Genomic DNA, 52,617 nt, shown 5'->3' on the forward strand with positions numbered 1-52,617 from the left:
CCCATCTCCCCTGCTCCCCTGCTTCCCCCGCTCCCACTCCTTGAGCAAATCAGGGCGGCGATCGCTTGTTTTTTTTATTTGTTGTTCATAACGCCACTTAGCAATGGCAGCATGATTGCCTGAAAGGAGGACATCAGGCACTTTCAAGCCGCGAAAGTTAGCGGGACGAGTGTACTGAGGATAGTCCAGCAATCCCTCTTCAAAACTTTCGGCTGTTAGTGACTCTGTTTTAGCCACCGTTCCTGGTAGCAGGCGCATTACACCGTTGATTAATGCCATAGCTGGAATTTCTCCACCAGTCAGAATAAAATCACCCAAAGATACCTCACGAGTCACTAAATGCAGCACTCTCTCATCCACTCCTTCATAATGTCCGCAGATTACTACTAACTGGTCATAATTGGTTGCTAATTCTCGCAACAGCGGTTGATTGATTGTCTGACCTTGAGGACTCATTAAAATGATTTCTCTTCGTGGCAGAATTGGCAATGATTCCACAGCGCTAAAGATTGGTTCTGGCTTCATCAGCATCCCCACGCCGCCACCGTAGGGTTCATCATCTACCTTGCGGTGTTTATCATTGGTAAAGTCTCTCGGATTGACTAGATTGACTTGGGCAATCTGTTTGGCTAAGGCTTTACCCATCAGTCCAGAACTCAGAACTGAGGTAAAACAGTCAGGAAAAAGTGTAACTATATCAAAACGCACAGTAATTCGTATTCGGGAACACTAATCTTAAATTTGAATGTTTACTAAACACAAGAAGCTAATCTGGGTTAAAACTACAGATAAGTTTAATCAATAGTGTCTAAAACTACCAGAACTATTGATTGATGGTGGGATCAAAAGTTTTCAAAAGTTTTTCTAATTACTTAATTTATGTTTAAATATTGTCACAACTACCATTTAAATATAATTATCCGACCAAGTTAACAACTTCCAGGATGCATCGAGCCAGCCTCAGAATAATGTGTGTAAAGACCTGCTCACCGCCGACCCCAGAGAGAAAACCAAATCCCCCATCTCAGAGGGGAAATGGACACTTTCTACCCTGCACTCAGGCGTACGGTCTAGAATCGAGGGGAACCTCCCCAAGTTCAGAACGCCAAAAGTCGGCGTTTTGGCAACCCTTGGCACAAAAGTGTTCTCTTTTAGCCCTACAAGCACGATTCTGCCAGTCTGGAAAAAGTGGACAGGTGAAAAACAAGGCGCTGGCTTTGAGGAACGGCAATGAACACATGAATACTGAGGCTTCGTGTACTTCAAGCAAGAGGTCTGAGCGGAGGCTAACTTCATTCAGAACTTCAGTGCAGTGTCCTCCAAAAAAAGCAAAGTGCAAAAATCATCGGGCTGCTCAACCTTGTTAAATTCACACGCCATTCGCCACAAGCCGACGGCACTTCCGCGGCTGTCGGCAAAGCCGACGGCAGTTGCTTCAACGGAGGGAACCTCCCCAACGCACTGCCTCCCCAACGGAGTGCCTCGGAAACCCGTTCAAGGCGATGGTTCCTGAAGTTGTTGACAGGAGAAACACAATGCCGCAACTAAAAGCTAAATCGCTGGAAATGAGGACACCCCAAGCAACTAAAACCGCCGTTCTGGTTATCGGAGGCGCAGAAGACAAAGTTCATGGACGCGAAATCCTGAGAACTTTTTTTGGCCGCGCTGGTGCTAGTAAGGCCTATATTACAATTATTCCATCCGCTTCCCGCGAACCCGCTATCATCGGTGGTCGGTATATTCGCATTTTTGAAGAAATGGGTGCTGAGAAGGTTGAAATTTTAGACATTCGCGAACGCGAACAGTGTGAAATACCACAAATCAAAGCATCCCTAGAAGCTTGTAGTGGGGTATTTTTGACGGGAGGAGACCAATTACGTCTCTGTGGCGTGTTGTCAGATACACCAGCAATGGAAATTATCCGACAGCGGGTCAGAGGTGGGCAACTTACCCTAGCAGGAACCAGTGCGGGGGCGGCGGTAATGGGGCATCATATGATTGCTGGTGGTGGAAGTGGTGAGACGCCAAATCGTTCCCTAGTAGATATGGCAACAGGTTTGGGGTTTATCCCCGAAGTGATTGTTGACCAACACTTTCACAACCGCAATCGCATGGGGCGTTTAATTAGTGCGATTGCAGCTCATCCCGACCGCTTAGGTATTGGCATCGATGAAGATACCTGTGCCGTATTTGAACGTGATGGTTGGTTACAAGTCATGGGTAAAGGCAGTGTCACCATTGTTGATCCCACTGAACTGACCCACACCAACGAACCACATGTCGGTGCTAATGAACCCCTAACAGTACATAATTTACGTCTGCATATCCTCAGCTATGGCGATCGCTTCCACCTGTACCAACGGACTGTATTGCCCGCTGTACACCGCATCTCCAGCTGACGGAATAGAGTATCTGAGGTTACACTGACGTTGACCGCAACTTTATTTCCTGCCGTAGAAAAATTAGAGGAATACCATGTAAAAAGAAAAAACTGTTCATTATAAACAGTTTAGCGGTCAATTCCAGTAAGAAACTAGAATTTTGGTTCCGAATCTCCATCTACCTATTCCCATGAGAATCCTCAAGATCCAGACCTTACGCGGCCCAAACTACTGGAGCATTCGACGCCACAAGCTGATCGTTATGCGCCTCGATTTAGAAAACCTTGCCGAGACGCCCTCGAATGAAATCCCTGGCTTTTATGAAGGATTAGTAGAGGCGCTGCCAAGTCTGGAGGGCCACTATTGCTCACCTGGCTGTCGTGGTGGTTTTTTGATGCGAGTGCGAGAAGGTACCATGATGGGCCATGTTGTAGAGCATGTAGCCTTAGAACTCCAGGAATTAGCTGGAATGCATGTCGGCTTTGGGCGCACCCGTGAAACTGCCACACCCGGAGTTTTCCAGGTAGTGATTGAATACCTCAACGAAGAAGCGGGACGCTACGCTGGACGAGCAGCTGTGCGACTTTGCCAGAGTATTGTTGATCGAGGTCGTTACCCCAAGGCAGAACTAGAGCAAGATATCCAAGACCTAAAAGACTTTTGGCGTGATTCTTCTTTAGGCCCATCTACGGAAGCCATCGTCAAAGAAGCCGAAAAACGAGGCATTCCCTGGATGCAACTCAGCGCCCGCTTTTTGATCCAGCTGGGCTACGGCATCAATCAGAAGCGGATGCAGGCGACGATGACCGATAAAACTGGCATTTTGGGAGTGGAACTAGCCTGCGATAAAGAAGCCACTAAACGCATCTTGGCTGCGGCTGGAGTCCCTGTTCCCAGAGGTACAGTGATCAACTTCTTGGACGATTTGGAAGAAGCCATTGAATACGTAGGCGGATACCCCATCGTGATTAAACCGCTAGATGGCAATCACGGACGTGGCATCACCATCGATATCCGCACTTGGGAAGAGGCAGAAGCAGCCTACGAGGCAGCTAGACAAGTTTCTCGCTCAATAATTATTGAGCGGTATTATGTAGGGCGAGACCACAGAGTACTGGTTGTAGATGGCAAAGTGGTGGCAGTAGCAGAACGCGTGCCAGCCCACGTAGTGGGTAATGGCAGATCCAGCATTGCCGAACTGATTGAGGAAACCAACCTCGACCCCAATCGCGGTGAAGGACATGATAACGTCCTCACCAAGATAGAGCTAGACCGCACCAGCTACCAACTCTTAGAAAGGCAAGGCTTCACTCTCAACAGCGTACCACCTAAAGGTACAATTTGTTACTTACGGGCAACGGCCAACTTGAGTACAGGTGGTATTGCTGTAGACCGCACCGACGAAATCCACCCAGAAAATGTTTGGTTGGCACAAAGGGTAGTGAAGATTATCGGTTTGGACATTGCCGGACTAGATATTGTCACTTCAGATATTAGCCGCCCCCTCAGAGAAGTAGATGGCGTAATTGTGGAAGTCAATGCTGCTCCTGGCTTTAGGATGCACGTTGCCCCCAGCGTTGGCATCCCCCGCAACGTTGCCGGCGCAGTGATGGATATGCTGTTCCCCAACGAACAGTCCAGCAGTATTCCCATTTTGAGTGTCACAGGCACAAATGGAAAAACCACAACTACTCGACTGCTAGCACACATTTATAAACAGACTGGTAAAGTAGTGGGTTATACTACTACAGATGGAACTTATATCGGTGAATACTTAGTAGAAGCTGGAGACAACACAGGCCCCCAAAGTGCCCACCTGATTTTGCAAGATCCAACTGTAGAAGTAGCGGTGCTAGAAACGGCTCGCGGTGGTATTCTCCGCTCAGGGCTGGGCTTTGAAAGTGCCAATGTGGGTGTGGTGTTGAATGTCGCCGCCGACCATTTAGGAATAGGTGATATCGATACCATTGAGCAATTGGCTAACCTCAAGAGCGTTGTGGCGGAAGCTGTGACACCTGATGGCTATGCAGTATTGAACGCTGACGATCGCCGCGTCGCAGCTATGGCGGAAAAAACCAAAGCCAACATTGCTTACTTTACCATGAACCCCGATTCGGAATTAGTGCGGAAACACATCCAAAAGGGCGGAGTGGCAGCGGTATATGAAAATGGGTATCTATCAATTGTCAAAGGCGACTGGACGCACAGAATCGAAAGGGCAGAAAATATCCCCTTGACAATGGGCGGACGTGCGCCGTTTATGATTGCCAACGCGTTAGCAGCTAGTTTGGCAGCTTTCGTGCAAAATGTCACGATTGAGCAAATACGCGCTGGTTTAAAGACGTTCCGTGCTTCTGTTAGCCAAACACCGGGACGGATGAATTTATTTAATTTAGGGAACTACCACGCATTAGTAGATTATGCCCACAACCCAGCCAGTTACGAAGCTGTGGGTGCTTTTGTCCGCAACTGGAATACAGGACAAAAAATTGGTGTAATTGGCGGGCCAGGCGATCGCCGCGACGAAGACTTTGTTACCTTGGGTAAACTCGCAGCGGAAATTTTTGACTACATCATTGTCAAAGAAGACGATGATACAAGGGGACGCCCACGGGGTTCAGCCTCAGATTTAATGACTAAAGGCATTACCCAAGTCAAACCAGATAGCCGCTACGAGGTAATTCTGGACGAAACCCAAGCCATTAACAAAGGTTTGGATATGGCTCCTAATAACGGTTTGGTGGTCATTTTACCAGAAAGCGTTAGTCGGGCTATCAAATTAATTAAGTTGCGAGGTTTAGTCAAAGAGGAAATTCAACAAAATCCTTCCACGACTGTGGTCGATCTGCAAAATGGGGTGGCATCTTCTGTTATTAATACGTTGCTTTAGTCAAGAGTCAAGAGTCAATAGTCAATAGTTAAAACACTGTTGACTGTTGACTGTTAACTGTTTTTCTCTTCTTCTTCGGTGGTGTCTTCAGTTGAATTTTTCAGTTCGTCTTTAAAACCCCGCAGAGTTTTACCCAGTGCGTTTCCCAGTTCAGGGATTTTTTTGGGGCCAAAAATTAAAATAGCGACTATAGCAATTATTCCTACTTCCGGCCATCCTAGTCCAAACATATCTGGCTCCTAAATTATACTTATATTCACTATAAACAAGTAGATAGCTATTCTCGCGTAATCGGTATACCTAACCAATCGCTCAATTCCTGAGCTAGCCATTCCAGTTCCGCTTCAGATTCAATAGCACCAGTTGTACCACCAAGTTGATACTTATACACTCCTGAGTAAATATCTAATTGTGCTGGGACGTTTATTCTAGAACCTTCTGAGTCTTGGGTAAAATGTTTTGAAATGTAAACTAGTTTAGTAATACTTTGTCTCGGTGATGGACGGGGGCGAGGATATTTCAATCCCAGTAACTTGTGGGTTAAGACAATTTCTTCCTGATTCAGGTCTAAGCGGATGTATCCAAATAAAGAGAAGAAAATACCATATATCATAAATAAGCCAATACCTGAAAACAGAAGTGAGAACATAAGACTAAAAATTTGACCAGAAAAAAGGAGAATTAGACTGCTAATTGTCCAAGGTAGGGTTAATGAATTCCAGGTGATCGCAAATAAAAGTGTAGAGATCGTAGATGGCTTAAAGCCAACAGGTGGAACAATAATTTCTAGAGAATCCCAATTCTTAGTAAGCTTAATTTTACTACCGACTGGTTTACCCAAAGTTAGGGCAGTGGTAAGAAACCGCAAATTTTTTAAAGCATTGAGTGCTTCACTTGCAGAATTACAACGCCGTTCTAAACTTGGTTCAGTCATCCATTTAAGCCAATTGATAAAACTAGGACTTAACTTAGTCAAATGCTCAAACTGAATGCGAAAATCTTTTTGAGGTAAATCAGCTGGATGAGTTCCTGTTACCAAATAAATCAAGGTTGCACCTAAACTATACAGGTCAGATGCTACAATGGTGTGCCCACCAAATTGCTCAGGTGGCATATAGCCGTAGGTTCCTACCACAGTCCGAGTCCCATTTTCAGCGGCGAGGACAGTTTGCACCGAACCAAAATCTACCAAGTAAACTTGACCGACACTATTGCCAGAACGCTCACCCAATAAAATATTGCTAGGCTTAAGATCACGGTGAATTACAGGCGGATTTAAGCCGTGCAAATAAATGAGAATTTCTAAAACTGCTGTGGCTATCTCTTTAACTTCTACTTCTGTAAAAGTCCGCCCAGATTGTAAGTATTGTTCTAAAGTTTTTGCTGGAATATAACTCTGTACTAGGGCAAATCCTTTAATAGTAGATGAATTTACCTCGAAGTAATCTAAATAACGGGGGATAGCGTTATGGGACAAAGATTTTAAAGTTTCGGCTTCCCGTTCAAATAGCTTGAGATCATCCCATTCAAAGCCACTTGTAAAGCTGAGTAATTTGATTACCACTAGTTCTTGCGTTTGCAAGTCACGGGCTAATAGTGTCTGTCGCCCAGCTTTTTTTCCCAACTTCTGCTGAACTTCGTAGCGTGAAGCAAAGATGTCTCTGTCAGGCGACTCACCCATTATTTTATTGCTCATGGAAAGTAATTATTTTCGTGATATTTTTTACTTTCAATGGGAGATATCTCTAAATTTGGCTAGAACTACTCCTTAGTGATATCTATCCCTAACCAATGCTTCAACTCGTGAGCTAGCCATTCCAGTTCCGCTTCAGATGTAATAGCACCAGTTGTACCAAGTTGATATTTTTTTACCCCTGCCCAAATCTCTAATTTTGCTGGCACTTCGTCGCGATCGCCATCAGAATCTTTAGTAAAATATTTCGGAGTGTAAACTATTTTGGTAATATTTTCTCTCAGTGATGGTCGGGGGCGATGAAATTTCAAGCCAAATAATTCATAGGTTAAAGCAATTTGCTCAGTAGTGAGACGTAAGCGGGTGCGTGCAAACCAAGGCAAAATAATACCATTGAGCATAAACAAGCCAGCACCCCAAAAGGGAAGTGAGAACAAAGCAAAGGGGATGTTGATTGGAAAAGGTGCTGAAAGTGCGCCAATAGTCCAAAATAGGATAAAAGAATTCCAGGCGATCGCAAACAAACCAGTAAGAATTATTGATGGATCAAAGCCACCAGGTGGAATAATTATTTCTAAAGAATCAGAATTTTTAGTAAGTTGAATTTTACTACCAGCAGGTTTACCAATAATTAAAACAGTAGTACTGTGAAGCGAATTATTTAAAGCTGTTAGTGCTTCAGTTGCAGAACTCAAGCGTTTTTCTAAACTCGGTTCAGTCATCCACTTGAGCCAATTTGTCAAGCTAGGACTTAAATTAGTCAAATGCTCAAACTGAATGCGAAAATCCTTTTGAGGTAAATCGGCTGGATGGATACCAGTTACTAAGTAAATTAACGTTGCACCTAAACTATAAAGATCAGAAGCTACAACGGTGCGTCCACCAAATTGTTCTTGTGGCATGTAGCCATAAGTACCCACTACAGTTCTGGTTCCGCCTTCTGTAGCTAATACAGTTTGCACCGAACCAAAATCTACCAAGTAAACTTGACCGATACTATTGCCAGAACGCTCGCCCAATAAAATATTGCTAGGCTTAAGATCACGGTGGATTACAGGCGGATGCAGTTGATGTAGGTAAATTAAAATTTCTAAAACTGCTTTAGCTAACTGTTTGACTTCAGCTTCTGTGAAAATTCTCCCACTTTGTAAGTATTGCTCTAGAGTTTGAGCTGGGATATAACTCTGTACAAGGGCAAATCCTTTGATAGTTGGGAAATTTACTTCAAAATAGTCTAAATAGCTTGGAATAGAGAGATGTGACAAAGATTTTAATGTTTGTGCTTCCCGCTCAAACAGCTTGAGATCATCCCATTCAAAATCACTACCGAAAGAAAGTAATTTGATAACAACTAATTCACCAGTGACTTGATCCCGTGCTAACAGAGTCCGCCGCCCTGCTTTTTTTCCCAACAGCTGTTGGATTTCGTAGCGATCGCCCAATATTTCCCCAATCATTATGATCGCTGATAAAGCTACTTTAAAAGGTTTTGAGAGCTTGTCAAATTGAGCAAGCTGATATTTCTTAGTATAATTGTGTATTCTATGCCCTCCCAACTTTGGCCTTACATTAGCCCTGGTATTCCCGATGAATTCTTCGAGCATTTGCCAGGTATTCCTTTTAGCCAGCGAGAAGTGCGACTACTGTTGATTTCTCAATTACGGCTAAAACCTGATTCCGTGTTGTGGGACATTGGTGCGGGGACAGGTACAATTCCTGTAGAGGTGGGATTACTGTGCCCCAAGGCAAAGATTATTGCTGTAGAACGGGATGAAGAAGTCGCCAACCTGATCAAACGTAACTGCGATCGCTTTGAGGTAAATAATGTAGAAGTCATTGAAGGTAATGCTCCAGAGTGTTTGCATGACCTCCAAGTTTCGCCTGATCGTGTTTGTATTGAAGGAGGACGCCCCATTCAAGATATCCTACAAGCTGTGTGGCATTATTTACCATCGTCAGGACGAGTTGTCGCCACAGCTGCTAATCTAGAAGGTTTGTACGCTATTTCTCAGAGCTTTTCTCAATTGCGGGCTATAAATATTGAAGTTGTCCAGTCTGCGGTTAACCGTCTAGAGACACGTGGTTTTTCTCAAACCTTTGCCGCAGTTGATCCCATTTTTATCCTTAGTGGTGAGAAACTAGACTAAATGGGGACTGGGAACTGGGGACTAGGGACTAGGGACTAGGGACTAGGGACTGGGGCCAAGAAAGAATTTAGTTCATCAAACAGCGTTTTTCTTCGTAATACCCAATCCCCAATACCCAATCCCCAATACCCAATCCCCAATACCCAATACCCAATCCCAAATATTGCTATGCCTTGGTCTCGGATTATTAGTGGAATTGTTGCGATCGCTCTTGCTTTGGTTGCTGTGCTTTTAGGTGGTTGGTATTTTACGATCGCGATCGCGGTTGTCGTTTTTTTGGGTCATCAGGAATATTTTAATTTGGTGCGAGCCAGAGGCATAGTTCCCGCTGCTAAAACCACCATGTTTGTCAGCCAAATTTTACTCGTTATTTGTACAGTTGATGGCAGTTTGGCTGATGCTGTCATGCCAATAGCAGGTACATTTATTTGTTTTTACTTGCTGTTTCAGCCCAAAATGGCAACAATCGCGGATATTTCTGCTTCCATTATGGGGCTGTTTTATGTGGGTTACTTGGCAAGTTATTGGGTACGGTTACGCGCCCTTGGTAGTGCGGCCGTCAGTAATCTTCCTTTGGGTGGTTACTGGCCTCCAGTTTGGGGAGATATTCTCCAGCACAAAAATTTCGCTGCTTTACCTCAAGGGTTGACCGTGACAATGCTGACTTTCTTATGTATTTGGGCAGCTGACATTGGTGCTTACATCTTTGGTAAATTCTTTGGTAAAACCCCACTATCTAACATCAGCCCCAAAAAAACTGTTGAAGGTGCTGTTTTTGGTATCGTTGCTAGCGTTGTTGTCGCCTTAGCAGGAGCTTATTATCTTCACTTTCCTAGATTTCTCTTCACTGGTATAGCCTTGGGTCTGCTAATTGGTATTGCCAGTCTTTTGGGCGACCTTACCGAATCTATGCTTAAACGCGATGCTGGAGTTAAAGATTCTGGACAGTTGATCCCCGGTCATGGTGGTATCTTAGATCGTACTGATAGTTATATTTTCACTGCTCCCTTGGTTTACTATTTCGTGACACTTTTGTTGCCGCTGTTAGTAGATAAGTAACTAAGGGAGATGAGGAGATGGGGGATAGAGGAGATAAGAATAGTTCCCACCTCCTGCCTCCTATTAAGAATAAGTATTTTTTATCTCTAATTTTTAATTTTTAATTATTAGGGATTTACATTAATTTGTCCTCGGCACTCCAGTTTACCAGGGATCAAGGTGAGTTCTTCAATATCTATATCTGAGCCTAAATGTAGATTGTAACTATCATTACCTTCTAAGAGTGGTATTGCGTTTTCAATAACTTGGATTTGCGATAGTTGCAACTCTTGACTATTGTGTAATTCTAAGCACAAATAAATATCTAATTGCTGAGCTTCTATTGTTGGTGTAAGCATACCACTAATGATTACTTGATTTTTGTCAAGGGTGATTTTTTGCCAAGAAATAGGCTTGGATTTTGCGCTATGTTCTGGTAAAAGTTTAAGCAGAACATCATTTAAAGCAGTCGATAATAGTTCAGAGGAAAGGGAATTATTGAGATCCTTTTCCTCCACAGAGAGATCGCCGAACACAGAAACTGTTTCTAACAGTCGTAGCGGTTGACCTTTAAGTACTGAGCCTATATTGATTTGAATATTTTCCGCTACAAGCTGAATTCGTGTAATATGGAGGCCTTGATAGACGGCATGACTGGCAAAGACAGATACCCAAGGAATACAACCAGAGAGAATTTGGCGATCGCTTGCCCTAATCTCCACTTCTAACTGCGATATTTGGCTGACTTGCGATCTCAACCACAGCTTAAGTGCTTGTGTAAGCACATTTGTAATTACTCTAATCTTCTTTGAACTTTTTGGTAAATTATCTTCTGGCATTTAACCACTCTTGTGATGGATATTTGCTCAGTAAGCTACTGCTCTGAAGCAAGCTTTAAATGTAACATTTATGGCGACTTCACACAAAATACAAATATGATGAATATATAAATTTCAATAAATCATTTCAATAAACTAGCAGTAATTTCCACATGGAGACACGGTTACAAAAAGTTATTGCTCAATGGGGTATAGCCTCACGGCGTGAAGCTGAAGAAATGATTCGGCGATCGCGGGTGCGGATAAATGGGGTTTTAGCAAATTTAGGTCAAAAAGTTGACCCCCAAAGAGATACTATTACTGTGGATGGTAAGCCAGTGTCTCCTCAACACCGCCCGCCCTTAATATATCTGTTGCTGCACAAACCTGCTGGAGTAGTTTCCACTTGCTACGACCCTCAGGGAAGAAAAACAGTCTTGGATTTACTACCAAAAGAATTACGTGAGGGTACAGGTATTCACCCAGTTGGTCGTTTAGATGCAGAGTCTACAGGAGCATTAATATTAACTAATGATGGGGATCTGACATTTGGGTTAACCCATCCACGTCACAATATTCCTAAAAGTTATCTTGTTTTAGTCAAAGGACATCCTTCTGAAGTAGCCCTAGAAATGTGGCGTCAGGGTGTAATTTTAGAAGGCAGAAAAACCCTTCCTGCGAAGGTGGACTTAATAGAAAGTTTTGCTGTAAATAGCCGTTTAGAAATAGTTTTGCAGGAGGGACGAAATCGCCAGATACGCCGTGTAGCGGAACAGTTAGGATACCCAGTCATCAAACTACATCGGACTGCTATTGGCCCAATTCAATTACAAATGTCAAAAACGCGTTTTCTAAGTAAAGGTAGCTATCGTTTATTGAAAGAAGATGAAATCCGCTTTTTGCAAAAGCAGATAAAGCAAATACCTATTGAAGATTTAGGTGAGGGAAGGAGAGTACAAAAAGCATGAAATGGCTAAAAAGAAAGGATAGTGAGCAGCCAAAAGTTTCAATAGAACAACTAAGAGAGGAAAAGTTGTCCGAATTGGGCGCTCAACTTTCCGCTGCGCGTCAAGAAAGAGGTTTGTCTTTAGATGAAATGGTACTTTTGACTAAAATTCCTCGGCGATTGTTACAGGCGATTGAAGAAGGGAATTTAAATGAATTGCCAGAACCAATCTATATTCAAGGTTTAATTAGGCAATTTGCCGACGCGTTGGGCTTTAATGGAGTGGAATTAGCGAGCAATTTTCCCGTTGCTTCTGGGTCAGCAATCTCTCAACCTGCTGGAAAAATTAGGTTCATGAGTCAATTGCGTCCTCTTCATCTTTACTTACTCTATATATTCGTGATTGTATGTTCTGTCAGCAGCTTGTCTCAATTGCTGAATAATGCTGATCTGAAAGCAAATAACAATGCAAGTAAGCCAGAGCAACAGACATCTTTAAAAACAGAACCAAATCAAAGTCAGTCTTCAGCAAAAGCCCAACCTATTAGCGACACTTTCAGCAGTACCAAAGACAATCAGTCATTACAGATTAGTGTCACCTTGAAAGCTTCATCCTGGATTCGCGTAGTAGCTGATGGCAAAACTGCGTTTGAGGGCGTTCTTCCAGAGGGAACACATCGGATTTGGAAAGCTCAAGAGCAGTTAACAGTGAAAACTGATAATGCTGGTGGTGTAATGATGAGTGTTAATCAAGAAAAAGCCAAGCAAATGGGAGAACCTGGGAAAGTAGAAGAAGTTAAGATTGCTGCCAAGCCGCAGCCTGGAGGGAATTAGGGGGATGAGGGAGATGAGGGGGATGAGGAAGAATTTTCTCCCTTATCTTCCCCTGCTCCCTTGCTCCCCTGCGCCCCCTGCTCCTTAAACTCCGCGAGGAGCGCGTCCATAGAGTTTCGTCAGTACTTTCAGGCGATCGCTCAATTCGTCTGTTATACTATGCGACTGATAGCGCCACGCCCAGTTCCCCTCAGCAACACTAGGAAAGTTCATTCTGGCATCGGTTCCTAAACCCAAAATATCTTGTAGAGGAATAATCGCTTGATTAGCTATGGAACTCAAAGCCAAACGAATTAAATCCCAGTGAATGCCATCAGGACTGATGGAACCCAAATAAAGCAATAAGTTATGCTTTTCGTAGTCATTAGCTGTATTAAACCAGCCTACAGTCGTGTCATTATCATGGGTTCCAGTATAAACTACTGCATTTCTTGGGTAATTAAAGGGTAAAAACGGATTACCGGGATCAGAACCAAAAGCAAACTGCAAAACTTTCATACCAGGAAATTCATACTTGTCTCGCAGCGCTTCCACCTCTGGGGTAATTACTCCCAAGTCTTCTGCTAAAACGGGTAGCTTACCTAATTTCTGTTTAATCGTATCAAACAATTCTTCTCCAGGCGCTTTAATCCATTCTCCATTGATAGCAGTTGTTTCTCCTTGTTTGACAGCCCAAAAAGCTTCAAATCCCCGGAAGTGGTCAATACGAATAATATCGACATAATCCAGCATCGCCTCAAAGCGCTCTATCCACCATTTAAAATCTTGTTTTTGCAATTCCTCCCAGTTGTAAACTGGGTTGCCCCACAGTTGACCAGTAGCGCTAAAGTAATCTGGTGGAACTCCCGCCATGAGTGCAGCTTCTCCCGTCTCCTCATCCAAGCAAAAGCTTTCAGGATGTGCCCAGACATCAGCACTATCGTGAGCGACATAGATAGGAATATCGCCGATAATCTCGATACCGCGCATGTTGGCATAGCTTTTCAGGTTTGACCACTGGCGGAAAAATTCATATTGAATGAATTTGTAATAAAAAATCTCTGCTGTCAGTTGTTGCTCGGCCCTAGCTAACGCTTCTAGTTCGCGCCTGGCGAGTTGTGGCTCCCAAGTATGCCAGCTAGCACCATTTAGAGAATCTTTGAGCGCCATAAATAAAGCGTAATTATCCAACCAATAGGCTTTACTATCGCAAAAACCTGCAAATTCTTTTTGCTGGATGGAAGATGCTTTAGTTTTAAAGTTTTCGCAAGCTTTTTTTAGTAGCCCAATTTTAATTGGTGCAGCCTGCTCGAAATGTACTTTGTCTGCCTCAAATGCTGGTAAATTAGCAAAGTCTTCCTCTGTTAACAAACCTTCATCTAGTAGTTTTTCTGGGCTAATTAGCAGAGGATTTCCAGCCATTGCTGAGTAGGACATATACGGAGAATTGCCGTATCCAGTGGGGCCTAGAGGTAAAACTTGCCAATATTGTTGATAACTCTTTTCGAGAAAATCAATAAATTTATAGGCTTCTAGTCCTAAATCTCCAATGCCAAATCGACTGGGAAAAGAGGTAGGATGCAGCAAAACGCCGCTGGATCTGGGAAAAGGCATATTTATGTTGAATTGTAGGAGGAATCGATTGTCTTGACGACACGCAGTAGCGTAGACACGAAGTGGCTTTTCGTAGACATCGCATCGAATTTATCACGGAACAGTAGCTGTAAGCTAAATCTGGTAAAGTCATGTAATTGTTAGTTGTCAGTTGTTAGTTGTTAGTTGTGCTGATTACGCTATTCACTACTGACCACTGACCACTGACCACTGACCACTGACCATTGACCAATAACCATGACTTACCGAAATCCTGCACCGACGGTTGATATCATCATTGAGTTAGTGGATCGCCCACATCGACCAATAGTGTTAATTGAGAGGTATAATCCACCTTTGGGTTGGGCAATTCCCGGTGGTTTTGTAGATTATGGAGAACCAGTAGAAGTCGCAGCACGCCGGGAAGCTGAGGAAGAAACGGGTTTAAAGGTGGAGTTAATTGAACAGTTCTTGGTATATTCTGATCCCTGTCGTGACCTGCGTCAGCACACTATTAGTATTGTATTCTTGGCTACAGCTACGGGAGAACCAAAGGCAGGGGATGATGCCAAGGGTGTAGGTATTTTTGAGTCTTGGCAGGTGCCTGGTAATTTATGTTTTGACCACGATCGCATTCTGCGGGATTATTGGCGATATCGGTATTATGGGATACGTCCGAGGTTGGGTTGGGAGTAACGAACCGCCAAGACGCAGAGGACGCAGAGGGAAGAGAAGAGGAGAATATCTGTGACACAGAGTTTTTGTGATTATACTGGGTCAATGGTATTTAATGGTGCATTATGGATGCTGAGGAACTTTTGAAGAAGTACGCCGCTGAAGAACGAAATTTTCAGAACCAGAATCTTAGAGCAGTAAATCTCAAAGCGGCAAATCTTATTGGTATAGACTTAAGAAGTTCAGATTTAACGGGAGCAGAGTTGAATGAGGCTAACCTGAGTAAGGCGTTTCTTCAAAGCACAAACCTCACTAGGGCATCTCTGGCAGGCGCAAATTTAAATGGGTTACAGGATAGCTCTGGTTTAATTTTAACTTGGGCAGATGTGAATGGCGCTGACTTTAGTAAAGCAAACATGCGTAACGCCAACTTGAGTAATGCCAATCTCAATAATGCCAATCTGAGTGGAGCAAACTTAAATAGTGGTAACTTGAGTAATGCCAATCTCAATAATGCCAATCTGAGTGGAGCAAACTTAAGTAGTGCTAATTTAAGTAAAGCTAACCTTGAGAATATTGACCTGAGTGGGGCTGAATTAACTTCTGCAAATCTAACTCAAACTTCTTTAAGTGCAGCAAACTTTGTAAGAGCAAATTTAAAGAGTGCTAATTTAAGTGGATCTGATTTGGTTGGATGTGATTTGAGCCAAGCAGATTTATCTGGAGTGATACTCCAAAATGCCAATTGCCGACTAGCTAAAATGCAGCGTGTTAATCTATCTCAAAATAATTTATCAAATATAAATCTGGCTGAGGCTGATCTGTGTGCAGCGAACCTGACAGGCGTGAATTTGAAAAAAGCTTGTTTACAAGGAGCAAATTTAGAGAAAGCGGATCTCCAACAAGCAAATTTAATGGAGGCAAATCTAAACGGTGCAAATCTGAGAAAGGCAGATTTAACTGGAGCAAATATCTATGGGGCAAGCTTTGAAGATGCAGACCTAACTGGTGCGATAATGCCAGATGGAGAACTGTACAAACCGATCGCTTCTGTTGAACAAATCGGTAAGCAGTCAGCATCGTTGGAGAAAGTAATATCTATGACTCGTCGAGTTATTCGTACTGATCAAGCACCGGCTCCAGTGGGGCCATATAATCAAGCGATCGCGGCTTCTGGTCAATTATTATTCGTGGCTGGACAAATTCCCATTGATCCCCGACTCGGTGATGTCCTTTACACTGATGATGTAGCAAAGCAAACTGAGCAAGTGTTGGCTCATATAGAAGCTATCCTGACAGCAGCTGGCGCAACGTTTGAAAATGTGGTCAAAACCACTGTATTTCTAGCAGACATGAATGATTTCGCCGCTATGAATGCGGTTTATGCTAAATATTTTCCTGAAGCTACAGCCCCAGCGCGTGCATGTGTTCAAGTCTCGCGCTTACCAAAAGATGTCTTAGTAGAGATTGATTGCATAGCAGTCATTAACAGTTAGAAAGAACTTATTTTACTTAGTCCGCGTAGGCGGACTTCGTTTGTATAGCGGCGACTTCTAGTCGCTAGGGCTAGATTGCTCACCAGCTAGCCTTTCATAATGTTCTTTATCTCTATATTTAATAACTCTATAAGGTTGACCCCCAACAATTGCTAACGGCTCAACATTAGTTGTGACAACTGTCCCGGCTGCAATAATTGCTCCGTCTCCAATCACAACACCCGGAATAATTAACACATTTGACCCAATCCAAACATTGCAACCAATGGTAACGGGTTTATGAATATAAACAGCATGTTCATAGGGTAGAGCATTACTTTGATAATCATGATTTGCCGAGAGAATTACAACGTTGAATCCAATTGTTGTATTGTCGCCAATTGTGATCCCACCTCGACCATCTAATAAAACATTTGGGCCGATGTAGACTTTATTGCCAAGAGAAACATTTTGAGGATGATCAATCCGAAGATCTTGTTTAAACCGGACACGCAAACCTACAAATTTTAATTTTTGTTTCAATTCTTGATGCTTGTATTCCCTAATTTTGCCTTGCAAATATTCATCCCACCTGATGATATAAGGAATCAGAGATACTAATATTCGCTCTAACTTATTGGTAATTTTATTCTTAATTTTTTGCATAGATTCTCTCAAAAATTATTATTTAGTATTTGATTTGAGGTTAGCGTAGACACGAAGTGGCTTGTCGAAGACATCACACCCCTAACTTTGGGAATACTAAGTTTAAGTATTCTAAAGGAGTATTAAAAATGGCAGAAAATCAGATCAGTGCTAGCCTCACCCCAGCGAATCGGCAAGCAGTGATGGATGCGATCGCTACTATAAAAGATAAATTACCGTTTTTAATTGATTTAACAACAGAAGAGCGTAGAACTTTACCCAAAATGGGTGACAAGAGTCGAGCATTTGTCAGCAAAGCCTTGGAGGTAGCAACGCAAAACCCTGACTTTTTACCCCGGTCGTTTGATGTGGACGAAATGCGACGGGATATTGAGCTATTTGAGGCTTTGTATCCTGTGTTACTATCTCTAACGCAACTACAAGAACTGGTAGATGATACCTATTTAGCAGTAGGTAGTGAAGCATTTGCAGCAGGGTTAATGGTTTACAATTATGCCAAAGCCAGCGGTAAAGGCACAGGTTTAGAATCTATGGTTGATGATATGGGGCGCAGGTTTGCTCGTAAACCTCGAAAAGCGCAATCACAAGCATCGAAAGTGTAGAAAAATTCTGCACAACTGTAGAAGTTAAAATTTTGAGCTTCTGAGCTTGGATGTTTGAGTCTAAAACTTGACGTTCCGAGTTCAGAAGCTTACACTTTGGAGTTCTGATCTCGGTGTTTCGAGTTCTAATCTCGGTATTCCGAGTTTTGATCTCGGTGTTCCGAGTTTTGATCTCGGTGTTCCGAATTCTATGCTCGACATTCCGAGTTCTGAGCTAGTCGTTCCAAGTTCTGAGCTAGTCGTTTCGAGTTCTGAGCTAGTCGTTTCGAGTTCTGAGCTAGTCGTTCCGAGTTCTGAGGCAAATACTTCTAAAATCAAGGTTATATGCGAAAAAATACTTAAAAATAATTGGAATAAATTCCGAAACACAGCGCGCGTAGTTAGTAGTTATTCTGTAAGGATTAGTACTTCAAGATTAAACTTTGTAATGAACCCACAAAACAAGCCCAAGAGTCTACAAGATATTCTTAAGCAGCGCCAGCAATCAAGTTTTGTGGGTCGTGAAGATCAGGTAAACCAATTCCGCCAAAATTTAGAATTGCCCTTAGAAGACGATCGCCGTCGTTTTTTGTTTAATGTTTGGGGTCAAGGCGGAGTTGGTAAAAGTACGCTGTTACGGCAATTTCGCAAAATTGCTGAAGAAGCAAAAATTGTCACAGCTTACATTGATGAAGCGGAAAAAAGTGTGCCCGAAGTTATGGGTCGTCTAGCTGAGGAGTTGGAACAGCAAGGTCACAAACTGCCGCAGTTTACTGAACGCTACAAAGTTTACTGTCAAAAACGGCAGGAATTAGAAACCGATCCCGATGCTCCTCAAGGGTTTTCGGCTTTTGTTGGCAAAACTGTTGCTAAAACTGGCGTACGTTTGGCGCGTCAAGTTCCCGTTGGTGGTGTTGTATTTGATTTTTTAGACGAAGATGCTGTGGCTATGCAAGCTGGAGAATGGGCATCTTATGTAGCAAAAAAATTAACCAATAAAAATGAGGTTCGCTTAGTTCAAGAACCTGTGGAGGTGTTGACTCCTCTATTTTTGCAAGATATTTCTAAAATTGCTGAGAAGACTACTGTTGGTTTGTTTTTTGATACTTATGAACGCACTGGAGAATTTCTAGATAACTGGCTACAGGAAATTCTACAGAGTCGCTACGGTGCGGTATCTCTCAATATATTGATAACCATTGCCGGTCGGCAAGAATTAGATAAAAACTATTGGGCACCCTACGAAGGATTAATAGTTCGTTTTCCTTTAGAACCATTTACAGATGAAGAAGCCCAACTATATCTAGCTCGTAAAGCAATTACTAACAGTCAGGTTGTGGAAGTGATATTACGCCTTGCTGGAAATTTGCCTCTGCTGGTGGGAATGCTAGCGGATGCTCATCCCAATGACCCAAACCAAGTATTTGAGCCTAGCAGTAGTGCTGTAGAAAGATTTTTAAAATGGGTTGATGATCCCAAGCGGCGACAAGTTGCTCTTGATGCTGCTATTCCTCGCTCTTTGAATCGAGATGTTATAGCCAAATTAAGAGGAGAACAAGAAGCTGATGAGTTATTTACTTGGCTCAAAGAAACATCTTTTGTCAACGAACGTACCGACGGCTGGGCCTATCATGATGTTGTGAAAACCCAAATGTTACGCCACAAGCGCCTTTCATCGCCACAAGGTTGGGCTGACATTCATCGCCAGTTAGCAGACTATTACGACACGCTAGGAAACCAACTGCAATTAGAGGAAGTCAAAGCTTGGCGGGATAAAACTTGGCAAAGCCATAAGCTCAACGTTTTGTATCACCGCTTATGCCAATCACCACAAAAGTACTTACCTGTAGCTCTCAATGAATTCCTTGCTGCTCTCAAAAATCAACGGATTTTTGCCCAATTTTGGGCGCAAACAATGCTTCAGGCTGGTAAAGATGTGGATTCTCGTGAAGTTCAGCGTTGGGGTGAGCAACTAGCCAATTGGTTAAAAGCCTATGAAGATAAACGTTATGAAGCTGCGGCCCAAATGCTGACAACACTGTTGAGCGATACTAGTCTTGAAGCCAAGTGGCGTGCAGTAGCCTTAGATTGGCGCAGTTATATTTACTCTCAATCTAATCAATACTCAAAAGCTTTAGAAGATTTAACCGAGGCAATAAAGTTAGTACCTGAAGAAGTCGAATATTTAACAGTTCGAGGTATGACTTACTGCCAAATGCAGCGCTACCAAGAAGCACTGCTAGACTTTAACCGTGTTATTGAGCTTAACCCAAATTATCAATGGGCGATCGCTAATCGCGGTATTGCTTACCGCTTAATGAAACGCTTTCAAGAAGCACTGCAAGACTTAAACCACGCCATTCAACTTGACCCTAATGACCAATGGGCGCTGGCACACCGAGGTGTCATTTACCGCTTTATGCAGCGTTACCCAGAATCACTGCAAGACTTCAACCGCGCCATTCAACTTGACCCTAATTCTGTATGGGCGATCGCTAGTCGAGCTGATACTTACCGCTGTATGCAACGCTATAATGAGGCACTACAAGACTTTAACCGTGCCATTGAACTTGATGTCAATTTCCAATGGAAACCAGCCACGGGATTTAGGGGTTTTACTTACCAGCGAATGCAGCGCTACCATGAAGCACCGCAAGATTTAGACACCGCCATTGTACTGAACCGAACTTACCAAGATGATTGGTATTTGTACGGGCGTGCTTTAACTTACTTAGCCCTTAATCAACTAGATAAAGCATGGCCTGACTTGGCGCTTGCTATCAAGCTTGCTAAAGAGCATTACCAAAAAGATCCTCAAAACTGGCGTAATATTTTTAACTTAGCTCTTTACTATTTGGCTGCTCAATATCATCAACCAGCAGAGCAGTTATATCGGCATATCTTATCTGAAAGTGCTTCCTTAGATATCCGTATAGCAATCCAAATAGCAATCCAAGACTTGAATGACTTTTTAACTGTGTTTCCTAACCATGTGCAGGCTACATCTATGCAAAAGTTATTGCAGTCTTACCTCACCTGAATATTCCTGAACTTGTAGGATTTTTTGTCTAGCTATTGTGCGATCTCACCTGCTGAGTTCAATTAAAATTGTCCCTTGACTACCTTCTCAATTATATACATACTTCAATAAACATAGTCTGGCGATCGCTTTCATTTATAAGTCTTTTTTGTTATTAATAATACTTATTTCAAAACTACTTAAAAAAGTATCAATTGATTTAAAGTACATCTATTAAAAAATAAAAACAGTTTCACAAATCACATCAGGAGAATCACAATGACAGCTAAAGTAGTTCAGCCAGGTAAAGGTTCCACATATTTGCTGCTGGGTGACTTCTACACCTTTCTAGCTACTGGTAAAGATACAGGCGGAACCTATGGACTAGTGGAAATGGTAATGCAACCGCAAAGCGTTGTACCACCGCACAATCATTACCAAGCCGATGAAGCGCACTATATTATTGAGGGTGAGATTGAGTACCAGCTTGAAGACCAGACAATCATCGCCACATCAGGAATGTACCTCCAGTTTCCTAAAGGTGACAACCACGGTTTTAAAAACATCGGTTCCAAGCCTGCTAAAATCTTAGTTTGGGCTACACCATCAGGCCCAGAGCTATTTTTTGCTGAAGTTGGGCAGCCAGTCAACCTACCATTAACTGAAGAAGAAAAAAGCAGTCTTTTGACTCCTCCCAATCCCGCCGACCTCGAAAAAGCCATTGAAATTGCTACAACGAAGTATGCAGTCAAATTTATTTTATAAGAGGATGTTTGAAAAGTATTATGCGAAACATCAAAGGCATCAAAAATTTAACACCCTTACCGACACAAGAAGGGGAATTTAAAGCCTCTCTCCATTGATGAACAAGAATGCTCTGTACCTATTTAATTACGAATTACGAATTAGTAATTATTTAGTCATCAGTCATCAATTAATCTGTACTTTTGTTCAGCCAATTGACTAAATCTGATTCACTCTCAAAATCTAAAAGCGCCTCAGCCAAATTCTCTAGTTGAGAAGTTTCTAACTGTTGAATACGCCCTATCAATTCCGGCTTTACTGTTCCAATACGCCGAGGAAGTTGACGCAAAATCAAAGCTAAAGCTTCTTCTTGCTTCACTTCCTTTGTGATATCTTCAATTACTTCTTGTTTGAGTTCTTGATAATATCTAGTTTTTTTGAGGTCATCACGGGTAAACATTGAACTTCCAAAAAAACAATAGGGTACTCAGGTTGATTAACAGTCGGTAGAAATAGGCCGTCAATGCGGAAAGCAGTTTGTTTCAATTCTACTGATGAGAATTGATAGGCGCTGGCTTCAGAAGGTTGACGACCAATCAATTCAAATAAGATTCCAGGGAAGGTTTGAAACAGGCGGTAAAAAATGGAATCTGTCTTCATGCTCGTCAAGATGAATATGCCTGTTGGTTTATGTTATTTTGACTTAAAGTATCCAAAGCTGCGATCGCTCTCATTAATCTTGCTGAAATACAGCAATCTCTTGAAAACAAACGCGATCGCTTTCACTTTTCTTAAAGCCGATGGCGGGATTTGAACCCGCGACCGCTCGATTACGAATCGAGTGCTCTACCACTGAGCCACATCGGCACATACGGAAAAAAATTATAGCACAATTAATCCTATGGTAGAACAAAATCCTAAAAATCGTCTTAATCCTGAACAATATGCCCGCCTGAAAGCAGAAATGGCAAGTCCCTATCGTGGCTTGCGACAATTTATTTATTTAGGTTGCGGCGCTTCTGGTTTGATAGGCACTTTTGTCTTCTTTTTCCAAGTTCTTGCGGGAAGAGATATAGAAAACGCTTTACCTAACTTAGCTCTGCAAATAGGAATTGTGGCTCTAATGGTCTTTCTCTGGCGCTGGGAACAAGGCCGCCAAAAATGACCATAAACAAGTACAATTACTTATAACTTCGGAAAGATGTTTTATCTTACTAAATCTTTAACAAACCTTTATATATATTTATCTTCTTCAAAAAAATTAACTAATTTACAAATTCCCAAACATAAAGAGAGAAAACATAAAGAAAACATTATGAAATTTGAAAATGCAAAAATTTCTGAGACACTGATAATTGTTCAAACGGGGTCAGCCAGTATAAAGACCCTGAATATAAATACACGCATTTAGATGGGGTCACTTATATATAAAGACCCTAGAGTTAAAAAAACTCACAAATCTAAAAGCGCCAAGACTAGCAATTTGTTAATCTTGGCGCTTTTAATCTAGCTACAAAGCATTTATTGAACTGTTACCAAATAGGTAGAGGGAATTGGTTGGGCACGTCCAGCATTAACTAACGCCTGGTAAACAAAAGCAGCAACTTCGGCTCTAGTCGCTTCGCGATTAGGATTAAGTTGCTTAACTGTGGGATAGTTGATCACTAGTTGTCGTGCTGTTGCGGCAGCTATGGAAGCGATCGCATAATTAGGAATCTGAGCAGCATCAGTGTAAAAATTAATCACACTCTCGCTATTTGCGGTTAAACCCAGACCGTTAGCTAAAGCCACTAAAGCCTGCACTCTGGGAATTTGCTGCTGTGGTTTAAAGCTACCATCGGGATAACCAGAGACAAATTGACTTTGGTAGGCAGATTGAATTGCAGCGTAAGCCCAAAAATTGCTCTTCACATCTTTAAACTCAATTGCTGAGCGTTTGGCTGGTGGTGTTAAAGCTTTAGTAATAATAGTGGCGAATTGGGCACGGGTTACAGGTTCATTGGGTTTAAAAGTACCATCAGGAAAGCCAGCAATAATATTCTGGGAAGCTAAAGCCTCGATGTAACTTTTTGCCCAGTAACCTGTAGGCACATCTTTAAAGGCAACAGGCCCACCAGGCGGCGTTTCAACAGTCGCAGCGACAAAATCTACTTGACCAAAAATCTTTTTCTGATCGATATCATTGCCAATAGCAACAATCCTATTGGTTTTAGTACCGTTATTCAAATCATAACGAGTGTTACTACGGATCAGATTGTTGCCTGGATCTTGATTAGTACCGAGGTCAGGCAGAGCATTGACAGTTGCCACAATACCATCCTGGGTATTGTTCTGAATAACATTTTTACGCAGTACAGGCTTAGCAGATTCTGAGATATAAATACCGACTTTGTTTTGGAGAATTTGGTTTTCTGCCACTAGAGGTGTGGATGTGCCACCGATCGCTAGACCAAAACCTGTATCCTGAAATAGGTTGTTACGAACTTCTCCTTGGGCAGATTTAGCTATTGAAATGCCGTTGCCCTTGTTTTGCACAAAGATATTATTCTCAATTTTGGGATTTCCCGTACCCGTGACAAAAACACCTTCTCTACCACTAGCGGTAAAAGTACTGTTTTTGATAGTGGGATTAGATGATTCCACCCACACAGCAGTACCACGCTGAGCCGGGTTGGAGACAGTTACACCTGTGACAGTTGTATCTCTATCAGCAAGGATAGTAATCTCCTGTCTAGCAAATGTCTTACTGGTGTAGTAACCACTGCCTGTAATCAAGATTGCCTGACCTTTGCTGGTTTCATCACCCTGTAAAGTCACGCCTGGTTTGAGGAAGATTGGAAATTTTTCTCCTGTTTCCGCGTTATAAGTACCAGCAGCCAGTTGAATAACCGTACCTGCTTGAGCTTGATTGAGGGCGGCGGTAATAGTTTTGTAAGGTGCTGGGGCTGTTGCACCAGCCCCAGCAGTATCTGCACCAGTTGCTGAGTTCACGTAAATAACTGTTGCAGTTGTAGGAACTTGCGCCTTTAAAGTTGGGGCAGATGGTGAGACGATCCCAGCATTTGCCTCTCCAAGCATTAGTGTAGACGACCCAGCAGAAATAAATAACAAAGCCGATAGCCCGGCTTGTAAGCATAACTTAGAACCAATATAAATACTGGAAAAAGAGCGAAAATTTTTTGCTGAGGAACTGTGAAAACCCCGGTATTTCATTTTCGTGTCTGTGATGTGCTGAATAACAGTTGTTTAAACAGAGTTCAATATAACAGCTGTGTTGCTGTAAAACCCATGCAAAACTATACTCGATGTCCAGCGTATGATCAGCTATGTTTCGTAAGAAAATACATAAATAATTTTGTTCTGTTTGCAAAATTTTACTAAATATGGCGCGTAGAGCCAGCGTCATTGATGTAGGCGATATCAGCGAATAAAAGAAATTATTTAAAAATCATCTGCACCCCTGCACCTATGCCCCTACCCTTCCAAAGGTAGATACCTCAAGTCAGATGCTCTAATTCATTGTGGTGGATATCTTAAGAAAAGACCTTTGCAAAATTTAGGGCAAATGCGTTTCCACTTGTTGCCGCTACGTCGAGCCTTAGTTTCAGTTGCTAGTGCTTGTTTTTTACTCTTGGGCACTCCTGCGTTGGCAGCTGAACGAGTTATACTAAAGTATAATGTCTTACGTGAACCTATTACAGTAGAAGAGTTATCTACTTTTGCCCGAACTGGCAAACTCTCAACTCTACTAAAAGTCACAATACTTTTAGCCCAACAAGACCCTGAGATTATTCGTGAGTATCTGACGACACCAATTCAAATCAGCCCTGTAGCTTTAGATAAAGTTTTTAAGAGTGAGATTGGCGACAGCACATTAGACGAATTAAGTCAAGTTATGCACACACGCTCTCGCCAAGGAGATCGGCAAGCCTTACGCTCTGCTTTCGTCGCTTCTGCAAGTCAAGATCAGCAAATAACACTGTTAGAAATTATTCAAAATTATCCAGCGGCAGAAGTTGAAATTGAAGCAGACCGTTTAGAAACTGCCTATAGTCAACTCCGCCGCTTGCAAGCAAGCCTGCCAGAGATAATTGGTTCTTAATAAGCTAAAGTTTCTAAAGTTTCTCGCAAATAACGCTGTACTTGTTGTTCAAGACGCAATTCTCGTAATTGACCAATACTTTCTAACTGCCAGCGCTGGAAACCTGAACTAGCAGCGATCGCTTCTTTGAGATTATTCCATATTTCAGTATCACGAGAAAATTGGCGATCGCTAGCAGCTCTAATTTTAGCCATGGTTTCTCATTCCTCAGTTTCAACTTTTACAGTCCGCTGGGGCAAGATCTGATTAACCCGCACCCCGAATATCGTAAAATCCTGCTTAATCTTTTCTAAAGATAATGGTTCTAGGGCAGCGAATTCTGTGTCATTAGTCACTAAAATTCGTGCTGCGCTCACGGGAATTTGTAAAAATAGATTGCTTGCTAAAAAGGTCAAAGCAGCTAGTACTAAACCTAAGCTGCGCCATTGGGGTAGAAAACTAGCCAATTTTATCACCTGTGGAGAAATTTGATAAAGCTGCCACAGTATGCCAATCGCTAATATTGCTACCAAAAAGGACAATACATGATTTAACTTTGTATTAGTTAAACAAAGGATTTTACGTTGCTGCTCAGTCAGGTTTTCTGGCTTAACAGCTACTCCTAAGATAGCAAAGATGTAAAAAGGGCGACGCAACTGCATCCACAATAAAGGTAAAATCCCAACGCTTCCTACTAGGCAAAGTTCCATCCACACTGGTAAAACTGGCTTGCCTACGGACAAAAACAATAAACACATTGTTAGCAGGATTGGGAGTGTCGCCAAACCAGCGACGTGAATCCACAAGATAGGTTCTGAGCGAAATGAGCGCATATCAAAGTTATGAGTTAGGAGTTATGAGTTAGGAGTTATGAGTTTTTTGACTCCTAACTTAGTAACTCTAAACTCCTAACCATTTTAACCTCAGCACTATTTTGTCAGTGTGAGAGTACGACGCTTTGTGACCATCTGGTAGGCTTCGATGATGTCACCTTCAGCCCAATCATGGAATTTATCAACGCCAATACCGCATTCGTAACCGGCATTGACTTCGCGGGCATCTTCTTTCATCCGTTTGAGGGAGTCAAGAACGCCTTCATAGATCACCTTACCGCCACGACGCACCCGCAGTTTGCAGTTGCGGATGAGCTTGCCTGATAGAACGTAGCAACCAGCAACGGCGCCACGACCAACTGGGAAGACGGCACGCACTTCGGTTTGGCCCAAGGGTTCTTCTACCAATTCTGGCTCTAAGAGACCTTCCAAGGCTCCTTGGATATCTTCTAAGAGTTTGTAAATGATGTTGTATTCCCGGACATCCACACCTGCTTCATCGGCTGCTTGTCTGGCTCCACTGGCATAAGTTGTGTTGAAGCCGATGATTACAGCGTTACTGGCGGCGGCTAAGTCGATATCTGTCTCGGTGATTTCCCCAGCAGTAGCCAACAACATCCGAATTTGGACTTCGTTTTGCGGAATTTGCTTGAGCGCTCCCACAATGGCTTCCACTGAACCTTGCACGTCTCCTTTTAAGATCAAGTTGAGTTCTTTCAACTCGCCTTCTTGTGCTTGAGCCGAGAGGGTTGTCAGGGTAACACGTCCTTGTAAGAGGCGGGATAGGCGTTGTTTGTCGGCGCGATCGCTTGCTAGCGATCGTGCTTCTTTTTCGTTCTCGAAGACCTCGAAATCATCGCCTGCGGCTGGGACATCACTTAAACCCAACACCTCAACAGCGAAGGAGGGACTAGCAATGTCTACTCTTCTGCCTCTGTCATCTACCATTGCCCGGACTTTACCAAATGCCGAGCCTGCTACCAACATGTCTCCTACATGCAGGGTGCCGTTTTGGATCAACAGAGTTGCAACTGCTCCTTTTGCCTTATCCAGATGTGCTTCAATGACAGTTCCTTTAGCAGTCCGGTCTGGGTTGGCATTGAGTTCTTCTACTTCTGCTACCAGCAGGATCATTTCTAGGAGCGTATCGAGATTTTCACCCTTGATTGCGCTCACAGGAACCATGATTGTTTCACCACCCCACTCTTCTGGCGTCAAGCCATATTGGGTGAGTTCTTGTTTGACACGCTCTGGCTGTGCCCCTTCTTTGTCAATCTTGTTGATTGCTACTACAATTGGCACTTCGGCAGCTTGAGCATGGCTAATGGCTTCAACGGTTTGAGGACGAACGCCATCATCAGCAGCTACTACCAAAACGGCAATGTCTGTCACCCTAGCTCCCCGTGCCCGCATGGCTGTGAATGCTTCGTGACCGGGGGTATCCAAAAAGACGATCTGCTGCTTGTTACCCTCATGTTCGATATCCACATGGTATGCACCAATGTGCTGGGTAATACCACCAGCTTCTCCAGCGGCAACTTTGGTTTTGCGAATTGAGTCGAGCAGTGTAGTTTTACCGTGGTCTACGTGACCCATAATTGTCACTACTGGCGGACGGCGATGGAGATTTTCTAGGTCTGCCACGTCAATCATCTCAGTGACTTTACGGGCTTCTGCTTCTGGTTCAGCCGTTTCCACTTCTACTTCTAGCTCTTTGGCTACCAAAGTAATTGTGGGGATATCTAAATTTTGGGTGATACTCACCGCCATACCTTTGATGAACAGGATTTTCACAATCTCTGTATCAGCAACTGCCAATATATCAGCCAGTTCTTGCACTGTCATTGGCCCTGTGATCACGACTTTTTCTGGTCGCTCACGCTTGGTATCTACTTCTTGGCGGCGGTTTTGATCCCGGTTAGAACTGCTTCTTTTTGCTTTAACTGTTGGCGCACTTGCCAAAGCTGTAGCTGCTGTTTGTGCAGGTTTAGTGGCCTTGGGTTTGGGGGGACGAGCGATGGAAAGGCTGACTTGGACGGTTGCTGGTGTATCCAGATCTTCATCATCTAGAAGATCCTCATCTTCAAAATCGTCATCTAGAATTGGCTTGACTCGCTTGCCTTTTACAGCTCCTTTGCCTGGTTTTTCTTTTACCTCGTCAATAATTTCTTCTTCTTGCCACTTTTTGCCACCTTTGTTTATGCGAGGTGGTGTTGGGCGTTTGAGGTCTAGGAGATCAGGTGTGATTACCTCATCTACAACCTCTGTTTTTCCAGCCCCCCCTGGCATTGCTCTGGGGGGAGTAGCAATCGGCATGGCTGCTACAGCTTCCGATGACCTTACTGGTCTAGTGGGTCTTTGTCCATCTCCTGTTGGTGCTGCACCAGGAGGTCTATTACCTCGTTGCTCTGGTTTGACTGGGGAGGGAGTGGAGCGAGCATGTTTTGGTACTGGCGCTTGTGGCGTTTCTGTTGACGTTGCCTTAGCTACTTTGGGCTTGGGGCCGTCGCTGCGATCGCGTTTGAGAATTGGTTTTTCTGCCGGACTTCCCTGCTCAATCACAACAGCGGGTTTCTCCGCCGCAGGTCTTGCAGGAGGAGATACCAGTTGTGGTTTGGTGGGTTTTTCCGGTTTTGGTCTCGGTGGAACTACTTTTTCCGGTTTTTTCTCAGCTATTGTTTCCGGTATTTGTTCCTTTACCTGTGGAGGAGGCGTTTGTTCTGCTTCTTTGACAACAGGTTCAACTGAGGTCTCTGATTGATTCCGGGGTACAGGTCGAGTTGGTGCCGTCGGCTTCATGGGTGAGACAGGTGTAGCGAAGGGTCGTGGAGGTGCAGGGGGATTAACTTCAGAAGCAGCAGCCATTGGATTATTAGCAACTGACGCCTCTGGGGCGTTGGAGGTAGGATTTCTCAATATTTTGGGTTTACGAATTTCCAAAATTTGTTGTTTGTGAGGTAGGGCAGGTCGGTTGCGAGAGCCAGTTTGTGGTGAATTTGGTTTCTGACTGGATGAACCTTGTTCTTTTTTAGGCATCACATTTGTAGCTGCCACTTTTTCGGCAGCTGTCCGGATACGTTCTGCCTCAGATTCTGAAATTGTGCTGCTATGGCTTTTGACCGCAATATTGAGCTGGTCGCAAATTGCTAATAGCTCTTTGTTATCCAAATTCAATTCCTTTGATAATTCGTAGATTCTAACTTTGCCGTTGTTCATCCACTCTTCCCCTTTAATTTACAGTTTTTTAGCGGATGGCTGCCTGGGAGTGCGACATCTCCATCCTTTGATTACTGTTTTTAGGTTGCCGTTAAGATTTTGCCGGTGCCTCCAATCAGGAAAGAGAGATGTTTCGGTTTAATGCTGGCATCTCCACCAGGAATGATGGTTAGCGGGCAGCCATAAAAATTTTTTACATAAAAAATCCTTATCTAAACCCTTGATGCCGATCTGCGCCTGAGCGCTACCAGGTTGCCATTCTGTAGTTTCTTGTTTTGCTGATTCTGAGTTTTCCACAACACAATCGAGTGAAACTTGTTGGGAGTGTTGCTTTGCCGTTGTTTTAGTCAAACAGCTGTTTGCTAACTACACCCATTTACTATTTTGGCACTAACTCCGACAATTGCAGAAGGTGCAATTATAGCCAGACTATTCGGCTTTTAGCACAAATACTCTGGGGATTACCGCCACAAAGGTGTCAACTTAAATTTTATTTTGGGGATTGCTTGGGGCTAAACGTTGCCACAATGTTTGATACAGTGCTTCTGGCACTGTTGCATGTAGCGATCGCCCTAGTCGATTTTTTTTCTGAGCTGCTTGTAGGCAAATCAGTTGCGGACAGATATAGGCTGAACGCCCCATGCCCTGATCTAATTGTACATTTCCAGATGGAAAGACGCGGACAATCCGCCAAAAGTCTTCTTTTAAGCTTACTTTGCGGCAACTAATACAACGCCGATAATTCGGTTTCATTGGTCTATTATGACCTCAGGTTAGCATTTTGGTTATGAAAATTAAAGTTGGCAAGGCCAGCTTTTACTTATACCAAGTTGCTTTATTCTAAGTAATCATTAAGACTAGTATTGGTATTTATGGTATCAGAACTCAACAAGGCTAATTAGTTAGTCTTCATCAATAGTGTCTAAAGAATCATCCTCTAATTCTTCAAGATTGTCATCTTCATCCTCCAGTTCCTCAAGTTCAATTTCATCTTCCTCTAGTTCATCTTCCTCTAGTTCTAGTTGATATTTGGCGCGTGCAGCAGCGAACTTGGCATCTTCTCCTGCATGATCATATTTGGCTTTATCTTTAATGTCTATTTTCCAACCAGTGAGTCTGGCTGCTAAACGAACATTTTGCCCTTCTTTACCAATAGCTAAACTCAGCTGGTCTTCTGCTACTAGTACGTGAGTTTGTCGGGTTTCAGGATCCATAAGACGCACTTCATCTACCCGTGCTGGACTCAAGGCGTTGGCAATATAGGTTGCTGGGTCTGGCGACCAGCGAATCACATCTATTTTTTCACCGCGTAATTCGTTGACTACCACTTGTATTCGCGATCCCCTAGCACCAATACAAGCACCAACTGGATCGACATCGCGCTCAAGGGTATCTACAGCAATTTTTGTTCTGGGGCCAACATAACGAGACGGAGGATTGGCTTCGCGTGCTACTGCCACAATCCGTACTACTTCATCTTCGATTTCTGGTACTTCGTTAGCAAATAGATAAACTACCAATCCAGCATCTGCACGGGATACCAACAACTGTGGCCCCCGTTGCTGACCTTGGGAAACTTTTTTGAGATATACCTTGAATGTGGCATTTGCCCGATAATTATCGTTGGGCAACTGTTCTCTCTTTGGTAATTCAGCTTCAACTTCTGGTTGACCAAAGCCACTGCTAACTGCCAAAATCACTGATTGTCTTTCAAACCGCAGGACTCTAGCTTGCAGTACAGTACCTTCCAAGTCTTGGAACTCTTCTTGCACCATCTGGCGTTGTTGATCCCGAAGTTTTTGCGCCAGTACTTGCTTGGTTTGCATAGCGGCCATGCGGCCAAATTCTCCTTGATCTGGAGTTACATCCAAGACCACAGAGTCTCCCAACTGCGCTTCGGGAGCTACTTGTTGTACTTCATCTAAGGAAATCTGATGGTCGGAGTTGCTGACTTCTTCGACAATAGTTTTGGTGGAAAGTACACGAAAACCTTCTCCATCAATATCAAGTTCTACTTCAAAATTATCAAAGTAATCTTCATCAAACTGTTTTCGCTCCAAATTTTGGGCGCGACGATATCTTTCGTAACCTTTAAGTAATGCTTCTCTAATAGCTGATTGAACTGCTAAACGAGGTAAATTACGATCACGGCTTATACTTTCAATTAATTCTTTTAAACCTGGTAAAGTCACCATTGACATAAGCATTCTCCTTAAATTTTATGGCAGCGCTCAGCAAAATTTAAAAGTTAGGAATTAGGAGTTAGGAGTTAGGAGTTAGGAGGAGGCAGTGCGTTGGGGAGACAGCGCCCTGGGCGGGTTTCCCGACTTGAGGCGACTGTCGTCGGCTTTGCCGACAGCCGCGCAACTGCCGTTTAGGAGTTTTAAATTTTAACTTTAAAACCCAAGACTCAAAACTTCACAATGAACTCTTAACTGTTAACTCTTAACTGTTAACTCTTAACTATTAACTCCTAACTCTTAACTCCTAACTCTTAACTCTTACCGCCGCTCATCTAGCTGCACCCTAGTAATCAAGGTGCGGGGAATTTCAACTACACGTCCTTTTTGATTTAAATAAACTTTTGTCTCATCCCGGCGAATCAACTGACCAGTCCACTCTTGCTGTCCTTCGTGGGGTGGGAAAGTGGAGATAATTACAGGGAATCCTTTAAAGGAAATAAATTCCCTGTCAGTTACTAGTTGCCGCGAAATACCAGGACTAGACACTTCCAAGACATAAGCATCTGGAATAATCTCCGCCGCATCTAGGGAGGCTTCTAAAGCACGGCTCATTTTCTCACAATCATCTAAACCAGTATCCTGCTGGGGGTTGCGGATATCTACCCGCAATACTGGTGGACGTTGGTTAGTATGAAAAACTATGCCAACGACTTCTAAGCCCAGTTGTTCTGCTACTGGTATCGCCAAATCTATAATTTGTGGGACTAAGGGATGAGTCATGCGAGAAATCAATAAAAAAAGTGGGCATCGACCCACTTCCTGCGATAAGGATATCTTCCAAGAAGTCTTGTAACGAACCTAATAATGGTTCGCCTCTAATTCGAGTTTAGCGCATTTCTTTAAGAGTCAATAGTCAGTTGTCATTTGTGAGCCAGTACGGTCTTGGGGGTTCCTCCCCCAACCCCAAAGGGGGCCCCAAGCCCCCAATCCCCACTCCCTTCGGTCGTGGGGGCCCCGAGTCCCCCATGAGTAACTGGCGTTAGCACAGCGGTAGCGAGCTTGCGAGCGTCACCCGTAAGGGTCAGTGGTTATTCCCTCATCTCCCTCATCTCCTTCATCTCCCTCATCCCCCTCATCCCCCTCGTCTCTATCACTTCCTGGTTTCTGGAAGAGCAGGATTTTTGTCTACTACTGGCTGAATAGGTGCTTTTGTTCTTACCTGTCTTGTTTGCTCGACAATTTGCTCGATATCTTCTTGGGATAAACGTTGGACGTAATTAATCTTAATTTCTTCTAATAAGTCTGAAAATAAACTCTGAATTTCTGAGAGTACGTGTTTTTTCTGAACTTCTGCTCCCAAGGCTTGGCTGAAGTGTTGCACTAATTGACTGGATAGTTTTGCGCCTACAGGATCTTCAATAGCGTTAACTATGGCTTTGTATAGGTTTGTTGTGATTTGGGTTGCTAGTTGTTCACTGAGTTGAGTCTGTACTTCTCCAAGGCCAGGTAAATTATGAAGGTTACGGTAGACTGGGACTTGAGCGAAAACTGTGGCGATATTGTGACGCAAAAGGGCGACAATTTCTGGTTTGATCTGAGGTAAAACTTGATACACTACTGTTTGCAGGAAGATACCAGCGATCGCTTCCAATTCGTTGACATTATTAATATCTACATAAGGACGCAGGTTTTGTTGTTGTGACAGCCAGCGTGTTAAGTCACCCCGCTGAATCGAACCCTGCATTTGGTTAATCACTCTCACCACGACAATTTCTGTCAGTTCTTCGGCAAAATTAGCTACAAATACTTGATTTATTTGTCGCCGCAAGGGTTGAAGATTTAATAGCTGTGCTTGGTCAAGGCGAACTACTACAGGTATGATTCGCAACCATCGCCAAAATGGTAGCAATAAAAATAGGTCATACCAACGCCACAAAATTGCATTTAACCAGCTAAAACTGGGATGGCGACGCCGCAGAATAAAACAACGTCCTAGTAACTCTATGGCAAATAAACCCACAAAAGGTAAATCAATCAACCAAAATAAATTATAAAAGTCGCCATTTTCGCCAATTTTGCGGTAGTAGTTGGTGGCAATTAAAGGTGCGATTTGTTTGTTGAAAAAATTAATTTCATTTAACCAGCCTTTTTGAGATAAGTAAGCCGGACTCCAAAAAGTAGCAAAGGCAACTTTTGCAGATTCATGGTTGGTCTGCTTACGCATTCGATTTTTAATTGTTTCTAGAGTCCCACTCTTACCTACTGCGGCGAAGGGATTGCCATCGATCATATCTCTGCTAAGACGACTGATTTCCTCAAGCTGAGTCTTAACCTCTGGAGAGGTTAACCCTGTTTGGCTCACTTGTTGTTCTAATGCTTTGACTTTTTTCAGATAATTTTCCGTTTCTCTATTGGGTTCAATCCCCTTTATTGGATCGTAAATCTGAACAATTTCGGGTATTCTTCGCAAATAGAAATCGCGCCAGGGTACGTAACTTAAATTAAACAAAACTAAAGATAAATTTACTATGGCGATCAATGCCATTAATCTTTCAAAGTATAAGTTATACCATTTTAGAGATTTTTTGTTAGCCATAATCAGTTATTTTTTATACAAAAGCATATAGAATTAAATTTTTTTAACCCATTATCACTGCTTAAGTCAAGATACTTCTGTAGGCAGATGGCAAAAATCTCAACTTTGATGGTAGTTAAATTTAGTCAACAGATATGTAATTAATCAAAAATTATGAATAATTGAAACAAAGTGTTTAAAGAAACGTAAAATGCACCTGTTAAACTATATATCCTGTTGATTCCATTCAAAGGAGTTTTCAACTATGTGGTGTGGGTTTGGAAAATCAAGCATGACAATCGCTGCTTCCTGCTTGATAACTGCTAGTTTTGTAATTTCAAACACAACTTTTGCTGCTATTGAGCGTAGTTATTCGCCGCAGCAATTCCGTGCTGTCTTGAGAGGATTAGGTTATAACGTTAAGGTCACAAATTCACCTCTAACAGATGAGGAGACTAAAAAAGCAATACGTGAATTTCAGAAGGGATATAAGCTATCTGTTGATGGCATAGCAGGGCCAAAAACTCAAAATTTTGCCGCTAATATTGTTCAAATTCTGCAAGCGAATTTGAATGCGACGCTGAAACCGAATCCTCCTCTACCCCGTGATCATTTTTATGGGCCTCGTACAGAAGCTGCTGTGAAGGAGTTTCAGAAAAAGTATAACTTGCAACAAACTGGAATTGCTAATTTAGCACTGCGCCAGAAGTTGAATGAGGAGGCCAAGAAAGCCATTAGCCAGCCTGGTACTCAGCCGTCATCTCAACCAACATCTAGTCCTTCACCAACTCCCACAGCTACCCCAACAGCTACACCAAGGTCAACGGCTACACCAACGCCTACCTCAACACCAACGCCGACGGTCACACCAACTTCTACGCCTACACCAGCGCCGACACCAACGTCAACAGCTACACCGACGGCTACCCCAACGCCGACGACTACCCCAACTTCTACACCTACACCTTAGGAATTCACTAAGTTAATTCTGACGCCCAAACCTCAAATTCTCTGATTTGGTTCTTCTAAAGGTCTGCCCTTGGGGGTAGGCAGAATTGGGCGGCGGTCATCATAAGGCATGGGAATGTACTGTACAGTTGGTCGTCCGCCTTGTGGTTGTGGATACAAGTCCATGAGTTCATAAATAGAATGGGGCAGTCCAACATTTACGGGCAGCCCCATTTCTGTTGCTTCTTCTACTGTAATAGGATAGTCGTGGGTAACACGTCCGGTTGTCAAAGCTTCGATAATCGGTTCGATATTTTCAGGCAGAACTTTTTGTTTGGGTATATTATCTTTAAGCAGAGTCCGCACAAAGCGTTGTACCTGCTGAATAGCTTTGACTGCTTGGTCTGCCATAATTAAAGTTTGGTCATCGATATCACTGATGGGTTTATCTTTGACCACTTTCAGAATACTCGCTGCGGGTAAGTTACCCAGTTGTGGGTCAACTGGCCCTAAGACCGCGTTGGCATCCATAATAATTTCATCAGCGGCGAGGGCTAGCATCGTACCGCCACTCATAGCATAGTGGGGTATAAACACAGTCACTTTTGACTGGTGACGAATTAATGCTCTAGCGATTTGTTCAGTAGCTAAAACCAAACCACCAGGAGTGTGTAAAATTAAGTCTATTGGGATATCTGAGGGGGTGAGGCGAATAGCCCGCAATATCTGTTCTGAATCTTCGATGGTGATGTAGCGCGATAAAGGTATTCCTAGTAAGCTGATGGACTCTTGACGATGAATCAGCAAAATTACTCGACTTTTGCGTTCCTGCTGGAATTCCTGTAGGGCACGTAAGCGTCGATATTCTATTTGACGTTTTTGCCAAATCGGTTGCAGCGAAGAGAGGAGAAGGAAAATCCAGAATAGATCACCAATACCAAAGCCCATAAAATTGATGTTGTGAAAATAACGGTTGTCGCCATTATTGTGACAAGTTATGAGCGATCGCAGGTCTATCTGAAGGTCTATTAGCAAGTAGAGACAAGATACCTCAAGTCGCAATAATTAAGCAATTTCATCAGGATTTACCCCTAGCTGACGCAAACGTTCAGCTAACTGTTCGGCTTTTCTTTTTGCTTGTTCAGTTTCTTGTTTAGCATCTCTAGCTTCTTGTTTAGCTTCTCTAGCCTCCTGTTCTGCAATCATAGCTCTTTCACTAGCAGCAACGGCTTCCTCTGTGGGCGCGGGAATTATTTCTCCTTCTAAGGTGAACCACCGTAACCACAATCTGTTAATATCTCTAAATTCTCCTTGCCACAATCCTAAACTTAAACCTAACTCTGGCATTAGTATCCGCCCTTGGGTCAAATTCATCGGTTCATAATGACCGCCTACTAAATGAAATGCTTGAAGTTCATTAGTGTAGCGACTAAAAACTATATAGTAGGGAATCCTGAGAATTTGTTCATAAACTTCCCACTTACTAGGAGGTTTGTCTTCTTGACTTTTTTTAATACCTAAGTCTTCATCTTCGGTTCCTGGAGATAATAATTCAACAATCACAAAAGGATTTGCTGGTTCTTGCCAAGTTACATAACTTAAACGTAAATCTTGCCCTTTGTATAGTTTTTGTACTCCTACTACACCAAACCAATCTGGGCGTTTGTACCATAAAGGATGCTCGATAGTGTAGTAAAGATTGAGGTCAGCAGCACTGTAAACTAATTCAGGATTCCAGTTAGTTGGCTGAAATGTTAAATATAAAAGTAAGGGCTGTAAAAAGTGAAAATCGTCTGGCAAACCTGGTTCCTCTGGGTTGTCACTGGGTAAATCATACATTGTTGGCAGTGTTTCCCAAGGAGGAAGCGGTGGGTCAAATTGAGAAATATAATTAGGAGAGAAAGTCATAATTGAAATACTTAATATTTCAGCTAAATTTCAAATATATAGTCAGACTTATGATATTGCTTACCCTATCTTTGGGTTACCTGAAAGTCTAACAAATTCTGAGTTACCTAGAAGAAGTTGATAAATTTTTATTATATATTTTAGAAGACGCAAAACTCGTAATATTGCACTACTCGGACATGCCGATGATGAGAAGCTCGAAAATTGAGATAGAGCGTTTGGCAAGGGAGATTTGAGGCAATTATGATGAGTATAGAATAATTAGTATATTCAATCACCAGGAACCTATGACACCAATACTAGTTAAACCCTCATTGTGGCTAGAGAAGGGTATTCAAATTGAAAATGTCAATAGTGTGAATCTGTTTAAATTTACAGACGAATTGCAAGCTAGGATGCAAGAACTTGTTGATAAAAAAACAGCTGATTCTCTGACACCAGAAGAAGCCGCTGAAATGGAAGCAATTGGGGAATTAATCGTAATTGTTACCTACATGAATGGGATGATTGCTAATGAGGTGCAAAATTCCCAGGAAACAGAGACTTGGGAACAGAGATTAGAGAAAAACTAGTATTGCAAAAATGCTTTGTAGAGACGTTGCAATGCAACGTCTCTACATGTAGTTTATTGCATCAGAATTTGCCGGATTAAAACACTCATTACCTCACCTTGGTTACCCGTCGGTATCAGTGGACTCCAATCCCCTACACTGGCGTAGCCAAAGACCTGTAATTTATGAATTGTCCTGGTAACGCCTTTCTCAGAGCCAATTCATAAATGCTTAACAGGTTCTCTCTTAGGAAATAGTTTTTCAGTTGATTGATTGAGGCTTGGTGTATTTGAATCTTCGCCTAAGAATTGTTCTAACTTTGACTGGGCGGAATTTTCTAATTGTGTCATGATGGTAGTCGTACTCCGATTGTGGATGTTAGATAAGGGCGATCGCATCATCTTTGCGGGATTGGGCGATCGCCTTTATCATACTTTAATATAAAAGTATAATTTTATACTTGTCAAGCATAAAAGCAAAAATTTTTAATAAAAATTCTTAAGTTTTAACGGCAATAAATTATGCTTGGCTGGAGTAACATGAGCAACATTAGTTAACAGAATTACCCACAATTTTGGGCTTTTATACCAGTTTGAAAAAAATTCAAAAATCAAAATTCAAGCTTAATCTGGACTCTTGACTTTTGACTGTCTAAATAAAAAGCAGTTTTTGCAAATGATGCAAGATTTAATACCAATTCTCCAAAATTAAGTAGGGGCGTACAGCTGTACGCCCCTACAGTCAAACCATGTGTTACAAAGATTTTTACAAAAAGTTTAATCTTCAGGTTCAATTCCCGCCGCCCGCAATTGTGCTGCTAGTCTTTCAGCACGTTGTTTTTCCTGTTCAGCACGTTGTTTTTCTTGTTCAGCACGTTGTCGTTCTTGTTCAGCCAATTCTCCACCCCAAGGTAGGAGGTTTCCTTGTTCATTCCACCACCGTAACCATTTTCCTGTGCGGTTTTCACGAGTACCTTGCCATACACCCAAGTAAAGATTCATCTCTCCTATCCAGTAGCGTTGATTTTCATCTGGTGCTTGCAAAATGTACTGTTCGTTTTTATCTAAACAATACATTTCGATACTGCCACTATCTGGTTCAAATATGACGTAGTTTGGCACTTTAAGGATACGTTCGTAAAAAAACCATTTGCCAGGCGGATATGTCGCTTTGATAGAATACTCTGTCTCCTGTGTATCAGAAATAAATTCCATCACAATTAAGGGAATATCACCTTCTAGTTGAGGAGTGTAACTGCGTATTACTTCTTCTCTACTAACATTAATTTTAGGAATAAAAGCCCAATCAGGGGCTTTAATGACGATTCTATTGTTTAGGGTGGCACAAATACCGTAATTGGTTGTTGTTAAAGCGTTAGCTGGAATTTTTCCGGCTAATTGTAGACTTTCTGTGAGTGCAGCTGCTAAGGCTGGTTGGTTGATATTGTCCACTGGGTCATCTGGTAGTTTATAATCATCGGGCAATTTTTCCCAAGTGATTTTGTAGTCCTGAGTGACAATGGCTGTCATGGCTTTTTTCCTTACTTTTTTCAGCGCCTCTCTTTCTAGGAGACGGGTTAAGGGTGAAGTTTATTGGAGTTGCTGATTTAAAGTATGAATGAGCCTCACGCAAAGGCGCAAAGACGCAAAGAATCGTTGTTAAGTCTATCGAAAAATCTCAATTCATACTCAGATTCAGCAACGCCAGTTTATTCGTCGTCAAGTTCTAAATCTTCGGCTGTCAATTCTTGATGGGGAATAGCGGCGATAATTGCATCTATTACCTTGGATACTGGTAAAATCTCGATGCCAAAATCGGGGAATTTTTGCCCTTTAGGAACGATCGCTCTTTTAAACCCCAATTTAGCTGCTTCTTTTAACCGCAGTTCCATCTGGGAAACTGAACGCACTTGTCCGCCTAAGCCAACTTCACCAATTAATACGGTACTTGGATCGACTATGCGATCGCGGAAACTAGCAACGATCGCGATCGCTATTCCTAAATCTACTGCTGGTTCTTCCACATTCAACCCGCCAGCGGAAGCTACGTAAGAATCTAATTTTGACATGGGTATCCCCACTCGTTTTTCTAAGACTGCGAGAATTTGCACTAGGCGGTTGTAATCTATACCAGTGCCAGCACGACGGGGTGAGGGGTAGCTGGTGGGACTGACTAGGGCTTGCAACTCGACGACAATGGGGCGAGTGCCTTCGCAAGCAACTACAATGGCAGTACCAGGTGCAGGATCATCACGATTACCTAAGAATAACTCACTAGGGTTAGGAACTTCTCGCAACCCATTTTGCACCATTTCAAAGATGCCAATTTCATGAGTTGCCCCAAAGCGATTTTTTACAGTTCGTAATAATCGATGAGAAGCAAAGCGATCGCCTTCAAAATACAGTACTGTATCCACTAAGTGTTCTAAAACTTTCGGCCCAGCGATCGCTCCTTCTTTGGTGACGTGTCCCACAATTAACATTGTGATGTCTTCGTGCTTTGCCACTTTCATCAACGCCGCTGTACATTCTCTCACTTGTGCTACGGAACCAGGCGCGGATGTGAGTGCTGGAAAGAACACAGTTTGAATACTATCAATCACCGCTAAATTGGGTCTTAGAGAATCTATCTCTTTTAAAATCTCCTCCAAATCAGTTTCCGGTAATACATATAAATCTGCGTCTATATGTTCTTCTGATTCGGAAGTTTCTACTGCTGTGCCATTTTCATCAATGGTTTCTACTGTTACTTTGCCCTTCTCATCACTAAGTATTTCTAAGGGTTTTGATACTCCCAAACGAGAAGCTCTTAACTTGACCTGTTGTCCTGATTCTTCTCCAGAAACGTAGAGGATGCGATATCTTTGCGCTAGTTGACTGGATACTTGGAGTAGTAAAGTAGATTTACCGATACCAGGGTCACCACCTATTAACACCATAGAACCAGGGACAACCCCACCACCAAGCACCCGATCTAGTTCTCCATAACCGGATTCCCAGCGCATGACTTGGCGATCGCTAATTTGTTCAAATGTCAAAGATGCGCGTGGTTTCGCTGGTTTTGCTGGTTTAGCGGTAGACTTACCATTATTCTGAGTAGCGTGCCAATTACCTACTCCCCCACGACTGGGTATATCTGCTAAATAAGGGCTGGTAGTTTGCTCTACTAAAGAATCGTAAGTATCACAATTGGGACACTTACCAAACCACTGGGAAGATTCTGCCCCACATTCGTTACAAACGTAAAAGGTTTTAGGTTTTGCCATTCTTAAAACTTATTAATTAATCTTAATGTTTCCTTAATTTTTTGGTCAAAACTAAAATCCATGAATAGTAATAATTGGAGCTTTTTCCCAATCAATTTCTGGAATGATATCTTAATATTATGGTATTAAAAATTAATCATGAAAATTTTTAGTTAAGGAGCGTTGAGAAACTTGGAAAGTCATAAAGAAAAAATCCTGGTGGTAGACGACGAAGCCAGCATTCGCCGGATTTTGGAAACGCGCCTTTCCATGATTGGCTACGATGTAGTGACGGCTGGCGATGGTGAAGAAGCTTTGGAAACTTTTCGCAAAGCTGATCCTGACCTGGTAGTTTTGGATGTAATGATGCCAAAGCTAGATGGCTACGGAGTTTGTCAAGAATTACGTAAGGAATCAGATGTCCCTATCATTATGCTAACAGCCTTGGGGGACGTTGCTGATCGCATCACTGGGTTGGAATTGGGCGCTGACGACTATGTAGTTAAACCATTTTCCCCTAAGGAATTAGAAGCTCGCATTCGCTCAGTATTGCGACGAGTAGATAAAACTGGCGCTTCTGGTATTCCTAGTTCAGGAGTCATACATGTAGGAAATATCAAAATTGATACGAACAAGCGCCAAGTTTACAAAGGCGATGAGCGGATTCGATTAACAGGAATGGAATTTAGCCTCTTAGAGTTACTGGTAAGTCGCTCTGGAGAAGCTTTTTCTCGTTCAGAAATTTTACAGGAGGTATGGGGTTACACACCAGAACGTCATGTAGATACTCGTGTGGTAGATGTGCATATCTCCCGATTACGAGCAAAATTAGAAGATGACCCCAGCAACCCAGAATTGATTCTCACCGCGCGAGGTACTGGTTATCTTTTCCAGCGGATCATTGAACCAGGGGAGGAGTAAGAAGCAGGGGAGCAGGGGAGCAGGGGAGATGGGGAGATGGGGAGATGGGGAGATGAGGGAGATGAGGGAGAGAATAACAAATGACAACTGACCACTGACAACTGACAAATGACCAAACCTGACCCCAATCGAGTTTTACGGCGTCTACCCATTGTTGTGGGTTCTTTAGGCGCTGTACTTTTGCTGATTAATCGTTTGTTGACACCAGAATTAACAGAGTCCCAATCGCGTGGAGATGTTCTGGGTGTAATTTTGAGTGCGGTGTTGATTTTAACAGGTTTAATTTGGCAGCAAGTACAGCCGCGATGGCCTGATGCTGTAGAACTAATTGGAGAAGAAGGTTTTATCTTAGCACCAGATTTACCAGAAGCCGTGAAAACAGAGCTAGCCTGGGCATCGCACTTATTATTGACTAATACAGTGACGCGATCGCTTGTAGTTTTCTATCAAGGTAAAATTTTGTTACGTCGCGGTATTCTGGGCCCTAAATCTGAGGTAGTACCAGGCCCCATTTTGAAACAGGTATTAGAAAAACAAAAGCCAATTTATTTAGTTGCTTTAAAAGTCTACCCAGGACGCATTGAATTTGATTACTTGCCAGAGAACACTCAAGGTGTCATTTGTCAACCAATTGGTAACCAGGGTGCTTTGATTTTGGGAGCAAATGCACCTCGGAGTTACACTAAACAAGATGAAAATTGGATTGCAGGAATTGCTGATAAATTAGCAGTGACTCTTCAGGGTTTGACACCAGTCAAATAAATAGATTCAAATTGATGTGAGGGTTCATCGGTTTCATTTAGTAAACCTTGCCCATAGAAAACTTGTTGTACTTCGCTGAATCCAACCTTTTTCATCAGGGTAGCCAATATTTCAGCATCGTACATGAATTTATGATGGAAACCGTAGATCATATAATTTCTTGCTAAATTCCGATTTTCGATTCCCATATAAATTGGAAAGTCACTGCGGTTAAAGGCTTCTAAGTGAGGTACACTAGTACGTATACATCTACCAGGCTTGAGATAATTAAAACAATTAGCTAAGACTTTCAGCGCTAAGTTAGGATAAATATGTTCTAAAACATGAGATAGAACTATACCATCAGCGCACTCAAACAAATTTTGATCGTAGGAATCTATATTAACGAATAGGTCGATATCCCATCCTTTTCTACCACGAATTTTTTCTAATACTTCTCCTCCTGAAAAAAATAGATCTGCATTAATTAATGTATCTTTGTAAACATTGGCACAACCGATGTTTAGAATGATTTTTCTATCTCCATAGGAAGCTATTTTCCTTTTGTTGTATCCAGAAAGTTGGATTAAATTTGTTAACTTTCTAGAAAGTGCCCTTTGAACAACAACTCCTATTTCTAGAAATATATTCGATGTAAAAGGAGTAATTCCTCTAGCAACTTTGACAAAATCTTTCAGGAGTTTTTCTTGGTGTTTTGAAAGATTATTGTTCCAGTTATCACTTGCTAAATTTGTTGCTGATTGCTCTGCTTGAGACATAAACTATTTTTTACTCAGTAAGATGTCTTACTAAAGAAGTAATTTTAATTTCATTGAAAAACAAGATTTTTTAATATTTATTAATAATGAATATTAAAATATAAATTATTATAAACTTTGAATAAAAAAAATAATTAAGTGTTGGTTAATTTGTAATCGTAACTTATTTGGAGTTAAGATTCTGAAGATTTTGCCTCAAATTTCTATTCTTTAGGCAAACGCAATCCTGCCATATTCGCTAAAATCCAAGCCTCAGAAGTCTTTCTAATTCGCAGATGAGTGTAAATGTTATGCAAATTATTTATTGGCTATTAGTTGCACTAATGGTTGTAGGTATCATTGGTGCTGTGGTTCCTGCCATTCCTGGTAGTAGTTTAATTTTAATTGCAATTATTATTTGGGGAATTGTTAGTAGTTCTTTTGCAGCTATCAAAATACCACTTATCGTTACAGTTATTGTCTTGCTACTGAGTGTGGGGGTTGATTTTTTAGCTGGCTACTTAGGTGCAAAACAAGCAGGTGCTAGCAAGTGGGGACAAATTGGTGCAATTGTCGGTTTATTATTAGGATTTTTTGGATTACTGCCAACTTTACCTTTTGGAGGGCCGCTACTAGGAATTTTATTTGGGCCTTTGTTGGGAGCAATTATTGGTGAATATATTTACCGTCGTCAATTCTGGCTAGCAGTTAAAGCTGGCGTAGGAATTGTAGTAGGCACCTTAATTGGGAATTTAATTCAGGGAGTATTAGCAATTGGTGCAGTCACAGTTTTTATAGTTACAACTTGGCCACAAGTCTATTAAAAAGTTAATGTATTTTTTCAAAAATTTTAATACTAGTTGAACGTAATTTTTCTAGCCATTGGTGATAAATCAACAGTGTCTGAAAATTTCACTGTATATTACTTTGCAAGATAGACTCAATAATAGAATCTATCGCTCCAATCGAGTGAAGATAACTCCGTAGTTTGTGGTCAATTAAATTTGTAGAGACATTTGCTCTGGTGAAAAATGTCTCTATATCATGTTTTAATTTTGGATTGCTGAGAGTTAAACAGATTGCAATGCTTTTTGAGCTTCGGTAGCGATCGCTTCAATCTCATCGTCTACCAATGTTGCTAAAATCGCCTTAGCTTCTGCACCACCCAAACTAGTCAAGGCTTGCACAACTCTGTAGCGGATTTGCCAATCTGGATCAGCGGCATAAGGAGATAATAAAGCAACTGCTTCTGGATTTCCTAATTCACCAAGAGCGCTAATGGCTGCTGTTTGGACTAATCCATTATCTGAGGTAAGTGCTTCTTTGAGTAGTTCAAAGGCTCGCGGGTCGCCCAACTCTCCTAATGTAGCAATAATACTGAATTGTACTAACCACTCAGGGGATTTATGGTAAACCTGCTCTAAATCTTCAAAAGCGCTGTGTAGCTTTAAAGCGCCTAAACTGTCTGCGGCTGCTGCTTGCACATCAACTTCACTGTCATGGAGCAAGCGATCGCGCAATATCTCCAACGATAACTCTAGATTTTGTGTACCGAGTGTATTCAACTGACTCACCGCTGAGTACCGAACTCGTGAATTGCCATCAGCAATAGCAATTTGAATCAGTTCAAAAGCGATCGCAGGTTCTAGTTCGCGGATTTGATTCACTGCACGCAAGCGATCGCCCAAATCCTCAGACCCTAGCAATTGCCTTACAGACTCAGGAGTAATACTCATCTAATAATCCTATTTTCTCAAAGTATTTTCAAAAAAACCACATAGTCATTAGTCATTAGTGACAACCAATGACAACCAATGACAACAACTGACAACTGACTAACTAGCAGCCATTGCCCGAATAATGTCACCACGAGTGAGGATACCAATTACTTGACCCGCGCTGTCAAGTACAGGTAAGCGGTGGACATTGCGATCGTGCATCAGTTGAGCTGCTTCTTTTACAGTTTTATCAGGGGAAATAGTTATAGGTTTTTTGCTCATCACTTCGCCAACAGTTTGCCCCAACACCTTATGTAAGTCCCGTTCGTAAGTGGCAGGGTTTTGGAGATAAATGACGCTATCAAGAAACATGATATAGGCTGGAGGAGTAACACCAGTTTCTTGCCACATTAAATCAGTTTCCGAAATAATGCCAACCAATTTCCCGGCATCATCCACAACAGGTAGCCCACTGATGTGTCGTTCTGCAATGATTTGCACGGCTTCCTTGAGTGGAGTTTCCGGTCGGACAACAATAGGGTTATGGGTCATTATATCGGCAACGGTTTTAGGCATTTGCTTACTGACACCTTCGATCAAAGTCTCTGCGATTATTGTAGAAAATTACGGCTCTTAACCTGATTGAGTTAATACATTGTTACTTGAAGTCAGTTGTCAGTTGTCAGTTGTAATTAGTTATTCTCCCCATCTCCCTCATCTCCCCATCTCTCCATCTACCTCATCCCCCCATCTACCTCATCTCCCCATCTCCCCATCTCTCCCCATCTCCCTCATCTCCCCCATATCCTTTAAGGCTTCAATAATTTGACTATTTGCTTGAGGAAAAGCAAACTGTTCCAGTTCATCTAAGTTCACCCAGCGAACCTCATCACATTCTAGGGGTTGAGGAATACCTGCAATTAAACGACATTGATGCACCGTCAGCGTCACACGCAAGTGAGTGTATGTGTGATCGATGGTAATTAGATGCTCTCTAACTTCAATCTCTATTCCGAGTTCTTCATAAATTTCCCTTTGAATACACTCTTGGACAGTTTCACCAGGCTCGATTTTACCGCCAGGAAATTCCCACAAACCGCCCATGACACCTTCCAAACGACGGCGATCAATTAAAATTTGCCCTTGGTCATTCCAAATTACGGCAACACCAATAATTTTATGGGGTGGCAAAGCACTGATTTCATTCGTGGTTTGTGTCATAGTTGATTAAATATAAATAATGATTAGGAACTAATAGCTAATAATTTTTGACTATTGAGTAATAATAATAAAACTCGGCAGTTGGCTGAGATATCTGCCGAGTTATTGTTAGCAATACACCCCTAATAGATGGTGAGTTACACTTAGCTATAACGCACCCGATAAAATTAAGATTTACTTTCTAAATGGACTCTAAGTATAGTTTTAGTGAATCAAGCGGCGTTAGCATCCTTGTAGGTAAATCTAGATGAATACTGCTAACGCAACGCTGCCAATTCAAGAAGTAGAGGGAAGTTGAGTGATGAGAATTCAGCATAATACTAATTTTTGATTTTCTTCCCCATGATTAGCACGAGGTAGAAATCTAACAATATGGAATTTTGTATCTAAAATTACAGATTGTTAGTCAATTTCGTTATTAGTATCAGTTCCTTGCAATGCTAATTCAAAGTTCATTCTCTGTTCAGCATTACGCAAGAAGTAACCACTAATCATTGCTGAAGCTAGTAGCCGACCAAGACTTTCGCGGCTTGTAGTGACAGTAACACCAAAGTGTTCTGAGGGTAAGTTACCTAACAAACCTACAATGTTGCGCTCCATCACTTGAAAAACTTCACTAGAATTAGGCTTGGATAGCTGGGTAACTGTCTCTGGACTCAAAGATTTAACATATTGCCACAGTAAATTCCCAGTTTCAGACTCGCTTGACCCACTATTGAAAAATTCTGAAACTCGATTGGATGGGTTATTCACGTCGTGCCTCCTATACTTCAACTACTAACTACTAATGTTTGTAACTTGAATAATAAACGCCTGTTTGTTTTATTTGACTTGGCTAAGTATTAACTGTTCCTGTCAAATAATGTAACAGGCGAATTCTCACATGGGAGTCGGTGTAACCGTACCAAAAGCAGCGTATTTTCTCACCTTATTTAGTCAGTTGTCAGTTGTCAGTTGTCAATTGTTTCTTTTCCACTGACCACTGACTACTAACTACTGACTAACTCGCCAAATATTCATCCATACTTGCTTTGGACTTGCGAAGTTTAGTCAAGGCTTCCCGCTCAATTTGCCGTACTCGTTCGCGGCTAATATTCAAGATTTCGCCGATTCTGGCAAGAGTTAGGGCTTGTCCGTCGGTTAACCCAAAGCGCAAGGTAATCACTTCCCGTTGTTGGGGGGTGAGTTCTTCCATCAGGCGCTCTAAGTCATTAGATAAGGAAGATTGCATAACAAACTCTTCTGGAGAAGCGCCTGGATCTTCTAACATTTCTCCGAGTTCGGTGTCGTAGTTATCCCCCAACCTTAAGTCTAAAGATAAGGGCAAACGTGCTTTTTCTAGATATTCTCGTACTTGCTTGGGAGTTAATTCTAATTCTTGAGCTAGTTCTGAAGCTGTGGGAGCGCGTCCCAATCTTTGAGATAATTGGCGCTGAGCTTTTTTGATTTTGTTTAATTTTTCAGTAATGTGTATTGGTAGGCGGATGGTACGAGCTTTTTCTGCGATCGCTCTTGTAATTGCCTGACGTATCCACCAATAGGCATAGGTAGAAAATCTGTAACCTTTAGTGGGGTCAAACTTTTCTACGCCGCGCTGCATACCAATGCTGCCTTCTTGAATCAAGTCGAGTAAATCGACGTTGCGCTTAATATACTTTTTGGCAACGGATACCACCAATCGCAAGTTGGCTTCTACCATCTTACGCTTGGCAATTTCACCATGAGCGATCGCTGTGTTCAACTCTGCTGTTTCTAGCTTTGCTGCTTTTGCCCACTCTTCTATAGTCGGTTGACGACCCAACTGGGTAGCGAGATCTTCCCTCATGTCGTACAACATCGTTAAACGTTGCACTTGTTTGCCATAAAAAATTTCCTCCTCGTGAGTTAACAGTGGCACACGGCCAATCTCACGCAGGTAAGTCCGCACTAGGTCTGTGGCTGTTGGAGCGGTCTTCATGGCGCTACTCTTTGGTAATGATGGGTTTTCAGGTAGAGTCATTTACTTAGTGGATGATCTTTAAGGGCGCTAACCAGTGAGACTGGGAAACAATATGTGGCTTAGAATTTACGCAGCCGAGATTCTCGCCTGCTCATAGTAATCAAAATTAGGGTCTTAACTGCTAGACCTTACAGTTATTTCTTTGCTTTCACAAGTATCTATAGTTAGATAAATGGTAGCGAGACTGAGATTTTTTGTATTTAATGATTATAAATAATTGTAACATTTATGAGAAAAATTGGAATATGGGATAACCCTGAATTTTTAAGGTGTTTTAGTTCATACACTGAGATTTATCTAATTCGTAATTCGTAATTCGTAATTTGTAATTTGTAATTTTCGGGGTTCAGGCTCCTACCTATAGGGAGGATCTTCAATCAAGTTTTACCACAATCTACTACTGGCTTACCTCCTGCCTTCTTCAATAAGTAAGTCCCCCAATGACATTGCCTGATGAGATTGGGCTTAGCACGGTTGTTTCTATAGTAATAGCCATCAGATGCAAGAGCTGAAATAGCCATTTCTTTCAAAACTTTTTGGAACTCCACTTATATGTATCTCTGTGGACAAAAAAATAACTTACTCATATTTGTTAAAATATCTCAATGGAAACCATAAATATTCTTTTATAATAATTGCTTAATTTTCCTTGTAAATACTGCTTAATGCAGATTGAGAAAGGGAGATGGGGAGTAGGGGAGCAGGGGAAGATGAGGGGGATGAGGGAGGTAACTCTTCACTCCTAACTCTTAACTCCTAACTCTTAACCAATTCCCCATGCCCCATGCCCTAAAAGCATTCCTAACGGTTGGCGCAGTACTCTTGGATGACTTTTACATCCAAAGTAGTATTTTGTAAAGAACGAATGGCAGCAACAGTGGCTTTTGCTCCGGCGATGGTGGTAATGATGGGAATTTTGTAAGCCAAGGCTGTGCGGCGGATTAGTCTAGCATCAGTGTGGGCTTCTTCCCCAGAAGGCGTATTGATGATCAGTTGGATTTTCTGATTTTTGATGGCATCCAGGACATGGGGGCGTCCTTCATGGAGTTTCAGCACCAACTCAATATCTAATCCCTGTTCTTGGAGGACTTGGCGTGTGCCAAATGTAGCCATGACAGTAAAGCCCAGATCAATAAATTCTCTAACTACAGAAACAGCGGCGGCTTTGTCGCGATCGCTCATGGACACAAAGACAGTACCTGTTAAAGGTAAACGCTCTCCTGCACCTAACTCTGCTTTGGCAAAGGCGCGTCCAAAATCGCTGTCAATTCCCATGACTTCACCAGTAGAGCGCATCTCTGGGCCTAATATCGTATCAGTTCCAGGGAATTTATTAAACGGTAATACCGCTTCTTTAACGGCAATATGGGATGGGATAACTTCTTGGGTAAAGCCTAACTCCTCTAAAGTTTTACCCGACATAATTAAGGATGCTAGTTTCGCCAAGGGAACACCCGTGGCTTTAGAAACAAAGGGCACTGTCCGCGAGGCGCGGGGGTTGGCTTCTAAAATGTAAACTTGGGGAGAATAACTTTGAGCGCCAACAACGGCAAACTGAATATTCATCAACCCCACAACTGAGAGAGACTGTGCTAATTGCACTGTCCAGGTGCGAATTTGATTCAGTACTGCTGGTGGTAGAGAAATGGATGGTAATGCACAAGCAGAATCTCCAGAGTGAATTCCCGCTTGTTCAATGTGTTCCATGATGCCGCCAATCACTACTCTTCCTGTATGGTCAGCGATCGCATCGACATCCACTTCAATGGCGTTTTCCAAAAACTTATCAATTAAAATCGGATGGTCTGGTTCTACCTGTACTGCAAAAGTCATGTAGCGTTCCAATTCCGTATCAGAATAGACGATTTCCATCGCCCGACCCCCAAGTACATAGCTAGGACGCACCACCACTGGATAACCAATACGTTTGGCTACAATTAGCGCATCTTCGTAACTCCTGGCTGTACCATTGGGCGGTTGGGCAATATTCAACTGTTTGAGAATTTTTTCAAAACGCTCTCTATCTTCTGCTGTGTCGATAGAGTCTGGTGATGTACCCCAGATTTTAGGGAGTGGGGATTGGGGATTAGGGACTGGGGATTGGGAATTTTCACCAGTCTCCAATCCCTGCAAATACTTTTGCAGGGGAACAGCTAACTTCAATGGTGTTTGTCCGCCGAACTGGACAATTATGCCTACAGGGTTTTCAGCTTCGATGATGTTGAGGACATCTTCTTTGGTCAATGGCTCAAAGTAAAGGCGATCGCTAGTATCGTAGTCTGTGGAGACTGTCTCCGGGTTGGAGTTGACCATAATTGTCTCAAAGCCTGCTGCTTTTAAAGCATAGGAGGCGTGACAACAACAGTAGTCAAATTCAATTCCCTGTCCTATGCGGTTAGGCCCACCACCCAAAATCATCACTTTCGGTTTGGTGGTTGGCAAAACCTCCGTTTCTTCTTCGTAGGTAGAGTAATAGTAGGGAGTAAACGCTTCAAATTCAGCAGCGCAGGTGTCCACGGTTTTATAAACTGGAATCACACCCAGCTGTTTGCGATAAGCGCGGACTTCATCTTCGCTGGTTTTGGTAGCATAAGCAATCTGGCGATCGCTAAATCCGTCGCGTTTAACACTATAAAGTTGCTCTTTTGTCAACTGTTTTAAGGGCGTCCGCTTCAGGAATTTTTCCACCTCTAGCAGATGTTGCAGTTTATCTAAGAACCAAGGGTCAATACCAGTAAGTTCGTAAATTTCCCCACTAGTGATTCCTTGTTGCAAGGCATGACGTACAGCGAAAATGCGATCGGGATTGGGTGTGCGTAGCAAAGCGCGAATTTGTTCACCGCTGGGTAGTTTTTCTGCTTTGTCGCAACCCCAGCCAGCACGACCAGTTTCCAGAGAACGCAGCGCTTTTTGGAAAGATTCGTTAAATGTCCGCCCAATGGCCATTGCTTCCCCTACTGACTTCATTTGTGTTGTCAGCACTGGTTCGGAACCGGGGAATTTTTCAAAGGCGAAGCGGGGAACTTTGGTAACTACATAGTCAATGGTTGGTTCAAAAGATGCGGGAGTTTTCTTGGTGATGTCGTTGTTAATTTCATTCAACTTGTAACCAACCGCTAGCTTTGCGGCTATTTTGGCAATGGGAAAACCCGTGGCTTTAGAAGCCAAAGCGGAACTCCGGGAAACACGGGGGTTCATTTCAATGACAATCACATCCCCAGTCACGGGATTGACGGCAAACTGGATATTGGAACCGCCAGTTTCCACACCAATTTCCCGGATGATTTTAATCGCCATATCCCGCAATCGTTGGTATTCTTTATCGGTAAGGGTTTGGGCGGGAGCAACGGTAATGGAGTCGCCGGTGTGGATGCCCATCGGGTCAAGGTTTTCGATCGAACAGATAATCACGACGTTATCTGCTAAGTCGCGCATCACTTCTAATTCGTATTCTTTCCAGCCGAGTAGGGACTGGTCGATGAGAATTTGGGAAACAGGACTGGCATCTATACCTACCTGTGCCATTTCTTCAAATTCTTCTTGGTTGTAGGCAATACCACCGCCGGTACCACCCATTGTAAAGGCTGGGCGAATAATTAAGGGGTAAGTGCCAATGCGGCGAGCGATCGCTTTGGCTTCTTCTAAAGATGAGGCGGTGCCACTAGGACACACGTCTACCCCAATCTTGGCCATGGCTTCGTTAAACAGTTTTCTATCTTCAGCTTTCTCAATCGCTGGTAACTTGGCGCCAATTAATTCGACATTGTACTTTTCTAAGACACCATTTTTTGCTAGGGCGACGGCAATGTTGAGGGCAGTTTGTCCTCCCATTGTTGGGAGTAAGGCATCAGGACGTTCTTTGGCGATGACTTTTTCTACTAATTCTGGTGTTAGTGGTTCAATATAAGTGCGATCGGCCGTTTCTGGGTCGGTCATAATTGTCGCCGGATTAGAATTGACCAACACCACCTCATACCCTTCTTCTCGCAGCGCTTTGCAGGCTTGGGTACCAGAGTAGTCAAATTCACAGGCTTGTCCGATGACAATAGGGCCAGATCCTAACAGTAGTATTTTTTGCAGGTCTTGACGGCGGGGCATAGTCTTTGGGATGGGGTAGGAGAATACAAATCCTGATTATTTTAAGATTCTTTCCCCCTGGTTATGTTGTTTCTTATCAAGTTTTCCAAGTTTGATTGCGGAAAAAGGCAGGGGGATGGGGGGCTTCGGGGCCCCCTCTGGGG

General features: G+C 42.6%; 49 protein-coding genes, 1 tRNA gene and 1 pseudogene. 20 read left to right on the forward strand and 31 right to left on the reverse strand.

Annotated features, from left to right (window positions below; genetic code table 11):
• Window positions 1-708: tRNA (guanosine(37)-N1)-methyltransferase TrmD (gene trmD, locus I8748_RS18745; RefSeq protein WP_198126083.1), on the reverse strand; the 708-nt coding region annotated here is incomplete at its 3' end.
• Window positions 709-970: 262 nt separating this feature from the next.
• Between trmD and I8748_RS18750 the strand changes: the two genes are divergently transcribed.
• The 3 genes from I8748_RS18750 (at window position 971) to cphA (ending at window position 5,271) form a co-directional block, all read left to right on the forward strand.
• Entirely contained in the window at window positions 971-1,234 is a 264-nt protein-coding gene (locus I8748_RS18750) for a hypothetical protein (RefSeq protein WP_198126084.1), read from the forward strand.
• Between the two features lie 301 nt (window positions 1,235-1,535).
• Complete coding sequence (locus I8748_RS18755) at window positions 1,536-2,399, forward strand: cyanophycinase (protein ID WP_096558530.1); 864 nt, start codon at window positions 1,536-1,538, stop codon at window positions 2,397-2,399.
• 172 nt (window positions 2,400-2,571) lie between these two features.
• Window positions 2,572-5,271: a cyanophycin synthetase gene (cphA, locus tag I8748_RS18760; protein ID WP_198126127.1), complete on the forward strand. Its 2,700-nt coding sequence runs from the start codon at window positions 2,572-2,574 to the stop codon at window positions 5,269-5,271.
• Window positions 5,272-5,324: 53 nt separating this feature from the next.
• Here the strand turns inward: cphA and tatA are convergent, their stop codons facing one another.
• The 3 genes from tatA to I8748_RS18775 all read right to left on the reverse strand — a co-directional run bounded on the left by tatA (window position 5,325) and on the right by I8748_RS18775 (window position 8,421).
• Complete coding sequence (gene tatA / locus I8748_RS18765) at window positions 5,325-5,501, reverse strand: twin-arginine translocase TatA/TatE family subunit (protein ID WP_198126085.1); 177 nt, start codon at window positions 5,499-5,501, stop codon at window positions 5,325-5,327.
• A gap of 47 nt (window positions 5,502-5,548) precedes the next feature.
• Window positions 5,549-6,952: a serine/threonine protein kinase gene (locus tag I8748_RS18770; RefSeq protein WP_225896468.1), complete on the reverse strand. Its 1,404-nt coding sequence runs from the start codon at window positions 6,950-6,952 to the stop codon at window positions 5,549-5,551.
• An 80-nt stretch (window positions 6,953-7,032) separates the two neighbouring features.
• Window positions 7,033-8,421 carry a serine/threonine protein kinase gene (locus I8748_RS18775; protein WP_198126087.1) on the reverse strand — a complete coding sequence of 463 codons (1,389 nt, stop codon included), beginning with the start codon at window positions 8,419-8,421 and terminating at the stop codon, window positions 7,033-7,035.
• A gap of 87 nt (window positions 8,422-8,508) precedes the next feature.
• Between I8748_RS18775 and cbiT the strand changes: the two genes are divergently transcribed.
• The gene (gene cbiT / locus I8748_RS18780; RefSeq protein ID WP_198126088.1) at window positions 8,509-9,111 is read left to right on the forward strand and encodes a precorrin-6Y C5,15-methyltransferase subunit CbiT; all 603 of its coding nucleotides are present in this window, start codon (window positions 8,509-8,511) and stop codon (window positions 9,109-9,111) included.
• A gap of 168 nt (window positions 9,112-9,279) precedes the next feature.
• The gene (locus I8748_RS18785) at window positions 9,280-10,170 is read left to right on the forward strand and encodes a phosphatidate cytidylyltransferase (RefSeq protein ID WP_198126089.1); all 891 of its coding nucleotides are present in this window, start codon (window positions 9,280-9,282) and stop codon (window positions 10,168-10,170) included.
• A 107-nt stretch (window positions 10,171-10,277) separates the two neighbouring features.
• Here the strand turns inward: I8748_RS18785 and I8748_RS18790 are convergent, their stop codons facing one another.
• Window positions 10,278-10,988 carry an LmeA family phospholipid-binding protein gene (locus I8748_RS18790; protein ID WP_198126090.1) on the reverse strand — a complete coding sequence of 237 codons (711 nt, stop codon included), beginning with the start codon at window positions 10,986-10,988 and terminating at the stop codon, window positions 10,278-10,280.
• A gap of 152 nt (window positions 10,989-11,140) precedes the next feature.
• On the opposite strand from I8748_RS18790, the gene I8748_RS18795 reads away from it, so the two are divergent.
• Together I8748_RS18795 and I8748_RS18800 are read left to right on the forward strand one after the other, a co-directional pair.
• Entirely contained in the window at window positions 11,141-11,935 is a 795-nt protein-coding gene (locus I8748_RS18795) for a pseudouridine synthase (protein ID WP_198126091.1), read from the forward strand.
• Window positions 11,932-12,747 carry a helix-turn-helix domain-containing protein gene (locus I8748_RS18800; protein WP_198126092.1) on the forward strand — a complete coding sequence of 272 codons (816 nt, stop codon included), beginning with the start codon at window positions 11,932-11,934 and terminating at the stop codon, window positions 12,745-12,747. Before I8748_RS18795 ends, I8748_RS18800 begins: the two co-directional genes overlap by 4 nt.
• A gap of 84 nt (window positions 12,748-12,831) precedes the next feature.
• Here I8748_RS18800 and malQ read toward each other — a convergent pair whose 3' ends face one another.
• Window positions 12,832-14,340, reverse strand: coding sequence for a 4-alpha-glucanotransferase (gene malQ / locus I8748_RS18805; RefSeq protein ID WP_198126093.1), 1,509 nt, complete (start codon window positions 14,338-14,340; stop codon window positions 12,832-12,834).
• A gap of 237 nt (window positions 14,341-14,577) precedes the next feature.
• On the opposite strand from malQ, the gene I8748_RS18810 reads away from it, so the two are divergent.
• A complete protein-coding gene (locus I8748_RS18810; protein WP_198126094.1) occupies window positions 14,578-15,015 on the forward strand; it encodes an NUDIX domain-containing protein in 438 nt (145 codons plus the stop codon).
• A 104-nt stretch (window positions 15,016-15,119) separates the two neighbouring features.
• Entirely contained in the window at window positions 15,120-16,490 is a 1,371-nt protein-coding gene (locus I8748_RS36080; RefSeq protein ID WP_198126095.1) for a Rid family detoxifying hydrolase, read from the forward strand.
• Between the two features lie 57 nt (window positions 16,491-16,547).
• Here I8748_RS36080 and I8748_RS18820 read toward each other — a convergent pair whose 3' ends face one another.
• Window positions 16,548-17,135 (reverse strand): acyltransferase, encoded by a 588-nt coding sequence (locus I8748_RS18820; protein WP_198126096.1) that lies wholly within the window; start codon window positions 17,133-17,135, stop codon window positions 16,548-16,550.
• A 128-nt stretch (window positions 17,136-17,263) separates the two neighbouring features.
• Between I8748_RS18820 and I8748_RS18825 the strand changes: the two genes are divergently transcribed.
• From I8748_RS18825 to I8748_RS18835, 3 genes are all read left to right on the forward strand, one after another.
• Window positions 17,264-17,737, forward strand: a complete 474-nt coding sequence (locus tag I8748_RS18825; protein WP_198126097.1) for a hypothetical protein — start codon at window positions 17,264-17,266, stop codon at window positions 17,735-17,737.
• A gap of 427 nt (window positions 17,738-18,164) precedes the next feature.
• Window positions 18,165-20,756, forward strand: coding sequence for a tetratricopeptide repeat protein (locus I8748_RS18830; RefSeq protein ID WP_198126098.1), 2,592 nt, complete (start codon window positions 18,165-18,167; stop codon window positions 20,754-20,756).
• Between the two features lie 258 nt (window positions 20,757-21,014).
• Window positions 21,015-21,500, forward strand: coding sequence for a cupin domain-containing protein (locus I8748_RS18835; RefSeq protein ID WP_198126099.1), 486 nt, complete (start codon window positions 21,015-21,017; stop codon window positions 21,498-21,500).
• 169 nt (window positions 21,501-21,669) lie between these two features.
• Here I8748_RS18835 and I8748_RS18840 read toward each other — a convergent pair whose 3' ends face one another.
• Both I8748_RS18840 and I8748_RS18845 read right to left on the reverse strand, forming a co-directional pair.
• The gene (locus tag I8748_RS18840) at window positions 21,670-21,939 is read right to left on the reverse strand and encodes a DUF4351 domain-containing protein (protein WP_198126100.1); all 270 of its coding nucleotides are present in this window, start codon (window positions 21,937-21,939) and stop codon (window positions 21,670-21,672) included.
• Window positions 21,939-22,139 (reverse strand): annotated as a pseudogene (locus I8748_RS18845) (DUF2887 domain-containing protein); the annotation flags it as partial. The pseudogene I8748_RS18845 and the gene I8748_RS18840, both read right to left, overlap by 1 nt.
• Here I8748_RS18845 and I8748_RS18850 point away from each other — a divergent pair.
• On the forward strand, window positions 22,123-22,293 hold the full coding sequence (locus tag I8748_RS18850) for a hypothetical protein (RefSeq protein WP_198126102.1): 171 nt from the start codon (window positions 22,123-22,125) through the stop codon (window positions 22,291-22,293). The pseudogene I8748_RS18845 and the gene I8748_RS18850 sit on opposite strands and share 17 nt — an antisense overlap.
• Here the strand turns inward: I8748_RS18850 and I8748_RS18855 are convergent.
• Window positions 22,275-22,346, reverse strand: a tRNA-Thr gene (locus I8748_RS18855). The genes I8748_RS18850 and I8748_RS18855 overlap by 19 nt on opposite strands.
• A 34-nt stretch (window positions 22,347-22,380) precedes the next feature.
• Here I8748_RS18855 and I8748_RS18860 point away from each other — a divergent pair.
• Entirely contained in the window at window positions 22,381-22,644 is a 264-nt protein-coding gene (locus tag I8748_RS18860; protein WP_198126103.1) for a DUF3493 domain-containing protein, read from the forward strand.
• Between the two features lie 356 nt (window positions 22,645-23,000).
• On the opposite strand, the gene I8748_RS18865 is transcribed toward I8748_RS18860, so the two are convergent.
• Window positions 23,001-24,692, reverse strand: coding sequence for a DUF1565 domain-containing protein (locus I8748_RS18865; protein WP_198126104.1), 1,692 nt, complete (start codon window positions 24,690-24,692; stop codon window positions 23,001-23,003).
• 334 nt (window positions 24,693-25,026) lie between these two features.
• Here I8748_RS18865 and I8748_RS18870 point away from each other — a divergent pair, with 334 nt between their 5' ends.
• Window positions 25,027-25,581, forward strand: a complete 555-nt coding sequence (locus I8748_RS18870; protein ID WP_318781244.1) for an alpha/beta hydrolase — start codon at window positions 25,027-25,029, stop codon at window positions 25,579-25,581.
• On the opposite strand, the gene I8748_RS18875 is transcribed toward I8748_RS18870, so the two are convergent.
• The 8 genes from I8748_RS18875 to I8748_RS18910 all read right to left on the reverse strand — a co-directional run bounded on the left by I8748_RS18875 (window position 25,578) and on the right by I8748_RS18910 (window position 34,388).
• Window positions 25,578-25,775 (reverse strand): hypothetical protein, encoded by a 198-nt coding sequence (locus tag I8748_RS18875; protein WP_198126106.1) that lies wholly within the window; start codon window positions 25,773-25,775, stop codon window positions 25,578-25,580. The genes I8748_RS18870 and I8748_RS18875 overlap by 4 nt on opposite strands.
• Window positions 25,776-25,781: 6 nt before the next feature.
• Window positions 25,782-26,393 carry a low-complexity tail membrane protein gene (locus I8748_RS18880; protein WP_198126107.1) on the reverse strand — a complete coding sequence of 204 codons (612 nt, stop codon included), beginning with the start codon at window positions 26,391-26,393 and terminating at the stop codon, window positions 25,782-25,784.
• Between the two features lie 96 nt (window positions 26,394-26,489).
• A complete protein-coding gene (infB, locus tag I8748_RS18885) occupies window positions 26,490-29,609 on the reverse strand; it encodes a translation initiation factor IF-2 (RefSeq protein ID WP_198126108.1) in 3,120 nt (1,039 codons plus the stop codon).
• A gap of 138 nt (window positions 29,610-29,747) precedes the next feature.
• A complete protein-coding gene (locus I8748_RS18890) occupies window positions 29,748-29,960 on the reverse strand; it encodes a hypothetical protein (RefSeq protein ID WP_198126129.1) in 213 nt (70 codons plus the stop codon).
• A 132-nt stretch (window positions 29,961-30,092) separates the two neighbouring features.
• Window positions 30,093-30,362: a YlxR family protein gene (locus I8748_RS18895; RefSeq protein ID WP_198126109.1), complete on the reverse strand. Its 270-nt coding sequence runs from the start codon at window positions 30,360-30,362 to the stop codon at window positions 30,093-30,095.
• 149 nt (window positions 30,363-30,511) lie between these two features.
• Window positions 30,512-31,810, reverse strand: a complete 1,299-nt coding sequence (nusA, locus tag I8748_RS18900; RefSeq protein WP_198126110.1) for a transcription termination factor NusA — start codon at window positions 31,808-31,810, stop codon at window positions 30,512-30,514.
• Window positions 31,811-32,110: 300 nt separating this feature from the next.
• Window positions 32,111-32,572, reverse strand: coding sequence for a ribosome maturation factor RimP (gene rimP / locus I8748_RS18905; RefSeq protein WP_198126111.1), 462 nt, complete (start codon window positions 32,570-32,572; stop codon window positions 32,111-32,113).
• Window positions 32,573-32,942: 370 nt separating this feature from the next.
• A complete protein-coding gene (locus I8748_RS18910) occupies window positions 32,943-34,388 on the reverse strand; it encodes a hypothetical protein (RefSeq protein WP_198126112.1) in 1,446 nt (481 codons plus the stop codon).
• Window positions 34,389-34,632: 244 nt separating this feature from the next.
• Here I8748_RS18910 and I8748_RS18915 point away from each other — a divergent pair, with 244 nt between their 5' ends.
• On the forward strand, window positions 34,633-35,337 hold the full coding sequence (locus I8748_RS18915) for a peptidoglycan-binding domain-containing protein (protein ID WP_198126113.1): 705 nt from the start codon (window positions 34,633-34,635) through the stop codon (window positions 35,335-35,337).
• Between the two features lie 32 nt (window positions 35,338-35,369).
• Here I8748_RS18915 and I8748_RS18920 read toward each other — a convergent pair whose 3' ends face one another.
• Both I8748_RS18920 and I8748_RS18925 read right to left on the reverse strand, forming a co-directional pair.
• The gene (locus I8748_RS18920; protein ID WP_198126128.1) at window positions 35,370-36,263 is read right to left on the reverse strand and encodes an SDH family Clp fold serine proteinase; all 894 of its coding nucleotides are present in this window, start codon (window positions 36,261-36,263) and stop codon (window positions 35,370-35,372) included.
• Window positions 36,264-36,380: 117 nt separating this feature from the next.
• The gene (locus I8748_RS18925; RefSeq protein WP_198126114.1) at window positions 36,381-37,223 is read right to left on the reverse strand and encodes a Uma2 family endonuclease; all 843 of its coding nucleotides are present in this window, start codon (window positions 37,221-37,223) and stop codon (window positions 36,381-36,383) included.
• 287 nt (window positions 37,224-37,510) lie between these two features.
• Between I8748_RS18925 and I8748_RS18930 the strand changes: the two genes are divergently transcribed.
• Window positions 37,511-37,795, forward strand: coding sequence for a hypothetical protein (locus I8748_RS18930; protein ID WP_198126115.1), 285 nt, complete (start codon window positions 37,511-37,513; stop codon window positions 37,793-37,795).
• A 755-nt stretch (window positions 37,796-38,550) separates the two neighbouring features.
• Here I8748_RS18930 and I8748_RS18935 read toward each other — a convergent pair.
• Both I8748_RS18935 and radA read right to left on the reverse strand, forming a co-directional pair.
• Window positions 38,551-39,303 carry a Uma2 family endonuclease gene (locus I8748_RS18935; RefSeq protein ID WP_198126116.1) on the reverse strand — a complete coding sequence of 251 codons (753 nt, stop codon included), beginning with the start codon at window positions 39,301-39,303 and terminating at the stop codon, window positions 38,551-38,553.
• A gap of 179 nt (window positions 39,304-39,482) precedes the next feature.
• Window positions 39,483-41,039 (reverse strand): DNA repair protein RadA, encoded by a 1,557-nt coding sequence (gene radA, locus I8748_RS18940; protein WP_198126117.1) that lies wholly within the window; start codon window positions 41,037-41,039, stop codon window positions 39,483-39,485.
• Window positions 41,040-41,210: 171 nt separating this feature from the next.
• Here radA and rpaB point away from each other — a divergent pair, with 171 nt between their 5' ends.
• A complete protein-coding gene (gene rpaB, locus I8748_RS18945; RefSeq protein ID WP_017742704.1) occupies window positions 41,211-41,939 on the forward strand; it encodes a response regulator transcription factor RpaB in 729 nt (242 codons plus the stop codon).
• Between the two features lie 108 nt (window positions 41,940-42,047).
• Window positions 42,048-42,701: a cofactor assembly of complex C subunit B gene (locus I8748_RS18950; protein WP_198126118.1), complete on the forward strand. Its 654-nt coding sequence runs from the start codon at window positions 42,048-42,050 to the stop codon at window positions 42,699-42,701.
• Here the strand turns inward: I8748_RS18950 and I8748_RS18955 are convergent.
• The gene (locus tag I8748_RS18955; protein WP_198126119.1) at window positions 42,677-43,459 is read right to left on the reverse strand and encodes a class I SAM-dependent methyltransferase; all 783 of its coding nucleotides are present in this window, start codon (window positions 43,457-43,459) and stop codon (window positions 42,677-42,679) included. The genes I8748_RS18950 and I8748_RS18955 overlap by 25 nt on opposite strands.
• Before the next feature lie 290 nt (window positions 43,460-43,749).
• On the opposite strand from I8748_RS18955, the gene I8748_RS18960 reads away from it, so the two are divergent.
• Window positions 43,750-44,262: a DUF456 domain-containing protein gene (locus tag I8748_RS18960; RefSeq protein WP_198126120.1), complete on the forward strand. Its 513-nt coding sequence runs from the start codon at window positions 43,750-43,752 to the stop codon at window positions 44,260-44,262.
• A gap of 246 nt (window positions 44,263-44,508) precedes the next feature.
• Here I8748_RS18960 and nblB read toward each other — a convergent pair whose 3' ends face one another.
• The 7 genes from nblB to carB all read right to left on the reverse strand — a co-directional run bounded on the left by nblB (window position 44,509) and on the right by carB (window position 52,474).
• Window positions 44,509-45,174, reverse strand: a complete 666-nt coding sequence (nblB, locus tag I8748_RS18965) for a phycobilisome degradation protein NblB (protein ID WP_198126121.1) — start codon at window positions 45,172-45,174, stop codon at window positions 44,509-44,511.
• Between the two features lie 99 nt (window positions 45,175-45,273).
• Window positions 45,274-45,732 (reverse strand): CBS domain-containing protein, encoded by a 459-nt coding sequence (locus I8748_RS18970; protein ID WP_198126122.1) that lies wholly within the window; start codon window positions 45,730-45,732, stop codon window positions 45,274-45,276.
• Between the two features lie 180 nt (window positions 45,733-45,912).
• Window positions 45,913-46,377, reverse strand: a complete 465-nt coding sequence (gene mutT, locus I8748_RS18975) for an 8-oxo-dGTP diphosphatase MutT (protein ID WP_198126123.1) — start codon at window positions 46,375-46,377, stop codon at window positions 45,913-45,915.
• A 402-nt stretch (window positions 46,378-46,779) separates the two neighbouring features.
• Window positions 46,780-47,130: a DUF760 domain-containing protein gene (locus I8748_RS18980; protein WP_198126124.1), complete on the reverse strand. Its 351-nt coding sequence runs from the start codon at window positions 47,128-47,130 to the stop codon at window positions 46,780-46,782.
• Between the two features lie 247 nt (window positions 47,131-47,377).
• Complete coding sequence (locus tag I8748_RS18985; protein WP_198126125.1) at window positions 47,378-48,334, reverse strand: RNA polymerase sigma factor, RpoD/SigA family; 957 nt, start codon at window positions 48,332-48,334, stop codon at window positions 47,378-47,380.
• A gap of 419 nt (window positions 48,335-48,753) precedes the next feature.
• Window positions 48,754-48,897, reverse strand: a complete 144-nt coding sequence (locus I8748_RS34665; protein WP_214662654.1) for a hypothetical protein — start codon at window positions 48,895-48,897, stop codon at window positions 48,754-48,756.
• 280 nt (window positions 48,898-49,177) lie between these two features.
• Window positions 49,178-52,474, reverse strand: coding sequence for a carbamoyl-phosphate synthase large subunit (gene carB, locus I8748_RS18990; RefSeq protein ID WP_198126126.1), 3,297 nt, complete (start codon window positions 52,472-52,474; stop codon window positions 49,178-49,180).
• Between the last annotated feature and the right edge of the window lie 143 nt (window positions 52,475-52,617).

This window comes from Amazonocrinis nigriterrae CENA67, from assembly GCF_016056305.1.
Classification (GTDB): Bacteria; Cyanobacteriota; Cyanobacteriia; order Cyanobacteriales; family Nostocaceae; genus Amazonocrinis; species Amazonocrinis nigriterrae.

What these genes read in the sequence shown, in the direction of transcription:
- I8748_RS18755 (WP_096558530.1), top strand. Translation starts at nt 1,536, where the DNA reads ATGCCGCAACTAAAAGCTAAATCGCTGGAAATGAGGACACCCCAAGCA.
- cphA (WP_198126127.1), top strand. Translation starts at nt 2,572, where the DNA reads ATGAGAATCCTCAAGATCCAGACCTTACGCGGCCCAAACTACTGGAGC.
- tatA (WP_198126085.1), bottom strand. Translation starts at nt 5,501, where the DNA reads ATGTTTGGACTAGGATGGCCGGAAGTAGGAATAATTGCTATAGTCGCT.
- I8748_RS18770 (WP_225896468.1), bottom strand. Translation starts at nt 6,952, where the DNA reads ATGGGTGAGTCGCCTGACAGAGACATCTTTGCTTCACGCTACGAAGTT.
- I8748_RS18775 (WP_198126087.1), bottom strand. Translation starts at nt 8,421, where the DNA reads ATGATTGGGGAAATATTGGGCGATCGCTACGAAATCCAACAGCTGTTG.
- cbiT (WP_198126088.1), top strand. Translation starts at nt 8,509, where the DNA reads ATGCCCTCCCAACTTTGGCCTTACATTAGCCCTGGTATTCCCGATGAA.
- I8748_RS18785 (WP_198126089.1), top strand. Translation starts at nt 9,280, where the DNA reads ATGCCTTGGTCTCGGATTATTAGTGGAATTGTTGCGATCGCTCTTGCT.
- I8748_RS18790 (WP_198126090.1), bottom strand. Translation starts at nt 10,988, where the DNA reads ATGCCAGAAGATAATTTACCAAAAAGTTCAAAGAAGATTAGAGTAATT.
- I8748_RS18795 (WP_198126091.1), top strand. Translation starts at nt 11,141, where the DNA reads ATGGAGACACGGTTACAAAAAGTTATTGCTCAATGGGGTATAGCCTCA.
- I8748_RS18800 (WP_198126092.1), top strand. Translation starts at nt 11,932, where the DNA reads ATGAAATGGCTAAAAAGAAAGGATAGTGAGCAGCCAAAAGTTTCAATA.
- malQ (WP_198126093.1), bottom strand. Translation starts at nt 14,340, where the DNA reads ATGCCTTTTCCCAGATCCAGCGGCGTTTTGCTGCATCCTACCTCTTTT.
- I8748_RS18810 (WP_198126094.1), top strand. Translation starts at nt 14,578, where the DNA reads ATGACTTACCGAAATCCTGCACCGACGGTTGATATCATCATTGAGTTA.
- I8748_RS36080 (WP_198126095.1), top strand. Translation starts at nt 15,120, where the DNA reads ATGGATGCTGAGGAACTTTTGAAGAAGTACGCCGCTGAAGAACGAAAT.
- I8748_RS18820 (WP_198126096.1), bottom strand. Translation starts at nt 17,135, where the DNA reads ATGCAAAAAATTAAGAATAAAATTACCAATAAGTTAGAGCGAATATTA.
- I8748_RS18825 (WP_198126097.1), top strand. Translation starts at nt 17,264, where the DNA reads ATGGCAGAAAATCAGATCAGTGCTAGCCTCACCCCAGCGAATCGGCAA.
- I8748_RS18830 (WP_198126098.1), top strand. Translation starts at nt 18,165, where the DNA reads ATGAACCCACAAAACAAGCCCAAGAGTCTACAAGATATTCTTAAGCAG.
- I8748_RS18835 (WP_198126099.1), top strand. Translation starts at nt 21,015, where the DNA reads ATGACAGCTAAAGTAGTTCAGCCAGGTAAAGGTTCCACATATTTGCTG.
- I8748_RS18840 (WP_198126100.1), bottom strand. Translation starts at nt 21,939, where the DNA reads ATGTTTACCCGTGATGACCTCAAAAAAACTAGATATTATCAAGAACTC.
- I8748_RS18850 (WP_198126102.1), top strand. Translation starts at nt 22,123, where the DNA reads ATGGAATCTGTCTTCATGCTCGTCAAGATGAATATGCCTGTTGGTTTA.
- I8748_RS18860 (WP_198126103.1), top strand. Translation starts at nt 22,381, where the DNA reads ATGGTAGAACAAAATCCTAAAAATCGTCTTAATCCTGAACAATATGCC.
- I8748_RS18865 (WP_198126104.1), bottom strand. Translation starts at nt 24,692, where the DNA reads ATGAAATACCGGGGTTTTCACAGTTCCTCAGCAAAAAATTTTCGCTCT.
- I8748_RS18875 (WP_198126106.1), bottom strand. Translation starts at nt 25,775, where the DNA reads ATGGCTAAAATTAGAGCTGCTAGCGATCGCCAATTTTCTCGTGATACT.
- I8748_RS18880 (WP_198126107.1), bottom strand. Translation starts at nt 26,393, where the DNA reads ATGCGCTCATTTCGCTCAGAACCTATCTTGTGGATTCACGTCGCTGGT.
- infB (WP_198126108.1), bottom strand. Translation starts at nt 29,609, where the DNA reads ATGAACAACGGCAAAGTTAGAATCTACGAATTATCAAAGGAATTGAAT.
- I8748_RS18895 (WP_198126109.1), bottom strand. Translation starts at nt 30,362, where the DNA reads ATGAAACCGAATTATCGGCGTTGTATTAGTTGCCGCAAAGTAAGCTTA.
- nusA (WP_198126110.1), bottom strand. Translation starts at nt 31,810, where the DNA reads ATGTCAATGGTGACTTTACCAGGTTTAAAAGAATTAATTGAAAGTATA.
- rimP (WP_198126111.1), bottom strand. Translation starts at nt 32,572, where the DNA reads ATGACTCATCCCTTAGTCCCACAAATTATAGATTTGGCGATACCAGTA.
- I8748_RS18910 (WP_198126112.1), bottom strand. Translation starts at nt 34,388, where the DNA reads ATGGCTAACAAAAAATCTCTAAAATGGTATAACTTATACTTTGAAAGA.
- I8748_RS18915 (WP_198126113.1), top strand. Translation starts at nt 34,633, where the DNA reads ATGTGGTGTGGGTTTGGAAAATCAAGCATGACAATCGCTGCTTCCTGC.
- I8748_RS18920 (WP_198126128.1), bottom strand. Translation starts at nt 36,263, where the DNA reads ATGGGCTTTGGTATTGGTGATCTATTCTGGATTTTCCTTCTCCTCTCT.
- I8748_RS18925 (WP_198126114.1), bottom strand. Translation starts at nt 37,223, where the DNA reads ATGACTTTCTCTCCTAATTATATTTCTCAATTTGACCCACCGCTTCCT.
- I8748_RS18930 (WP_198126115.1), top strand. Translation starts at nt 37,511, where the DNA reads ATGACACCAATACTAGTTAAACCCTCATTGTGGCTAGAGAAGGGTATT.
- I8748_RS18935 (WP_198126116.1), bottom strand. Translation starts at nt 39,303, where the DNA reads ATGACAGCCATTGTCACTCAGGACTACAAAATCACTTGGGAAAAATTG.
- radA (WP_198126117.1), bottom strand. Translation starts at nt 41,039, where the DNA reads ATGGCAAAACCTAAAACCTTTTACGTTTGTAACGAATGTGGGGCAGAA.
- I8748_RS18950 (WP_198126118.1), top strand. Translation starts at nt 42,048, where the DNA reads ATGACCAAACCTGACCCCAATCGAGTTTTACGGCGTCTACCCATTGTT.
- I8748_RS18955 (WP_198126119.1), bottom strand. Translation starts at nt 43,459, where the DNA reads ATGTCTCAAGCAGAGCAATCAGCAACAAATTTAGCAAGTGATAACTGG.
- I8748_RS18960 (WP_198126120.1), top strand. Translation starts at nt 43,750, where the DNA reads ATGCAAATTATTTATTGGCTATTAGTTGCACTAATGGTTGTAGGTATC.
- nblB (WP_198126121.1), bottom strand. Translation starts at nt 45,174, where the DNA reads ATGAGTATTACTCCTGAGTCTGTAAGGCAATTGCTAGGGTCTGAGGAT.
- I8748_RS18970 (WP_198126122.1), bottom strand. Translation starts at nt 45,732, where the DNA reads ATGCCTAAAACCGTTGCCGATATAATGACCCATAACCCTATTGTTGTC.
- mutT (WP_198126123.1), bottom strand. Translation starts at nt 46,377, where the DNA reads ATGACACAAACCACGAATGAAATCAGTGCTTTGCCACCCCATAAAATT.
- I8748_RS18985 (WP_198126125.1), bottom strand. Translation starts at nt 48,334, where the DNA reads ATGAAGACCGCTCCAACAGCCACAGACCTAGTGCGGACTTACCTGCGT.
- I8748_RS34665 (WP_214662654.1), bottom strand. Translation starts at nt 48,897, where the DNA reads ATGGCTATTTCAGCTCTTGCATCTGATGGCTATTACTATAGAAACAAC.
- carB (WP_198126126.1), bottom strand. Translation starts at nt 52,474, where the DNA reads ATGCCCCGCCGTCAAGACCTGCAAAAAATACTACTGTTAGGATCTGGC.